Source organism: Nocardioides bruguierae (assembly GCF_023656415.1).
In the GTDB taxonomy this organism is placed as follows: domain Bacteria; phylum Actinomycetota; class Actinomycetes; order Propionibacteriales; family Nocardioidaceae; genus Nocardioides; species Nocardioides bruguierae.
Window position 1 is genome coordinate 55,839 of record NZ_JAMOIL010000010.1, and the last position, 55,008, is coordinate 110,846.

Sequence of the window (55,008 nt, forward strand, 5' to 3'; positions counted from 1 at the left end):
GCTCGCCGGCGTGCACGTGCAGGTCGACGCCGAACAGCGCCTGGTGGCCGTCGGGGTAGGCGAACGCGAGACCGGCGACGTCGAGGACGGGCGTGCTCACCGGGCGGCCACCTCGCGGGCGGCGCGGCCCGGGTGCGGCTGCGTGCTGGTCCCGGGCTGGGGCGCGCCGTGGTGGGCGTGCCCGTGCGAGCCGTGCGCGCGGGCCGGAGCCGCCAGCGCGGCCTCGGGGATGGTGCCGTCGTAGCCGCGCGACAGCATGGCCAGGTGCACCCGCTCGCCGCGCTCGTAGGTGCGGATGAAGAGCGCGCCGAGGGTGCGCGCCAGCACCGGCCACTGCCGCGGGTCCCTGGCACGGAACCCACGGGACTCCCGGGCCACCCGCATCCGCCCCAGCTCGGAGGTGACCACGTCGAGGTAGCGGACCATGAAGGACATGATCTGGATCAGCTGGGCGGGCACGCGCAGGCGCTGGAGCCCGATCAGCAGGGCGGTCGTCTCGGTGGTGGCGGCCAGGGTGAGGCTGGCGAGCACGCCGATGGTGCCCTTCGCCAGCAGCCCGAACGCGGCGACCAGCCCCGAGGCCGACACCGAGAGGCCGAGCACCTCGACCCGCTCGCCCTGGGCGATGAACGGCAGCAGCACCGCGAACACGACGAACGGGACCTCGGCGACCATCCGCGGCAGCAGGTAGCGCAGCGGCACGCCGGAGACCGCGATGACCCCCAGCAGGAGCGCCAGCCAGCCGGCGAAGGCCGCGTACCAGTGGTTCGGGGTGGCCACGACGGCCAGCACGAAGACCACGAGCCCGACCACCTTGAGGTGGGCGGGCGCGCGGTGCAGCGGGCTGTGGCCGTGCCAGTGCAGGGTGTGCCCGTGGTCGGCGCCCATCAGGCTGCGGTCTCCCCCGTCGAGGCCTCGTCCGCGGAGTCCTTCTCCGGACGCCGGCGACGGACCGCCCAGGTGAGGCCACCGGCCAGCACGAGCACGATCAGGACGCCCGCCACGCCGGCGATGCCGCCGGAGAGCCGACCGTCCGAGACGCCCGCGGTGCCGTAGTCGGCGAAGGGGCTGTCGGAGAGCTCGTGGTCGGTCTCGGTGGTGTGGAAGCCGAGGGTCTGGGAGACCTGCTCGAGACCGTCCGGCGAGGAGGCCGCGTAGTAGCTGACGACGCCGGCGAGCAGGAGGCTGACGAGCAGCGTCCCGGCCAGCACCCAGCGGGTCGCGACGCGCGGGCGGCCCTCGGCCTGGTCGGTGCGGTCCTCGGTGGCGGTGCTCATGCGGACGTCTCCTGGCTGCTGGTGGCGGGCGCGGTGTCGTGGATGACCAGGCGTCGCTGCTCGAGCAGCGGACGGGCGCCGTGGACGAGGTCGGGCCGCACGCTGACGATGCTGGCCACGGCCAGGTAGGTGATGACGGCCTCGCCGATGCCGATCAGCACGTGCACGCCGACCATGGCCGTGGCCAGCGCGGCCAGGTCGATGTCGGCGTTGCCGCCGATCGCGTAGAGCACCACGAAGACCAGGGACGCCACCGGCACCGAGACGAGCGCGCCGAGGGCCGCCGCGAGCGGGACGAACGAGGCGCGCTTGGGCAGCACCGCCCGCATCCCGAGGAAGACCAGGTAGCCCACCAGCACCGTGGACAGCCCCATCAGCACGATGTTGGTGCCGAGGGCCGTGATGCCACCGTCGGCGAAGAGCAGGGCCTGGACGATGAAGACGACGCTGGTGGAGAGCACCGCCGTCCACGGCCCCACCAGGACGGCGGCGAGCGCACCGCCCATGAGGTGCCCGCTCGTGCCTGCTCCCACCGGGAAGTTGAGCATCTGGACCGCGAAGATGAAGGCCGCGATGAGGCCGGCCATGGGGGCGGTGCGGTCGTCGAGCTCCTTGCGCGCCTTGACGAGGGCCACACCGACGGCGGCGGTGGCCACCACTCCGGTGGCGACCGACGTGGGGGCGTCGAGGAAGCCGTTGGGCACGTGCACGGGGCGTCTCCTGCTGGCGGATCGGGGGCGCCCGACGACGGGTGTCGTGCGGACTCGCTCACCGTACGCTCTTGCAAGCGGTTTGCAACAACGGACGTCTCGCACACTGGGAACCCCGTGTGCCGCGTCGGTGTTCCCCTCGCGGCAGACTGGCCCCGCCGCGTCCGCCCGGACCCGGCACCCGCACCGTCCCCCAGCCCGAGGAGAAACCCGTGAGCGAGCGCCTCGCCGTCGGCGACACCGCCCCTGACTTCACCCTGACCGACGACACCGGCGCCGAGGTCACCCTGTCGTCGTTCCGCGGCCGCAAGGTGATCGTGTACTTCTACCCGGCCGCGATGACCCCCGGCTGCACCAAGCAGGCCTGCGACTTCACGGAGTCCCTCGACTCCCTGCAGGCCCAGGGCTACGAGGTGCTCGGCCTCTCCCCCGACAAGCCGGAGAAATTGGCGAAGTTCCGGGAGAAGGAGTCCCTGGGCATCACGCTGCTCTCCGACCCCGACAAGGCCGTGATGGGCGCGTGGGGCGCGTTCGGCGAGAAGAAGCTGTACGGCAAGGTCGTCGAGGGCGTCATCCGCTCCACGGTCGTGCTCGACGAGGACGGCGTCGTCACGCTCGCGCAGTACAACGTGAAGGCCACCGGCCACGTCGCCAAGCTGCGCCGCGACCTCGGCCTCGCCTGAGCCCCGCTCCACCCCGACCACCCGCCGAGTCGGCAGCAAGTTACTGCCGACTCGGCCAGGGGTCTCCGGCGATGCGGGCGTGCAGGTGCTCGTCGTGGTGGACCCCGTCGGGGTAGCGGTAGCTCTGCCGCAGCGTGCCCTCGAGCGCGAAGCCGGCGCGACGGGCGACTCCGCACGAGCCGATGTTCTCGACCGCGTGGAACAGGTGCACACGGTGGCAGCCCAGCCGCTCGTGGGCGAAGGCCGAGACCGCGCGGACCGCGGCGGAGGCCACCCCGCGACCCCGGCCCCAGGGGGCGGTCCAGTAGCCGACCTCCACGTCGCCCTGCTCCAGGTCGAGGTGGTGCAGGGAGACCGCCCCGACGAGCAGGTCCTCGTGGTCGGCGACCGCCCACGAGGCGTGGGTGCCGTCCGACCAGTCGTTGCGCGAGCCGACCCAGGCCTCCAGCTCCTCGGGGTCGGTGGGCCCCGGGTTCCAGGTGCGGGTCACGGGGTCGGTGAACGCCTGGACGAGCATCGGGACGTCGGCCGGCAGGTACAGGCGCAGCACCAGCCCGTCGTCCGCGAGGTCGATCCGGTGCGGCCCGGCGGCCAGGACGGCGGCGGGCGCGACGTCGTCGGCAATGTCCTCGCTCACGGGGGCAGCGTAGGTGCCCCGCGACGGCCCTGCCGACCAGGGTTCCTAGACTGACCCCCGGCCTCCGGGCCGACGAGCCGAAGTGGTGGAACAGGCAGACACGCAGCACTTAGGATGCTGTGCCCCAGGGCGTGCGGGTTCAAGTCCCGCCTTCGGCACTCCCCCCGCGGCGCGCGGTCTGCTCAGCGCAGCCGCGCCGCCGCCACCGGGCCCAGCTCCCGCAGCGCGCGGCCGCGGTGGGAGATGGCGTCCTTCTCCTGCTTGGTGAGCTCTGCGGTGGTGCGGCCGGGGAGGTCGTCGGCGACGAAGAGGACGTCGTAGCCGAAGCCACCCTCCCCGCGGACCTCGCGGACGACGTGGCCGTCCATCCGGCCCTGCACGACGGTCTCCCCCGCCGGGCCGTCCCCGTCCACGAGCGCCACGGAGCAGCGGAAGTGGGCACCGCGCCGCTCGTCCGGGACGTCGTGCAGCTGCGCCAGGAGCAGCGTGTTGTTCCGCTCGTCGCTCTTGGGCGGCCCGGACCAGCGCGCCGAGAGCACGCCCGGCATGCCGTTGAGGGCGTCCACGCAGAGCCCGGAGTCGTCGGCCAGGGTCGGCAGCCCGGTGGCGGCGAACCCGGCCCGAGCCTTGATCAGGGCGTTGCCGTCGAAGTCGGGTGCGTCCTCGACCGGCTCGTCGTAGGCGGGGACGTCGTCCAGGCCCACGACCTCGATGCCGGGCAGGTGCTCGGCGAGGATGCGCTGCATCTCCGCCACCTTCTTGGCGTTGCGCGAGGCCAGGTGGACGCGGACGCTCCCCGCTGCCGTCATCGCGCGAGAGCCTCGTTCTGCAGCGCCGTCAGGTCCGCGCAGCCGCCCGCGGCGAGGTCGAGGAGCGCGTTGAGCTCCTCGCGGTCGAAGGCCGCGCCCTCGGCGGTGCCCTGCACCTCCACGAACGACCCGGCGCCGGTCATCACGACGTTCATGTCGGTCTCGGCGCGCACGTCCTCGACGTAGGGCAGGTCCAGCCGCGGGACGCCGTCGATGATGCCCACGGAGACCGCGGCCACCGAGCCGGTCAGCGGCTCGCCGGTGAGGGCACCGGTGGAGCGCAGGTGGGAGACGGCGTCGGCCAGCGCCACGTAGGCGCCGGTGATGGCCGCGGTGCGGGTGCCCCCGTCGGCCTGGAGGACGTCGCAGTCGAGCTGGATCGTGTTCTCGCCCAGGGCCTCGTAGTCCACGACGGCGCGCAGCGAGCGCCCGATGAGCCGCGAGATCTCGTGGGTGCGCCCGCCGATGCGGCCCTTGACCGACTCGCGGTCGGAGCGCGTGTTGGTGGACGCCGGGAGCATCGCGTACTCGGCCGTGACCCAGCCCAGGCCGGAGCCCTTGCGCCACCGCGGCACGCCCTCGGACGCGGAGGCGGCGCACAGCACCTTGGTCCTGCCGAACTCCACCAGCACCGAGCCCGCCGCGTGGTCGAGCCAGTTGCGGGTGATCGTGATGGGTCGCAGCTCGTCGTCGCGCCGGCCGTCCTCGCGTGCAGTCATGACCGCGACGCTATCCCCCGACGCGTGAGCGGGTCACTTCGGCTCGGAGGTCAGCACCCGCCGGAAGCCGATGACGAAGGGCAGCACGACCCACAGCAGGATCGAGGTGACCACGGCCAGCGGCTTCTTCTCCAGGAACATCACCGTGGGGTCGTTCTCCGCCGCCAGGTAGGGCGCCATCGAGTAGTTCATGTCGATGTAGGGGATGACGTCCGGCGCCCAGCTGAGCAGCGCCAGCAGGATCGAGTAGACGACCAGCGGCAGCAGCAGCGCCACCACGTAGAAGAAGGCGATGCCGCCCGGCGAGGACAGCGTCACGGTCGCCAGGCCGAAGGCCATGAGGAAGTAGCAGAGCAGCTGGACGATGATCCAGGTCAGCGTCGCCGCCGGCAGGTTCCACTCCGGCGAGGTGCCGTCGATCCCGGCGTTGACCACGTTGGCGATCGCCGCGAGCCCGACGGAGACGACGATGACGCCGACCGCGAAGAGCACCACGGCCACGAGCTTGGCGAGGAGCACCCGGAGCCGGTGCGGCTCCAGGGTGAAGGTGACGAGGCTGGTGCGCTGGCCCCACTCGCTGGTGACGGCGATGATCGGGAAGACCGGCAGCAGCAGCGTCAGCGGGGTGATCATCACCTGCACCCAGCCGTTGAAGCCGATGCCGAGGTCGTTGAGCTGCACGACCAGCTCGGTGATGCCGATGGCCGCGACCAGCAGCAGGCCCGTGATCAGCATCAGCCAGAACCCGGCGCGGGTGTCGGTCATCTTGCGCCACTCGACCCCGACGAGGCGGGTGAACGGGACGCGGGCGGTGGCGCTGACGTCGATGGCCAGCGGGGCTGCGGGGGCGGCGTGGCTCATGCGGAGGCTCCCTGGTCGGCGGGCTGGCTCGCGGGGGCGCCGGGCGCCTCGCGCTGGGTGTCGGAGGTGAGCTCGAGGAAGAGGTCCTCGAGGTTGACGGACGTGGCGCGCAGGTCGGTGAGCACCACGCCGGCCTCCAGGGCGGCGCGGCCGATCACGGCAGGCTCGGCCGCGACCTGCAGCCCGGCACCGGCGGGGTCGACCTGGACGCCCTGGGCACGCAGGGCCGCCGCGAGCCGGTCGTTGTCCTCGCTCATGGTCTGGCTGCCGCCCTGGCTGCCGGCGGTGAGCGTCTCGCGCGTGCCGCGGGCGACGATCCGGCCCTGGCCGATGACCACCATCTCGTCGGCGATGATCTCGACCTCGTGCAGCAGGTGGCTGGAGAGCAGCACGGTGCCGCCGCGGTCGGCGAAGCCCTTCAGCAGCCCCCGCATCCAGCGGATGCCCGCGGGGTCGAGGCCGTTGGCGGGCTCGTCGAGGATGAGCACCTGCGGGTCGCCCAGCAGCGCGTGCGCGATGCCGAGCCGCTGCCGCATGCCGAGGGAGTAGTTGCGGATCTTGCGCTTGGCCTCGGTGTCCGTGAGCGAGACCAGCGCCAGCATCTCGTCCACCCGGGACGACGGCAGCCCCATGACCTTGGCGCCGAGGCTCAGCACCTCGCGGCCGGACCGGCCGGCGTGCTGCGCGGAGGCGTCGAGCAGGACGCCCACGTGCCGCCCGGGGTTGGGGATGTCGGCGTAGGCGTGGCCACCGATGAGGGTGCGACCGGAGGTGGGCTGGGTCAGCCCGACCATCATCCGCATGGTGGTCGTCTTGCCGGCGCCGTTGGGGCCGAGGAAGCCGGTGACCCGGCCGGGCTCAGCCGTGAACGACACGTCGTCCACGGCGGTGTACGCCCCGTAGGTCTTCGTCAGGGCCTCGACGGTGATCATGGCCTTTACCCTGCCATGCGGGCCCAGACATCCGCCTCGGGGATCACCCTGGTCCGCGGCCGTGTCGCGCAGGAGTGGTGCCAGCACCCCCGACGCCAGGGACCAGGGCCCCGGCACCAGGGCCGCGCGCCACCAGCCGCGGGTCAGAGCTCGACGAGCATCCCCGGCTCGGCGAGCGAGATCCGCCCACCGCCGAACGTGCTGCGTGCCTCGTCCACCTGCGGGGCCTTCTCGTACCACGGCGGGATGTGGGTGAGCACCAGGTGCTGCACCCCCGCCTCGGTGGCCAGGGTGCCGCACTCGGCGGCGGTCAGGTGCAGGTTCGGCGGGTTGACGTCGCCCTCGCGGAACGACGCCTCGGCCAGCAGCACGTCCGCGTCACGCGCGAGCTCGGTCAACTGCGGGCAGGGCCCGGTGTCGCCGGTGTAGGCCAGCACCGCCCCGTCCACCTCGATGCGCATGCCGTAGGCCAGCACGGGGTGGTCGACGGCGCGGGTGTGCACCGTGAACGGGCCGACCCGGACGCCCTCGGCGGGTGCGTCGGCCCAGTCGAGGAAGTCGAACTCCTCGCTCATGCCCGGCTCCTCGGGCAGGTCGTAGGCCCGCGCCATGCGGCCGGCGGTGTCCTCGGGGCCCCAGACGGGGATCATCGGCTGCTGCCCGGTGGGGTGGTACTTGCGCATCACGTAGTAGCCGCACAGGTCGAGGCAGTGGTCGGCGTGCAGGTGGCTGATGAGCACCGCGTCGACGCCGAGCGGGTCGCTCCAGCGCTGGAGGTTGCTCAGCGCGCCGCTGCCGAGGTCGACGACGACGCGCCAGGTGCGCTCACCGGTGCCGTCGTCGAAGGGCGCCTCGAGCACGTAGGACGAGGCGGGCGACTCCGGCCCCGGGTAGGAGCCCGAGCAGCCGAGGACGCGGAGCGTGGGCCGGGCGCTCATGCCGACACCTCGCCGCAGGGACGGGCACCGCGCTCGACGCGGTGGCCGCGGGGGGCACCGTTGCCCGCCGGGGTCGTCACAGGACACACAGGAGAGAGGTTAAGCGCAGGTGACGACGGTGTGCACGACCGGGCTCCACCACCCGGTCGCGGGCTGCGTCCCGGCACGCTCACCGCGGGGCCGCGCGTGGCACGGATCTCACCACCGGTACGCACCGTGCACACCTGCTAGCCGGCCACCCGGGAGATCTCTCCCGCGACGGGCCACGGGTTGAAGGTGCAGCCGCCGAGGTCCTTGGACTGCTGCATCATCACCGGCGCCGGCTGACCCGACCCCGGGCAGGTGCTGTGGCCCTGGCCGAGCCAGTGCCCGGTCTCGTGGTTGACGACCATGTGCCGGTAGTCGCGCAGCGAGCCGTCCGCCTCGTTCCAGGCCGGGGACGCGTGCCGCCACCGGGTCTGGTTGATCACCACGTAGCGGCCGACGCGGCACGACCACTGCGTGGAGCACTCGCTCGAGAAGTCGGTGAGGGTGGAGGCCTCGGCGAGCACCAGGGTGAAGTCGCCGCCCGAGCGCACGCGGGTGAAGCGGACGCCGGCCGAGCGCCAGCCACGGGCGTCGTCGTAGGTCTGCTGGGCCAGGCGCTTGAAGCGGCGCACGCTCGCCGAGACGTCCCCGCGGGTCTCCACGTGGTAGGTCACCGACCGCGAGACCCCGACCCGGTGCCGCACGCGCGGGGTCCGCTCGCTGCGCTTGGTGGCCGGCACGAGGCCGCGCCCGGTGGCGCGGGCGACCACGAACAGCGTCGCGCCCACGTCCGCGGGCTGGAGGCGGTAGCGGCGCCCGGAGCCGACCTCCACCCCGCCGGCGCGGTACCAGGTGATCCGCACCCGGGCGGGGCGGTGCTCCCAGCGTCCCTGCCCGGCCCGCAGCACGCGGCCGTAGCGGGTGGTGCCGGCGACGCGGGGCGCGCGGGTGGCACGGTTCTCGGCGCGCCGCACGCGCGTGGTCCGACGGGACGTGGCGGTGCCGCTCGCCCCGTCCGTGGCCGTGGCCGTCACGACCACGGAGAGGCGGTTGCCCAGGTCCTCGAGCGAGGGCCGGTACCGCTTGCCGGTGGCCCCCGGGATCTCCTCGCCGGCCCGCAGCCACTGGTAGGCGACGCTCACCTCGGACGGGGAGCGCCCCCAGCCGCCGCGGCTCGCGACCAGCGGCTCGCGGAACCGCGGCTCCCCACTGACCGTGGGCCGCTCGGTCGCGGTGAGCACGTCACCCTCGGCCGCCGAGGCCGGGGGCGCGAGCAGCAGACCGCCCACCAGGAGCAGGCAGGCGAGGACCGGGACCCGCAGCGGGCCCCACGACGGGTCGCGCAGGGGGCTCAGGCCCAGAGCTGACCCTCGAGACGGTCCTCCGCCTCGTCGATCGTGCCCTCGTAGGCTCCCGTGGACAGGTACTTCCAGCCGGCGTCGCACACGACGAAGGCTATGTCAGCCTTCTCCCCCGCCTTGACAGCCTTGGCGGCCTGTCCCATGGCGGCGTGCAGGATCGCGCCGGTGGAGATGCCCGCGAAGATGCCCTCGTTGTCGATCAGCTCGCGCACCCGGCGGACCGCGTCTCGCGGGCCCACGGAGAAGCGGGAGTCGATCATCTCGGGGTCGTAGAGCTCGGGGACGAAGCCCTCGTCCATGTTGCGCAGGCCGTAGACGAGCTCGCCGTAGCGGGGCTCGGCCGCGACGACCTTGACCTCGGGCTTGGCGCGACGGAAGAACCGGCTGATGCCCATGAGCGTGCCGGTGGTGCCCAGGCCGCCCACGAAGTGGGTGATGGAGGGCAGGTCGGCGAGCAGCTCGGGGCCGGTGCTCTCCTCGTGGGCGAGCGCGTTGGCCGGGTTGCCGTACTGGTAGAGCATCACCCAGTCGGGGTGCTCCTCGGCGACCCGCTTGGCCACGCGCACGGCCTCGTTGGAGCCGCCGGCCGCGGGCGAGGAGATGATCTCGGCGCCCCACATGCGCAGCAGGAGGCGACGCTCCTCGGAGGTGTTCTCCGGCATCACGCAGACCATCCGGTAGCCCTTGAGCTTGGCGGCCATGGCCAGGGAGATGCCGGTGTTGCCCGAGGTGGGCTCGAGGATCGTGCAGCCGGGGCGCAGCAGCCCGTCCTTCTCGGCCTCCTCGATCATCCGCAGCGCCGGCCGGTCCTTGATGGAGCCGGTCGGGTTCTGGTCCTCGAGCTTGGCCCAGAGACGGACGTCCGGGCTCGGCGACAGGCGCGGCAGACCCACGAGCGGGGTGTTGCCGACGGACGCGAGCAGGTTGTCGTACCGCATGGGTGTCTCTTCAGGTGCCTTCGTGGGTGGGGGGTGCGCGTCAGCGCAGGAACGCGGCGGGGTCGAAGTCGTCGAGGTCGATGACCCGGACCCGCGGCAGCGGGGAGAGGAACGCCTTCACGTCGTCCTCGAGGTCGTGGACCTGGAGGCCGAGGGCCGTGAGCTGGCTGGAGGTGAACTCCCGCAGCGCGACCAGGCCCATCTTGGCGCCGGTGCCGAGGAGCCCCTCCATCTGGGGGGCGAAGTCGCCGTCGTGGCTGACGAGCAGCACGTCGGTGACGGGGCCCTCGTCGTCGCCGTCGAAGGCGCGCGCCGTGAGCTCCTCCAGCGTCCGCTGGATACCGATGTCCACGACCTTCTGGTCGGGACGCCCGGACAGCGGCACCGGCCGGTAGCCGATCGCCAGCAGCGCCTGGATGAACGGCGTGGGGAGGTGACCGCCCGAGGCGTTGAGGAAGAACAGCCCGACGACGGGCTGGTTCCACAGCTTCTCGGCGTAGTTGATCACCCGCTCCCAACGGGGCCGCTCCTCCGGCGTGGGACGGCGCCCGAGCAGGGAGTTGCCCAGGGTCGCGTCGATGTTCTCGCCGTCGACCAGGACGACGGTGCGTCGCTCGTACTGGGGGATCTCCACGATGGGCGCCGTCCTCGCTGTCGTTCCGCTGCTGGGGTGCTGCTGTGCTGACCCTAGGGCGACCCTAGGGCAGTGTCAGGCGTCAGCAGCCACCCGCGACGGCGGGCAGCACGACGACGGCGTCGCCGTCGGAGAGCGGGGCCTCGAGGGAGCCGAGGAAGCGGACGTCCTCGTCGTTGACGTAGACGTTGACGAAGCGGCGCAGGACGATCTCGCCGCCCTTCTCCTCGACGAGACGGTCCTTGATGCCGGTGTACTTGGCCTCGAGGTCGTCGATGAGCGCGCTCAGGCTGGCGCCCTCACCGGTGACGGCCTTCTCGCCGCCGGTGTAGGTGCGCAGGATGGTCGGGATGCGGACCTCGATGGCCACGGGGTGCTCCTTGCTCGGGACTGCAGTGTCGGTGGTGCGGCCCGCACCGGGTGGTGCGGACGGGGTTCTGGTCGGCGCTCGCGGGGCGAGGCCGGTGCCGGTCCGGTCCAGGGGGCCGGGCCGACGGCGGCCGGCTCAGGCCGGCGGGAGGGCGGCGACGACGGTGACCTCTTCCTCGGTCACCTCGCCGTCGACGATCCGGTAGGAACGAAAGTCCACGGGGCCCTCGTTATTCCCGTGCTCCCTCGTGGAGACCAGGACGTAGTGGGCGCCGGGCTCGTTCGCCAGCCCGATGTCGGTGCGGCTGGGGTAGGCCTCGGTGGCGGTGTGCGAGTGGTAGATCACCACCGGCTCCTCGTCGTTGGCCCACATCTGCTTGTAGAGGTCGAGCAGCTCGGTGGAGTCGAACTCGTAGAACGTGGGGCTGCCGGCAGCGTTGACCATCTCGACGTGGCGCTCCGGGCGGTCGGACCCCTCGGGCCCGGCGACGATGCCGCAGCACTCGTCGGGGTGGTCCCGCTTGGCGTGGGCGACGATCGCGTCGTACGTGGCCTGGTCGATGGTCAGCACGCCTGCCAGCGTAGGGGCGAAGAGGGCGCCACCCCGCATCCGACCGGGTGCCGGACGCCCCACCCGTCACGGCGTCCGGGTGTGCCTGTCGTGCTCAGCGCACGAAGCGCGTGACGCTCTCGCCCGCCACGACGTCCGCGATCCGGCGGTGCATCTCCCCGGCCATGTCGGGGAGACCGTCCAGCGGCCACCAGCGGACCTCGGTGTTCTCGTCGTCGCCGACCGCGGCCTCGCCGCCGACCCAGGTGCAGGCGAAGGTCAGGTCGAGGTAGATGCCGAGGTCCCCGTTGCCGTGGCGCACCTCGTCGCTGACCGAGACCGAGGCGAGCCGGTCGACGGTGACCTCGACGGAGGCCTCCTCCAGCGCTTCCCGGCGCGCGGCGACGGCGGGCTCCTCCCCCGGGTCGACGATGCCGGTGATCGGCGCCCAGCGGCCGTTGTCGGCACGCAGCGTGAGCAGCACCTGCTCGTCGTGGACCACCACGGCGGTGACGGCGGGCAGCCACAGCCGGTGGGTGCCCACCATGGCGCGGAGCTCGGCGACGAACGGCGGGATGGGCATGGGGCTCCTCGCGGGGATGGGTGGTCCGGCAGGACGGCCGGGGTCAGTGCGTCAGCGCGTGGACCAGGGTCTCCTGGAGCCCACCGACCCAGTCGTAGACGTCGTGGGCACGAGCCCGCGGGTCGTCGTCCGGGAGCGAGGCCCAGTACTCCTCGTCGTCGTCCTCGACCCCGAGGCGGACGGCCAGGGCCAGGCGCAGGTCGGTGAAGGAGCGCAGCCACAGCTGCGCGTCGGGCTCGGCCAGCTCGACGTCGATCACGAGCGCGTCGTCCTCCTCGAGCTCGTCGGGCAGGCCGCCCTCCTCGAGGCCGTCGATGATCGCGGACGCCGCACGGGCCTTGCCGTCGCGCAGGGTGTTCTCGGTGAACCGGCGGAAGTCGGAGGCCGCTTCCTCGTCGTCGGTGTAGGCCGTCGGGAACAGCCGCGCCAGCACCGGGTCCTCCGGCGCCGAGGTGGGGCCGCCGAAGTCGAGGAGCGCCTCGAGCGGGTCGCGGTCGTCGGGCACGGCCGCCTCGTGGTGCAGCAGCTCGACGAGCTGGGAGGCCAGCGAGCGCAGCAGGTCGGCCTCGAAGCCGGTGAAGGTGGCGACCAGGTGCTTGCTGCGCCGGTCGCGGTGGAACGCGCCCACGTCAGTCGTCCTTCTGCATCGTGGCCCACAGTCCGTACTCGTGCATCGCCTGCACGTCGCGCTCCATCTCCTCGCGGCTGCCGGCGGAGACCACCGAGCGCCCGTCCTCGTGCACCTCCATCATCAGCTTCTCCGCCTTCTTCTTGGAGTAGCCGAAGTAGTGCTGGAACACGTAGGTCACGTACGACATGAGGTTGACGGGGTCGTTCCAGACGATCGTCACCCACGGCTTGGCCGGGGTGACGACCGGCTCCCCCTCGGTGGAGGAGGCAGCGGTCGGGTCGACCTCGACGGGGCTCGCAGCGGGCACCCGTCCATGCTGTCACAGCGGCCCCCGCCGCCCGGGTGGGCACCCCGGGCGTGGGCGAGGTCTCCTCCTCGACACCCGTCGGGGGTGGGACGACGGCGGCGCCGGTGGTGCCTAGAGTCGGGATCGTGACCCGCTCGACCGCGCTGCTGACCGACCAGTACGAGCTCTCGATGGTGCAGGCGGCCCTCGCCGCGGGCACCGCGTCGCGCCGCTGCGTCTTCGAGCTGTTCGGCCGCCGACTGCCCGAGGGGCGCCGCTACGGCGTCGTGGCCGGGACCGGCCGCGTGCTGGACGCGCTGGAGGACTTCACCTTCGACCCTGCGACGCTCGCGTTCCTCGAGCCCCTGCTGGACGGGCCCACGCTGGAGCACCTGGCCGGCTGGCGGTTCTCCGGCGACGTGCACGGCTACGCGGAGGGCGAGGTCTACACCGCCGGCTCCCCGCTGATGGTCGTGGAGGGCACCTTCGCCGACGCGGTCGTGCTCGAGACGCTGCTGCTCTCGATCTACAACCACGACTCGGCCATCGCCGCGGCCGCCTCCCGGATGACGATGGCCGCGGGCGGTCGCCCGTGCATCGAGATGGGCGCGCGGCGCACGCACGAGGAGGCGGCGGTGGCCGCCGCCCGCGCCGCCTACGTGGCCGGGTTCGCCTCCACGTCCGTGCTCGCCGCGGGCCTGCGCCACGGCGTGCCCACCGCCGGCACCTCCGCCCACGCCTTCACGCTGCTGCACGACACCGAGGAGGACGCCTTCCGCGCGCAGGTGGCCTCGCAGGGCGCGGGGACGACCCTGCTGGTCGACACCTACGACGTGGCCGAGGCCGTGCGCACGGCCGTCGCGGTCGCCGGCCCGGACCTCGGCGCGGTGCGCCTGGACTCCGGCGACCTGGGCGCCACCGCCGCCGCCGTGCGCGCCGAGCTGGACGCGCTGGGCGCCACCGGCACCCGGATCACCGTCACCTCCGACCTCGACGAGTTCGCCATCGCCGCCCTCGCGGCCGCCCCCGTGGACGGGTACGGCGTCGGCACCCAGCTCGTCACGGGCTCGGGCCACCCGACGTGCGCGCTGGTCTACAAGCTCGTGGCCCGCGAGGACGCCGACGGCGTGCTCCAGCCCGTGGCCAAGCGCTCGACCGGCAAGACGATGGTGGGCGGGCGCAAGTGGGCGCGGCGTCGCTACGACGCCGACGGCACGGCCGTGGCCGAGGTCGTGGGCACCGGGGACGCCCCGCCGCTCGGCGAGCACGAGCGTGACCTGCTGGTGCCCCTGGTGCTGGGCGGCGAGGTCGTCGGCCGGGAGCCTCTGGACGCGGCCCGCGAGCGGCACGCCCGCTCACGCGCCGAGCTCCCGATCGACGCGCAGAAGCTCTCGCGCGGGGAGCCCGTACTGGTCACCGAACGCGTGTGACCGGACCCTCAACGTGACCCCCCACCGGGACGGCTAGCCTGCTGGGCATGACCTCCGCGCTGATCGTCGTCGACGTCCAGAACGACTTCTGCGAGGGCGGCTCGCTCGCGGTCGAGGGCGGCTCGGCGGTCGCGGCGGCGATCGAGGGAACTCTGGCCGAGTGGCGGGCCGGCGTGCCCGGCGCCCCGTCCTGGGGCCACGTCGTGGCCACCAAGGACCACCACGTCGACCCGGGCGACCACTGGTCGGCGCACCCCGACTTCGAGCACAGCTGGCCGGTGCACTGCGAGGTCGGCACGCAGGGCGAGGAGTTCCACTCCGCGCTGCGCCCCGAGACCTTCGAGCAGGTGTTCCTCAAGGGCCGGCACGAGGCCGCCTACTCCGGCTTCGAGGGCGCCGCCGAGTCCGGCGACGACCTCGCCTCCTGGCTGCGGCGTCGCGGCGTCACCGACGTCGACATCTGCGGCCTGGCCACCGACCACTGCGTGCGGGCGACCGCGCTCGACGCCGTCGCCGCCGGCTTCCGCACGCGGGTGCTCACCGGGCTGTGCGCCGGCGTCGCCCCCGAGACGACCACGCGCGCCCTCACCGAGATGGAGGCCGCCGGGGTGACGGTTGCCTGAGGCCACCCGGCCCGGCGTGCTGCACCTGGGGCCGGGCCTCGACGCCGACCTCGCGGCGGCCCTGGAGCGGGGTGCGCGCGAGCCGGGGGTGCGGGCCGTCGTCCTGCACCTGGACGCGACCTCGCAGCTGCCGACCGACGTCGACGGGCGGGCGCTCCTCGCCCGCTGCGTGCGCGCGGTGCTCGCCGGTGACGTGCCCGTGGTGGCCCACCTGGCCGAGCGGGTCGGGACGGCGGCGTGCGCGCTGGCCCTGGTCAGCGACGCGGTCGTGGCCGACCGCTCCACCTCGCTGCAGCTGGGCGGCCCCGCCCGGGGCGGCATCAGCCTCACCCTGCCCGCGGCCGTCGGCCGGCTGCGCGCACGCCGGCTGCTGCTGCTCGGCGAGCCGGTCACCGCCGTCTCGGCGGCGGACTGGGGCGTGGTCACGCACCTCGTCCCGTCGGGCTCCACGGCCACCGCACGGGTCGGCACCGTGCTGGACTCGCTGCTCGCCCACGACCCGCTCACGCTCACCGGCAGCCGCCGGGCGCTGGACGCCCCGCTGGTCGCCGACCTCGAGGACGCCCTGGCCCGCGAGGACCGCACCGCGGCTCTGCTCGCCCGCCACTCCCCCTCCGCCTGACCGCTCCGGGCCCCGCCGGGGTACGACCCACCACATTCGTGGTCCGACCCCCGTTGGAACCACGCATGTGGTGGGTCGTACCCCCCAACAACCGTTTGACAGTATCGACGGTCGAGGTGTCCACTACCCTCCAAGACTTCTTGGAGGGTTCATGACGGACGAGGACGGGGACGAGACCTCGAGCCTGCGGGCCGTCGCCCACCCGCTGCGGCTGCGGATGCTGTCGCTGCTGACGGGGACGGCGATGAGCGCCGCGGAGGTGGCCCGTGAGCTCGAGGTCACGCACGCGAACGCCAGCTACCACCTGCGCACGCTGGCCGAGGCCGGCTACGTGGTGGTCGACGGCGAGGAGAAGATCCGCGGCGGCGTGGCGAAGCGCTACCGCTACGTGGACGAGCGGGAGCACCACGAGAGCCCCAGCACCGAGGACGAGATCGCCTACCTGCACGCCTCGACCCGCGAGCTGGAGCGGCGGTACCACCGGCGTCGGGACTGGATCTGGAGCAGCGACCTCGAGGGCTGGGTCGAGCCGGAGGTCTTCGACGAGGCCATGCGGCTGCTGCGCCAGGCCTCGGCACTGCTGCACGGCGCCACCCGGCCGCCCCGCACCCCGGGCACCGTGCCCGTCAGCGCCACCTCCATCGCCTTCCGTCTCGAGGAGACCCCGTAAGCCCCCGTCCGTCCCCGCGCTGGGGCACCTCGCTGGCACCGCTCGGCGAGCGCAACTTCCGCTACTACTACGCCTCGCGCGTGGTGAACCTGATCGGCAACACGATGGCCTCCGTGGCCCTCGCGTTCGCCGTGCTCGAGGTGACCGACGACGACCCCTCGGCCGTCGGTTACGTGCTGGCCGCCCACACCGTGCCGCTGGTGCTCCTGCTGCTGTGGGGAGGCGTGATCGCCGACCGGTTCGGCCGCGTCACCGTGCTCCAGTTCTCCAACATCGCCTCGGCGATCACGCAGGGCCTCATCGCGACGCTGGTGATCACCGGCACCGCGCACCTGTGGTCGCTGGTGGCGCTCAGCCTGGTGCACGGCATCGTCTCGGGCATCGGGTTCCCGGCGATGGCCTCGATCATGCCCACCGTCGTCCCCCGCGAGCAGCTGCAGCAGGCCAACGCCCTGGTCTCCCTGGCCCGCTCGGGCGTCACGATCATCGGCCCCACGATCGCGGCGCTCCTCGTCGTCGGCGTGGGCTCCGGCTGGGCGCTCGCCGTCGACGCCGCCGCCTGGCTGGCCAGCGGCCTGCTGCTGGGGTTGATCCGGCTGCCGGCGACGCCGCCCCGCGAGGCCGGCGCGTCGGCCTTCGCCGAGCTGCGCGAGGGCTGGACCTACGTCCGCTCCACCACCTGGCTGTGGGTCGTGGTGGTCGGGTTCGGGTTCCTCAACGCCATCCACGCCGGCGCCTGGTTCACGCTCGGGCCGGCCCGGGCCAAGGAGACGATCGGCGAGGAGGGGTGGGGCCTGGCGCTCTCGGCCGAGGCTGTCGGCCTGCTGGTGATGACGCTGGTGCTGCTGCGGGTCCGGCTGGAGCGCCCGCTGCTGGTCGGGATGCTCGGCATCGCGACGCTCGGGCTGCCGATCGCCATCCTCGGGGTGGAGCCGCACCTGGGCTGGCTGATGGTCGCCACCTTCGTGGCGGGGGCAGGCACCGAGCTGTTCGGCATGGGCTGGAACCTCGCCATGCAGGAGCACGTGCCCGACGAGATGCTCAGCCGCGCCTACTCCTACGACGCGCTCGGCTCGTTCGTGGCCATGCCGATCGGGCAGGTCGTGTTCGGTCCGCTCGCTGTCGCGTTCGGCTTCTCCGGCGTCCTGGTGACCGCCGGCATCGCCTACGCCGCGATCTGCGGCCTCGTCCTGTGCTCGGCGTCGGTGCGCAACCTGCGCCGGGCCCCGACGACCCCGGCGACCACCGCCGCCTGAGCCCGCACCCGGCGGGGGGGGGGGGGGGGGGGGGGGGGGGGGGGGGGGGCCGCCGCCCCCCCCCCCCCCCCCCCCCCCCCACGACGCTCACTCGACGGTGATGGGCTCCCCGTCCGTGACGAGGCGCCAGTCGACGGAGGCGAACGCGGCCGGGTCGATGGTGCCGTTCGCGGAGACCCAGTCGATGAGCAGCTGGCGGATCTCCACCTGGCGGTTGTAGACGACCTCGGCGGTCGAGACGTGGGGGAACCCGCCGCCACCGGACTGGCGGTAGTTGTTCACCGCCAGCGCGAACTCGGCCGCCTCGTCGACCGGCGAGCCCGCGTAGGCGAGGTTCGTGATCCGCGACCCCACCGGCTGCGCCAGGTCGATGTCGTAGGTCAGCTCGGAGCCGGGCAGGCCCGCGACCGCGTCGTAGTTGTAGTCCGGCGTCCCGTTGGGCGCGGTGGCGGTGACGGCGTTGGTGACGTCGTCCATCGGCAGGGGACCCGTGGTCGTGACCTCCTGGAAGTACCGCGCCGAGTACTCCAGGTAGTCCTTGACCTGGGCGCCGGTCACCTTCACCGCCAGCAGCGTGTTGTCGTAGATGTAGAGCCCGGCCACGTCGCGCACGGTCACGTCGCCGGCCGGGAAGGACGCCGACCGGCTGAACGGCGCGGCGATGGAGAGCACCGGCAGGTCCACGCCGTCCTCGGCGAGCGCCGCCGCGACCGTGTCGGCCTGGACGTAGTTCACGAAGTCGATGATCGGGACGTCCTCGACCACGGCCCGCGCCGCGAGCAGCTCCTCGCTGGAGGTGCCGACCACCGAGTTCACGTAGTCGACCACGGTGTCGTGGTTGGCCTGGACCGCGGCGAGGACCTCCTCGTCCGCCACGGCGTCGGCGGAGTCCAGCAGGCGCGAGGAGACGTCGACGACCTCCCACCCGGTGGTGCGGCCGCGCCGGTTCTTGGTCTTGCGCAGCTCCAGGTCGATGACGGAGAGCCGCATGCCCCAGTACAGGGGCTCGGTCAGCAGCACCTTCTTGCCGGTGTGCTTGTTGGTGACGAAGCGCTCGGCGATCTCCTGGTGCGCGTGGCCCACCAGGATCGCGTCGATCCCGCCGACCCGGCGGGCGACCAGCGTCGCGGCGTTCTCCACCGCGGGCAGGGTGTCACCGTAGGAGGAGGACGTGTCGGCGCCGGAGTGCGCGGAGACGATGACGACGTCACACTTCTTCTCCTTGCGCAGCTCGCGCACCCACTTCCGGGCGGTCGGCACCAGCCCGGGGAACTCCATCCGGCCCTCGACGTTGGCCTTGTCCCACAGCGCGATGCCGGGGTTGGTCAGGCCGAGGATGCCGACCTTGACCTTACGCCCGCGACCCACGTCGACGCGGCGGATCACGTACGGCTTGAACGCGGGCAGGCCCGTGTCGGCGTCCACCGCGTTGGCGCCCAGCAGCGGGAAGTCCAGCTGCGACTCAAAGGTGCGCAGGGTGTCGATCCCGTAGTTGAACTCGTGGTTGCCCAGCGCGGCGGCGTCGTAGCCGACGAGGTTCATCGCCGTCGCCATCGGGTGCACCACGTCGCCGCCGATCGGCTCGACCCGGGCGTAGTAGTAGGCCAGCGGGGTGCCCTGGATGGTGTCGCCGGCGTCGATCGTCAGGGAGCCCTCCCCCGCGCCGTCGCGCAGGTGGCGCACCTGCTCCACGAGCGTGCGCACCTTCGCCAGGCCGATGTCGCGGTGCGAGGAGTCGTCGTACTCCGCGTCCTTGAAGTAGTTCCAGTTGAAGACGTTGCCGTGCAGATCGGTGGTGCCGAGCACGGTGAGGCGGGCCCGATTCGGGCCGCGTCGGGAGGTGCCCGGCAGGGCCGAGGCCGGGGTGGTCTGCCCGGTGACCAGCGCGCCGGCGGCGGTCACGGCGGCGGCGCCGCCGAGGAGTCCGCGGCGCGAGGCGCCACGGGGAGCGGCAGCCGAGGTGGGCGCAGAGGTGGACGCAGAGGTGGGGTTGGTGGCGGGCGTGGTGGTTTCACGCTGGGTCATGGGGTTCCTCCCGAGAACGGACGAGACAGCGTCGTCCTTCCTACCCCAGCCCGGCGACAGCGGCGGCGAACGGAGGGCAACGATTCCGTCAAGATTGTTGCCGCAGACACCTTTCGCCGGACGACGGCAGCCCGCTCAGCCCCAGCGCGAGCAGATCTCCGCGATCACCGTCGGGTTGCGCGTGGTGGCCACCGTGCCGAGCAGCCGCTCGATCAGGTTGTTGGTGATCTTCGTGCCGTGCACGCCGTCGGCACCCACGAGCCAGTGCAGGGCCCGGCCCCCGACCTCCATCCGCTCCCCCGGGGCGCAGCGCGCCCGCAGGGCCGCCAGCCCCGCCTCGTCCGGGAGGTCGCGCAGGAGCGCCACGTAGTGCTTGCCGTCGTGCTCGACGGCCCGGGCGGCGGCGTCGACCTCCGCCAGCTCGCCGGGGGTGAACACGATCGTGGGCACCTCGAAGCCGCGGTCGGCGGCGTAGGCCTTCTCCAGCGCGGCCTCGATCCGCGGGCGCGAGCGCATCGCCGTCATCAGCCGGACGTTGCCGGTGTTGATGTAGGTCTCGACGCCCTCGAAGCCGGCCTCGCTCGTGGTGCGCACGATGTCGGCCTTGGGGAACTTGCGGGTCGAGCCGAGGTTGATCGCGCGCAGGAACGCCACGTAGGTAGCCACGCTCACATCCCAGCGGACTGGACGACCCATAGGCAACCTCTGTAAAACGGTTGATGTGGTCAACGATATTCAGGAGCGCGAGGACGTCGCCGGGCTGACCCCGCTCGCCGGCGACCTGGCCGTGCACGCCGCACGCCTCGTCCGCCGCATCCGCGCCGCCCAGGACCTGCCGCCCGGCTTCCGGGTGCTCTCGATCCTGGACCAGCAGGAGGCGACCGGCAGCCCGGGGCTCGGCGTCTCCCGGCTGGCCGCGCTCGACCACTGCGCCCAGCCCACGATGTCCGGCACGGTCACCGGACTCGTCGAGCGCGGCTGGGCCACGAAGACCCCGGACCCGCACGACGCCCGCGTCAGCCTCGTCCGGCTCACGGACGGCGGACGCGCAGCCCTGGCCGAGGGACGGCAGCGCAACGCCGCCCACCTGGCCCGGGCCCTGAGCCGCGCGGGCCACGACGCCCGAGACGTCGCCACCACCGTCGCGGTGCTCCGCGACCTCACCGAGGAAGGACAGCTGTGACCTCCCAGCACACACCAGCCCAGCACACGCCCCCTGAGAGCGCCTCGGCCGAGAACGCTTCGCCCCCGCAGCACACCGGCCTGCGCGCCTACCTGGACCAGCCGCGCGCCGTGTGGGCGGTCGCGTTCGCCTGCGTCATCGCGTTCATGGGCATCGGGCTCGTCGACCCGATCCTCAAGGACATCGCCGCCCAGCTGGACGCCTCTGCCAGCCAGGTCTCGCTGATGTTCACCAGCTACATGGCCATCATGGGCATCGCGATGCTGGTGACCGGCGCGGTCTCCAGCCGGATCGGCCCGAAGCGCACCCTCATGGCCGGCCTGGCGCTGATCATCGTGTTCTCCGCGCTGGCCGGCTCCTCCGACACCGTCGGCCAGATCGTCGGCTTCCGCGCCGGCTGGGGCCTGGGCAACGCGCTCTTCGTGGCCACCGCGCTCTCCACGATCGTGATGGCGGCGCGGGGCTCGACCGGGCAGGCGATCATCCTGTTCGAGGCCGCGCTCGGCATCGGCATCGCCTCGGGCCCGCTCATCGGTGGCCTGCTCGGCCAGGTCAGCTGGCGCGGGCCGTTCTACGGCGTCGCGGTCCTCATGGTGGTCGGGCTGCTGGCCACGTCCTTCCTGCTGCCGAAGACCCCGCCGACGGGGCGCCGCACGACCCCGCTCGACCCGCTGCGCGCCCTGCGCCACCGCAGCCTGCTGCTGATCGGCATCACGGCGATCTTCTACAACATCGGCTTCTTCACGATCCTGGCCGCCGGCCCGTTCGCGCTGCCGACCGCCAGCATCCTCGAGACCGGCTGGATCTTCTTCGGCTGGGGCCTCCTGCTCGCCTTCACCTCGGTCGCGGTCGCGCCGCTGGTGCAGCGCGCGCTGGGCACGATCCCGGCGATCATCACGATGCTGTTCCTGTTCGCCCTCGACCTGCTCATGCTGGCCGTCTTCACCTCGCACACCGTGGTGGTGATCGTGGGCATCGTGCTCTCGGGCGCCTTCATCGGCATCAACAACACCCTCGTCACGGAGGCCGTCATGGGCGCGGCGCCGGTCGAGCGGCCGATCGCCTCGTCCGCCTACTCGTTCCTGCGCTTCTGCGGCGGCGCGGTCGGCCCCTACGTCGCGCTGAAGCTCTCCGAGGACGTCAACAGCCACGCCCCGTTCGTGTTCGGCGCGGTCGCGGTGCTCATCGGCACGCTCGTGCTGCTCGCCGGCCGCCGCACCGTCGAGGGCCGCACCCCGCACAGCGAGGTCGGCTCCTCCACGGAGGCCGAGGCCGTGCTCGTCGGCGACCTGGACTGACGCCGACCTCCCCGGTCCGGGCTCGGGCTCAGACCGGGGAGCCGGCGAGCTGGCGGGAGACCTCGGCGGCCGCGGCCACGACCTGCTCGGCCACGCGGAACTCGTCGAGGTCACCGAGGGTGACGATGCCGACGGAGGCCTCCATGCCCTCGACGTCGCGCAGCGGGGCGGCCAGGCCCCGGGCACCGGTGCGCAGCTCGCCCTTGGTGAGCACGTAGGTCATCTCGTCGCGCTGGGTGCGACCGAGCAGCACCGCCTTGCCGGCGGCCCCGCTGGAGAGCGGGTGCCGGGTGCCGACGCGGTAGGAGACGTGGAAGTCGGTCCAGGACGGCTCGACGACCGCGAGGGCCAGCGCCTCCTCGTTCTCGACGACCGTGAGGTGAGCGGTGCACCCGGTGTCCTCCGCGAGCTGGCGCAGGACGGGCATCGCGAGGTCGCGCAGCACCGGCTGCACGGCGCCCGCCAGGTGCAGGACGCCGAGGCCGACGTGCAGCCGGCCCTTCACGTCGCGGCGCACCAGCGCGTGCTGCTCCAGCGTGCTGACGAGCCGGTACACGACGGTGCGGTTGACCCCGAGCTGGCCGGCCAGCTCGGTCACGGTGAGGCCGCCCGCGGAGGAGGCCAGCACGGAGAGGACCCGCAGGCCGCGGTCGAGGGTCTGCGAGGTCTCGGCGGACATGAGAGCCATTCTAGGGACTGATCGGGTCCCGACCCCACGCATCGACCGCGGACACGCTGAGAGAGCGGTCACGATGAGCGACCGGTAACCCCGAGACCACCCTCGGATACCGGACGGTAGCAACAGGTGTCAGGCCGTCCGGGGCGGGCCGGGCCGCCTCAGCCGGTCTGCCTCAGCCGGTCTGACCCGAGGCCCAGGCCCGCACGCGGTCGATCCGCTTGCGCAGCTGGTCGGCGTTGGCCACCGCCGCTGCGGGGCCGCCGCACTCGCGCCGCAGCGCGGCGTGGGTGACGCCGTGCGGCTGCCCGGTGCGGTGGTACCAGGCGCCCACGAGCCCGTTGAGTTCGCGGCGCAGCACCGCCAGCTGCTCGTGGGTGGCCACGTCCGCGAGGTCGTCGGCGGCCGCCGCCGTCCGGGCCTGCGCCTCCGCGGCCGCGGCCCGGGTCGCCTCGCGGCTCGAGCGGGTCTGGCGCATCCGGTCGTTCTGCCGCTTGTGCAGCAGCTCGCGCATCTGGTCGGGCTCGAGCAGGCCGGGGATGCCGAGGAAGTCCATCTCCTCCTCGGAGCCGACCTTGACCTCGCCCTCGTGGCCGAACTGCGCGCCGTCGAAGAGGGCGTGGTCGAAGCTCGCCTCCGAGCCAATCGCCTCGAAGCTGCCCTCGAGGTCGTCGGAGGCCGACTCGCTCGCGTTCGCCTGGGCCATCAGCTGGTCCTCGGCGGCGAAGATGTCGTCCTCGTCGCGGATCTTCTTCCCCAGCACGTGGTCGCGCTGGAGCTCCAGCTCGGAGGCGAAGCCGAGCAGGTTCGGCACCGACGGCAGGAAGACGCTGGCGACTTCGCCCCGGGTCCGGGCGCGGACGAAGCGGCCGACCGCCTGGGCGAAGAACAGCGGCGTGGAGGTCGTCGTGGCCCACACGCCCACCGCGAGGCGGGGCACGTCGACGCCCTCGGAGACCATGCGGACCGCGACCATCCAGCGCGAGTCGTCCGCGCTGAACTGGCTGATCTTCTTCGACGAGGTGGGGTCGTCCGAGAGCACGACCGTGGCGGCCTCGCCGGTGATCGCGCGCAGTGTCTTGGCGTAGGCGCGCGCCGACTCCTGGTCGGTGGCGATCACCAGTCCACCGGCGTCCGGCACGTGCCGGCGGACCTCGGAGAGGCGCTTGTCCGCGGCGGCCAGCACCGACGGGATCCACGAGCCCTTCGGGTCCAGCGCGGTGCGCAGCGCCTGGTTGACCAGGTCCTTGGTCAGCGGCTCGCCCAGCCGCGCCTCGATCTCGTCGCCGGCGCGGGTGCGCCACGACATGGCGCCCGAGTAGGCCAGGAACAGCACCGGGCGGACGACGTGGTCGGCCAGGGCGTCCGCGTAGCCGTAGGCGTAGTCGGCGGCCGAGCGCGGGATGCCGTCCTCGCCCTCGACGTAGGAGACGAACGGGATGGGGTTCACGTCCGAGCGGAACGGGGTGCCGGTGAGGCAGAGCCGGCGGGCGGCGGGCTCGAAGGCCTCGCGCACGCCCTCGCCCCAGCTCAGGGCGTCACCGGCGTGGTGCACCTCGTCGAGGATGACCAGCGTCTTGAACCGCTCGGTGCGGATGCGCATGGCCAGCGGGTTCACCGCGACGCCCGCGTAGGTGACGGCCACGCCGACGAAGTCGCCGGAGGTGCGGCCCTTGCCGGCGGAGAAGCTCGGGTCCAGCGGGATGCCGGCACGGTCGGCGGCCTCGGCCCACTGGGTCTTGAGGTGGTCGGTCGGCGCCACGACGATGACGCGGTCGATCTGCCGGCGGCCCAGCAGCTCGGAGGCCACCGACAGGGCGAACGTCGTCTTGCCGGCGCCCGGCGTCGCGACGGCCAGGAAGTCCTTGGGCAGCTCGTCGAAGTACTTCGACATCGCGGCCTGCTGCCAGGCACGCAGCGAGGGCGCGGTGCCCCACGCCGCACGGTGCGGGAACGCGGGGGTGAGGGCAGGGGTCAGCGACGGGCCCGACTCCGGGTCGGGAGTCTGCGGAGTCACTCGGAGGAGCCCCCACCGTCGCCGTCGGAGCCCCCGTCACCCTGGAGCTCCTCCCAGACCTCCTTGCACTCGGGGCAGACCGGGTACTGCTCCGGGGAGCGGCTGGGCACCCACACCTTGCCGCACAGCGCGACGACGGGAGTGCCGTTGACCATGGCCTCGGTGAGCTTGTCCTTGTCCACGTAGTGGCTGAACCGCTCGTGGTCGCCCGCGTCGGTGGGCAGGGTCGAGCGGTCCTGCTCGACCCGCTCGTCGACCGACGTCCCGGGCCCGAATCCGAAGGTGCTCACGGGCGTCACTGTACGTCAGGACGGGCCGCTCCCCCGCCCCGCGGCGGGGGTGAGGCGGGCCTCGTCGGCTGCCGTGCAGGTCAGCCCGGGCGGGCGGTCGGACGGCTCGGCGGGGTGCCGGGTGGGGCGCAGGAGGGGCTCAGTTGAGCTCGGGGTCGGCAGGGCGGGTGGAGTGCCAGGCGAGGTCCCCGGGCTGGCGCCTGAGCACCTCGCGCCACAGCCCGTCGGTGCTGGCGCGGCACACGTCCTCGTCCTCGGCAGGGACGAGGAACCAGCTGCCCTCCTCGAGCTCCGCCTCCAGCTGGCCGGGGCCCCAGCCCGCGTAGCCGGCGAAGATCCGCAGGCCGTCCAGGCCGCCGGTGACCAGCTCCAGCGGGGTGTCGAGGTCGAGCAGGCCGACCCGGCCGACGACCGAGCGGAAGCCGACCGGCCCGTGGTCGGGCCCCGACGGCACGACCCCGAGCGCCAGGGCCCCGTCGCGGCCGACGGGTCCGCCGGCGAACAGCACCTCGGGGGCGGCGACCACGTCGCCCCAGCCGCCGAGGACCTCGTCCACGGGCACCGACGTGGGGCGGTTCAGCACCACGCCGAGAGCGCCCTCGTCGTCGGCGTCGAGCAGCAGCACGACGGTCTCGGCGAAGTTCGGGTCGAGCAGGTCGGGCGCGGCGAGCAGCAGCATCCCCGCACCCGGCACGCCCGTGGATTCCATGGGTTCAGTGTGCACCCCGGCCGGGGTCGCGACCAGCGGCGAGCCTCACGCCGCGAGGACCGCCCGGAGCCGGTCGACGAGGGTGCGGCGCTGCCCCACGGGACGGCGGGGCGCCGGCGTCCAGCCGAGACGGGCCGCCTCCTCCAGGCGCTCCCCCGCGGCGAGGGCGCGGGGGTCCTCGGCGTCGGAGGTGCCGGCCAGGCCGGCGGCGACGGCGAGGGTGGCGTGCTCCTTGGCCCGGGCGCGGGCGAAGGCCGCGGCGGTGCGCTCGTCGGCCGGCGCGGTGGCCGCGCGGTCGAGGACGAGGCGGACGCCGGGCATCTCGTCGGCGGTGGCGCGCCAGGCGGCGACGACGGCGTCGGCCAGCGTGCGGTGGCCCGCGCTGCGGCCGGCGGACTGCTCACGCTCGATCCGGCCGGCGAGCCGGGCGTGCCAGCGCAGCTGGAGGGCGCCGAGCAGGTCGAGGTCGTCGGCGAAGGCCGGGTGGGTGGCGGTGCGGACGCCGGGCACGTCGGTGGGCAGCAGGCCGTCGCAGCGGTGGTCGGCGGCGGCGATGACGGCGCGGAGGATCTCTCCGCGGCGGTGGCTGGTGGCGGTCATCGGTGCTCCTCAGGGGGATGGAGAGGTACTCACATACTCTGAGTACGTACCCAAAGTACGGAGACGTACTCCCGGTATGCAACGGAGAGGCGCCGTGAGCCCGGACACGTCGTCACCGCCTCCGGGGCCGCGTCCGGGGCGTCCCTAGGATGGGTCGGTGCCCCGCAGCAGAACCGAGGAGGAGCCCCGCTCCCGCCGCTCGCGCCGCCAGCAGTACTCGGCAGCCACCCGGCAGGCGCTCGTGGACGAGGCGACCCGGCTCTTCACCGAGCAGGGGTACGGCGCCACGTCCCTCGACGCGGTCGTCGCGGCGGCCGAGGTGACCAAGGGCGCGCTCTACCACCACTTCGCCGGCAAGGCCGCGGTCTTCGCCGAGGCCTTCGACGCGGTCGAGACGCGGGCCGCCGAGAGGATCACGGCCGCGCTGGACGCCGAGGACGACCCGTGGGACAAGGCGCGTGCCGGCCTGGCCGCGTTCCTCACCGTCGTCCAGGAGCCCGAGTACCGGCGCATCGTCGTGCAGGACGGCCCGGCCGTGCTCGGCTACGAGCGGTTCCGGGAGTCCGAGGAGCGCTCCACCTTCGCCTGCGTGACCGACATCGTGCGGGCGGTGCTGAGCAGCGAGCGCGGCCTCCAGGCCTCCTGGGCCGAGGACGAGGAGATGCTGGCCACCTTCGCGCGGATCTTCTTCGGCGCGCTCTCCTCGGCGGGCGAGGCCGTGACGACCTCTGCGGACCCCGAGGCTGCGGCCGGCCGGGTGGAGGCCGCGATCGGGCTGATCATCGCCGGCCTCCAGGCGCTCGTCGACGACGAGGACACCCGGGGCTGAGCCCCGGGCGCCCCCGACGTGCGCGGACCCTGTCAGGTCAGCGCTTGGCGCTGATGCTCACGCTGCCGGTGTCGGCGGGCACGAGCTCGATCCAGGTGTGGCCGGCGGGCACCACCAGGTCCCGCTTCTTCTTGCCCTGGCCCGTGCTGAGCGTCAGGTTCGACTCCAGGCTCTTCTTGTTCCACGTGCCGCGCACGACGCGACCACCGTGGAAGAGCATCGCCTGACCGGTGCCGGTGAACTTCGTCTCGGGGACGTAGTTGCCGGCCGGGTCCCGGTAGCCGGCGTCACCGACCTGGACCCGGAGCACCAGCACCGAGTCGGCGTCGAACTCGTCACCGTCGGCGGCGTAGCCGTTGACGTTGCTGTACGTGCGCGACTGCGAGGAGTAGGACCACTGGGTCACGTGGGTCCCGAACCCGGCGGCGAGCCCGACGGCCTTGGCGCCCTTCGGGTTCTCCTTCATCTCGCCGAACGGCAGGTAGTCGTCCGGGCGGGCGGCCTTGTCGGTGCGCGCGAGGGTGACGGTCTCGTCGAGGCGGTCCATGAGGTTGTAGGGCGAGTACCGCGCGGAGTCGCGGAAGAAGCCCTTGTCGCCCTCGGTGAACCAGGTGATGCCGGCCTTGTCGATCCGGTTGATCGTCACGTTCGCGGCGCCCGAGGTGACCACGTTCGCGTCGGCCGGGCCGACGATGCCGATGTCGCTGGCGCGCATGGACCGCACGGGGCCCACCAGGTCGGGCATGGTGGAGTAGAAGAAGACGGCGAGGCGGGTGTAGCCGCCCTCGACCAGCTCCTCCACGACCATGTCGGCCGAGCCCAGGCCTCGCTGCGGGGCCGAGGACGAGGTGTTGTCGATCTTCGTGACCATCACCGGGTACTTCTTGTCCGCGGTGCCATTCTTCACGGTGAGGCCGGTCAGGGGCCAGGTGGCGTCGAGCGTGGTGCCCTCGGCCACGTCCTGCTCGGCGGGGGCCGAGGACGACGAGGTCGGGTCGGCCGCCGGGGTGTCCTCGTCGCCCGAGCAGGCGGCCAGGAACAGGCAGGACGTGGTGGCCAGGGCCGCCAGGGCGGCGGTGCCGCGGCGGGTCAGGGCACGGGTGGGTCGCACGGTGTCGGGGCTCCTTGCGGCGAGGTGACGGGGAAGGACGGGCGGGCACGGGGCCGGGTCACCCACCCAGGAGGGTGTGTGGACCGTCGTCAGTGTGCAACTCCCGGGGGCGTCGGGAGGTCACGCCCGCCCCCGCGAGTCGCCCGCGGCCAGGGCAACAGCCCAGGAGTCGGTTCAGGGTCAGCCCAGCGTCATGCCGCCGTCGACGTAGAGGGTCTGCCCGGTGACGAAGGAGGCGTCCTCGGAGGCCAGGTAGGTGATGGCCTGGGCGATGTCGGAGGGCTGGCCGATCCGCTTCACGGCGGTCAGCTCGGCGGAGCGGCGACGGAACTCGCCGACGTCCATCTTGAGCCGGGCGGCGGTGGCGTCGGTCATCTCGGTGACCACGAAGCCGGGCGCGACCGCGTTGCAGGTGATGCCGTAGGGGCCGAGCTCGAGGGCGAGGGTCCGGGTGAAGCCCTGGAGGCCCATCTTGGCGGCGCTGTAGTTGGCCTGGCCGCGGTTGCCGAGGGCCGAGGTCGAGGAGAGGTTCACGATCCGCCCGTAGGCCTGGGGCACGAACACCTTCTGGGCGGCCTGGCTCATGGCGAAGGCGCCGCGCAGGTGGACGCCGATGACGGTGTCCCAGTCCGCCTCGCTCATCTTGAACAGCAGGTTGTCGCGGGTGACACCGGCGTTGTTGACCAGCACGTGCAGCCCTCCGAGGGCGTCCACGGCCCCCTGCACGGCCGCCGCCGCCGCGGCGGTGTCGGCCACGTCGCAGGCCAGGCCGACGGCGGAGGCACCCTCGACCAGGGGCAGGGACGCGGCAGCCCGCTCGGCCTCGCCCGCGTCGAGGTCGACGATCGCGACCGAGGCCCCCTCGCGGGCGAACCGGGTGGCCGTGGCGAGACCGATGCCGCGGGCGGCGCCCGTGACGAGCACCGACCGTCCGGCGTAGCGCCCCTCGTAGGTGGCCTCGGTGGGGGTGGACTGGTCGGTCATGGGTCGCTCCTGCTGCGTCGTTGCTGCCGGTGGGCGGCCACCCTCGGGTGGCCTCGACGCGGACCCTAGGGCACCGGCGGCTCGGCGGTGCGTGACCGACCCCACGCCGACGGGCCGGGACCGGCGCGGACGCCTCAGAGGAAGAGCGCGAACCCGACGACCATCGGGATCAGCCCGAGCAGGTTCCACCAGGTCAGCACCGGCCGCTTGTGGATGGCGAGGCCACCCATCACCGCCAGGACGCCGAAGGCGCCGGCGATGACCGAGAGACCGACGCGGGCGACCACCTGGGAGTCGTCCATGAACCACGCGGCGACGAGGACGCCGGCCGCCATGTGCAGGATGCTGGAGACGACGAGGGTCGACATGACCCAGGTCTGGACCCTGCTGGTGCCGGGGCTGTTGATGGTGTCGCGCTGCGGCGCGTTCGGGTCCATCAGGTGCTTGCGACGGGGCCGCTGCGTGGCCGGGGCGGTGCTCACGGGTGCTCCAGTGGGTCGGAGGCGGGGTCGGCTGACCACACCAGGATCAACCCCCGGAGGGGTTCGCACCAGGGCCGGACGTCCCTGCACGAGACCGGCTCACGCCGCGCTCAGAGCAGCAGGAACCACACCAGGCCGACGGGGATCGGCAGCAGCCCGAGCAGCAGCACGGGGCTCACGACCGGCACCCGGTGGATCAGCCGACCGACCGCGAACGCGATGACGCCGAAGGCCCCGGAGATGACGGTCAGCCCGATCTGCGAGACGAGGTGGTCGGGGCCGGCCAGCCAGGCGGCCAGCAGCACCGCGATCGCCAGGTGCAGGATCGTGGAGACCGCCAGGATGGAGAGCACCCACGTCTGCACCCGGGTGATGCCCGCGGAGTTGATGGTGTCGCGCTGCGGGGCGGCCGGGTCCATGAGGTGCCGGCGGCGCTGCGGTGCGACGGGCAGTCTGTCGTCCACGACCCCAGCCTAGGTGGCTCAGGTCTCCAGCGCGGCGCGCAGCCGCGCCGCGGTCCCGGCCCGGGCGGCGTCGTCCGCGTACCCGCGGCGGGGCCAGAAGAAGCCCTTGAGGCCGTCGCCCTTGGTGCGCGGGACGACGTGCAGGTGCAGGTGCGGCACGGACTGGCTCACGGTGTTGTTGATCGACACCCACGAGCCCTGCGCGCCGAGCCCGTCGACGACGGCCGTGGCGATCCGTTGCGCGGCGGCCAGGAACGGGTCGCGCAGGTCCGCCGGCAGGTCCGGCAGGGTGCCGACGTGCCGTCGGGGCACCAGAAGCACGTGGCCCGGGAAGACGGGGCGGCGATCCAGGAACGCCACCAGGTCGTCGGTGGCCAGCACCACGTCGGCGTCCGCCTCCCCCGCCGCGATGGCGCAGAAGACGCAGTCGCGCGCCCTGCCGGGCGCCGGCTCAGTCACAGACCTCGACGCTGCAGACCCGCGGCAGGCTCGGCCAGGCCGCGTCGGAGCGTCGTCCGCCCGAGGGGTAGGCGTCGAAGTGCTGGGTGTCCGAGAGCCCGTAGGTCCAGGCCAGGCCGTGGCGCGCCATGATCTCCACGACCTCGTGGGAGGACGAGCGCCAGGCCACGCGCGGGTGGCTGTGGTACTGCCACCAGGAGTTGGGCACGAGGCCGTTGCTGGAGCGGAACGGGTTCTCCCACGTGTTCACGTCGAGCGCGCGGCCGTAGGCGTGCGGCGAGGTGACGCCGGGTCGACCGACCACGTGCCGGCAGTTGAAGGCCGAGGTGTTGCCGGCGGCCATGGAGGCGTAGTCGTCCGCGCCCTGCACCCGGCTGCTCCAGCCGAACCGGTCGACCCGGTACATGGAGCGGATCGGCAGCTCGTTGCGGTACATCTGTGCCAGGGCGGCCGCCATCTGGCCGATGACGTCGGCGTTGGCCACGAGCGTGCCGCGGTAGCGGTAGCCGTCGTAGCCCCAGTAGTTGATCCGCAGCAGGCGCAGCTGTGGGCGGCCGACCGGGCAGCCGTAGTGCCAGCTGTTGCCCACCATGCTCGCCCAGATCTTCTCCGGGATGCGGGTCACCTTGGGGTTCGCGCCCTTGCCCACGGCCCGCCGCTGGCGCGGCAGGTCGCGTCGCGGCTCGGGCGCGGCGGCGGGCAGCCGCACGCGGGTGCCCGGGGGCAGGTTGTCGATGGTGTGCACGGGGCTGGTGTTCCGCGCGATCCAGGGACGGCGGAGCACGACCGCCCGCCAGCGCGAGTCGCTGCGCGGGGAGACCTTCACCGAGGCGATCCCGTCGGCGTCCGTGCGCAGCGCCGCGCGATTGCGCCAGCGTCCGTCGACGCGCCGCTGGAGGCGGACCCACGACACGAGCGGCGCGCCCTGGCGGGTCACGAGGCGGACCCGGACGATCACGCGGCGTCCGTCCACCACCGTGCCGGGGCCGGAGACCCGCACCCGGGACTCCTGGCGCACGAGCACGATCCTCCCGGCCGCGCTCGAGGCCTCGTGGGTCTCGTCGCCGGCGAAGGTCGCCCGCACGCGGTTGCGCGCCGGGTCCTTGGCGACGGCGACCGGGGCCGAGGCATGCCCCTGGGCCCCGGTGGTCACCTCGGCGACCCGGGACCAGCCGTCGGCGGTGCGGCGCTCGACCAGCACGCTCGCCCCGGCCACCGGCCCGTCGGCGTCGGTGAGCGTGAGGCGCACGGCCTTGCGGATGCCGGCACGCGCCGAGCCGGGCGCGAGCGCCAGCGTGGTGGCGACGACCGCCGGCGGGTCGCTGGGGCTCGTGGAGTCCGAGGGGTCGGCCGGCGTGGTGCCCGCGGCCTGAGCGGTGCCCGCCAGGCCGACGGTGCCGACGGTGCCGACGGCGCCCGCGAGGGCACCGACGACGAGGGTGACCCCGAGGACGGAGGCCACGGCCGGCGTCAGGACGCGGCGGGCCAGGGGCCGCACGCGCGAGCGGGAGGGACGGGAGGGAGTCGGGCCCGGTCGCCCGAGACTGCGGACCGGCATGCGCGGAGTGTGCCGCACACCAGGGGTGCATGCCTCACCCGGAGTAAGGGGCCGGCTCGGCTGTGAAGAAACCATGAAGGTCCGCCAAAGGCCCCCGGGGGTATTCGGTGGACCGGACCATCTCCTACGACAGGAGCACGGGGCCGTCCCGCGCACCACGACCCCGCTGGAGCTCCCCGCCGTGGACCAGTACTCGGACCAGACGCAGGACCGCACGCAGCCGAACGCACCCGACGCCGGCCTCGCCACGATCTCCGGCCGCACCACCGACGAGACGCTCGCCCCCTACGCCGCGAAGGAGTCGAGCACCGCGGTGACCGCGAGCACCAGCGCGCGACCGGTCGCCCTGCCCTCGGCGGCGGGCCGCCACGTCCTCAACCGCTTCAGCTGGGGCATCACCCCCGGGCTGGCCCGCGCCGTGGCCGGCGGCAAGCACCTGGCCTGGTTCGACGCCCAGCTCGCGCCGGCGCGGATCAAGGACGGCCCGGGCTCGCGCGCCGACCGCTGGTGGCCCGACCTGCGCCGCACGCCGCTGGACCAGTGGATGCGCTACCGCGACGGCACCAAGTCGAACTGGGACATGTACTACGAGCACGGCCAGTGGGTGATGGCCAAGCGGCTGCTCTCCAACCGCCAGCTGCTCGAGGTGATGACCGCCTTCTGGGAGAACCACCTGCACGTGCCGCTGACCACGGACGGGCACTTCGTGTGGCGGCCCAGCTACGCACGCCTCATCCGCAAGCACGCCCTCGGACGCTTCGACCAGATGCTCGCCGAGGCCACCCTGCACCCCGCGATGCTCTGCTACCTGGACGCGGCGATCTCCACCAAGATCGCGCCCAACGAGAACCTCGGCCGCGAGCTGCTCGAGCTGCACACGGTCGGCGTCGACCACTACAGCGAGCGCGACGTGAAGAGCTCCGCCGCGATCCTCACCGGCTGGCGGGTCGACATCAACGACACCTGGCAGCGCCTCTACGTGCCGGAGTACCACGCCACCGGCGCGGTGCGGGTCGGCTCGTTCCGCAGCGCCAACCGCAGCAGCGACGGCCGCGCCGTGACCCGCCAGTACCTGCACTACCTGGCCCACCACCCGGACACCGCGCGCCACCTGGCCACCAAGCTGGCCACGGCGTTCGTCTCCGACGACCCGCCGCGCACCCTCGTGACGCAGCTGGCCAAGGTCTACCTCGACGCCGACACCCGGATCGCCCCGGTGCTGCGCACCCTGGTGCGCAGCAAGCAGTTCCGTGGCTCCGTGGACGAGAAGCTCCGCACGGTGGACGAGGACCTGCTGGCGACCTTCCGCGCGCTGCGGATGAAGGTGACCGGTCACGTGGACGGCAACTCCGGCACCGGCGTCCTGCGCTCCTGGACGGGCAGCCTCGGCCTGTCCACCGGCTCCTGGCCGGCCCCCAACGGCGCCCCGCTCACGGCCGACTACTACGCCACTCCCCTGCGGGCGCTGGCCTCGGTCTCGGCGCACTGGAGCGTCGCCAACCGCTGGTACCCGACCCAGGACACCGTCTACCGCACGCCCGACTCCTGGCTGCCGGCACTGCCCGCCACGTTCCGCCAGATCTGCGAGCGCATGTGCCGCGAGCTGCTCTACCGCCCGCTCAACGCCCGGCTCCTGACCGCCATGGCCACCGCCGCCCAGGTCAGCGACGTGGACGAGTCGCTGAGCGCCGACTCGATCGTCGTCCGCTACCGCCTCAACGCCATGCTCGCCGCCCTCCTCGACTCCCCGGAGCACTACGCGCGATGACCACGGACACCCAGCACCTCGGCTCCCCCGACCTCCCCGGCTCCCCCGGGCCCGACTCCCGCCCCTGCGGCTACCCCGAGGGCGTCGCGCTGCCCGGCCTGGCCACCTCGCGCCGCGGGCTGCTGCGCGGGGCCGCGCTCGGCGGGCTCTCGCTCAGCGTCGGCGGTGCCGTCGTCAGCCAGGCCCCGATCGCGGCCGCGGCCGAGACCAGCGCGATCGTCGTCGTCTCCCTGCGCGGCGGCTCGGACGGGCTGTCGATGGTCGTCCCGCACGGCGACCAGGCCTACTACGACGCCAGGCCGAACACCGGCGTCGCGGCCGACCGGCTGCTGATGAAGGACGCCATGTTCGGGTTCCACCCGTCCATGAGCGCGCTCCAGGGCCTCTGGGACGCCGGGTCACTGGCCGCCGTCCACGCCGCCGGCCTGCCCGTGGCCAACCGCTCGCACTTCTCCGCCATGGAGGAGATCGAGGACGCCGACCCCGGCTCCGCCGCCCGGGTCGGCTGGCTCAACCGTCTCCTGGGCACCGACGCCCTCACCTCTCCGCTCCAGGGGCTCTCGGTCGGCGGCCGCCCGCTCGCCATGGTCGGGCCCGAGCCCACGATGACCGTGGGCGACGTCAACGGCGTGAAGGTCAGCGGCGCCTCCAGCCTGAGCAACAGCGACCCGCGGTTCGGCTCCCTGCGCCAGGCCTGGAAGGGCAGCGTGCCCGGCCGGGCCGCCATGCGCGACGGCATGAGCGCCGCGCTCACCGCGGCCTCGGACTTCCAGGCGGTCAAGGACGTCTCCACCACCGCCACGTTCCCCAACAGCTCGCTGGGTCGGGCGCTGGCGATCGTCTCCCGCACGGTGCGCGCCGACGTCGGCTCCTCGGTGTTCACCGTCGACTCCGGCAACTGGGACATGCACACCGACATCGGCTCCTCCAGCAGCGGCTGGATGGTCAACAACGCCCGCGACCTCGCCGCGAGCATCGCCGCGTTCTTCACCGACCTCGGGGACGCGGCCTCCCGGGTCACGCTCGTGACCATCTCCGAGTTCGGCCGGCGGGTCGCCGAGAACGCCAACCGGGGCTTCGACCACGGCTGGGGCAACGTGATGCTGGTGGCCGGCGCCGGGGTGCGCGGCGGGCAGTACCACGGCTCCTGGCCGGGCCTGGCGACCGGCGTGAACGCCGACCTGAGCGTCACCACCGACTACCGCTCGGTGCTCGCCGAGGTGGTCGCGGCACGCACCGCGGCCTCGACGGCCACGGTGTTCCCGGGGTTCCGGCGCGAGAGCGTGGGGGTCATGACCGGCCAGTGAGCCCGGCCGGACCCCCGCCCCCTCACGTCATCTCGGAGAAGCGCTCCACCTTCTCGCGCTGCCCGGAGACGATGATGACGTCCCCGCTCTGCACGACCGTCTCGGCGGTCGCGTAGGTGAAGGCCTCGCCGGGTCGCTTCACGCCCACGACGGTCACGCCGTAGGACTTGCGGATGTCCGAGTCCGCCAGCGCGCGCCCCGTCATCCGCTTCGGCGGCTGCGTCTTGGCGAAGGCGTAGCCGTCGTCGATCTCGATGTAGTCCATCATCCGCCCGCGCACGAGGTGGGCCACGCGCTTGCCCATGTCGTGCTCGGGGCGGACGACGTGGTGCACGCCGACCTGGGACAGGATGCGCGCGTGCGCCTGGCTGATCGCCTTGGCCCACACGTGCTCCACGCCCAGGTTCAGCACCACCGAGGACGAGAGGATGCTCGCCTCCAGGTCGGTGCCCACGCCGATGACGGCGCGGTCGAAGTCCTGCACGCCCAGCTGCCGCATGGCCTCCTCGTTGGTGGAGTCGGCCTCCACGACGTGGGTGAGCCGCCCCGCGAGCGACTGCACGGTGCGCGGGTCGGAGTCGATGCCGAGCACCTCGGTGCCCTCCGCGACGAGCTCCAGCGCCAGCGACTTGCCGAAGCGTCCGAGCCCGATGACGACGACACCGCCGGTGTCGACGTCCTTGCGGTTCCAGAACTTGCTCGAGCTAGCCAATGATCGGCCTTCCTTCCGGGTTCTGGTACAGCCGCTGCCGCTCGCGCAGAGCGAGCGCGGAGACCAGCGTGATGGGCCCTAGTCTGCCCACGAACATGAGGATCACCAGCACCATCTCGCCCGCTGTGCCCAGCTGGCCCGTGATGCCGGTCGACAGCCCCACCGTGGCGAACGCCGAGGTGGTCTCGAAGAGCACCTGGTGGAGGCCGAAGGGCGTCATCTCGACGAGCGTCATGGTGCCCACGGCGACGAGCGCGACCGAGAGCAGCGCCACCGTGACGGCCTGGCGCATGGCGCGGTCGCCGATCCGCCGTCCGAACGCCTGGACGTCGGCCTCGCCCCGCACCTCCGCCCAGATGACGAAGAAGAGCAGCACGAAGGTGGTCACCTTGATGCCGCCCGCGGTGCCGGCCGAGCCGCCACCGATGAACATGAGGAAGACGGTGCCGACCAGCGTGCCCTCGCTGAGCTGGCCGATGTCGACGCTGTTGAAGCCCGCCGTCCGCGCCATCACCGAGGCGGTGAGCGAGGGCAGCACGCGGTCGTGCGCGGCCAGCGCCCCCAGCGTCTCGGGGTTGCGCCACTCGTTGGCCAGCACCAGCACGAACCCCGCCACCAGCAGCACCGGCGTCGCGGAGAGGACGATGCGGGTGTGCAGCGACCACTCGCGCGCGTGGCGGCGTCGCTTGAGCACCTCGAGGATCACCGGGAACCCCAGGCCACCGAGCACCACCGCGACGCACAGCGGCAGGCACACCCACCAGTCGGTGGCGAAGCCGACGAGGCTGTCGGACCACAGGGCGAAGCCGGCGTTGTTGAACGCCGAGACGGCGTGGAAGACCCCGAACCAGACGGCCCGGCCGAAGCCGTAGTCGTAGCCCAGCCAGAGCCGGGTGGTGAGGACGACGGCGGTGACCGCCTCGACCGCCAGGCTGGTCGCGGCGACGCCACGGAGCACGCTGCGCACGTCGCCCAGGCCGAGCGCCTTGGTCTCGGCCGCGGCGTTGAGCCGCGTGCGCAGACCCATCCGGCGCGAGACCAGCAGCGCGAGCAGCGAGGCCATCGTCATGATGCCGAAGCCGCCGACCTGGATCAGCAGCAGGATCACCGCATGGCCGAAGGGCGTCCAGTAGGCAGGCACGTCGACCGTCGAGAGACCGGTCACGCACACCGCCGAGGTGGAGGTGAACAGGGCCGTGACGAAGCCGGCGCCTCCCTCGCCGCTGCGCGAGACGGGCAGCATCAGGAGTGCGGTGCCGACCGCGATGGTCGCCGCGAACCCGGTCACCACGAGCTGTGCCGGGTGTCGGAACGCGCGCTGCGGGATCCGGGCCACGGGACGACGGTAGGGGATGCGGCTCACCCGATCAGCGGGCGGCCCTCCGGGTGCTGGTAGAGCCGCTGCCGCTCCCGCAGCGCCAGCGCCGAGACGAGGGTGACCGGGCCGAGCCGGCCGATGAACATGAGCAGCACGAGCACGACCTCGCCGGCGTCGCCCACCAGGGGCGTGATGCCGGTGGACAGGCCCACCGTGGCGAAGGCCGAGACCGCCTCGAACATCACCTGGTAGATGGGCAGGTCGGTGATCTCGACGAGCACGAACGTGCCGGTCACCGCCCCGGCCACCGACAGCAGCGCCACGGTCAGCGCCTGGCGGGTGGCGCGGTCGCCGATCCGGCGTCCGAACACGTGCACGTCCTTCTCGCCGCGCACCTCGGCGAGGATCACGAAGAACAGCAGCAGGAACGTGGTGACCTTGATGCCGCCGGCGGTCGAGGCCGACCCGCCACCGATGAACATCAGCACCGCGGAGACGAGCAGGCTGCCGTGGTGCATCTCCCCGGTCTCCACGGCGTTGAACCCGCCGCTGCGGGGCATGACGGCGTGGAAGAACCCCGGCAGGAACCGGTCGTGGACCGGCAGGGCGCCCAGCGTCGCGTCGTTGCGCCACTCGTTGGCCACCATGAAGATCGTGCCGAGGACGAGGAGCAGCACCGTGCCGGTGAGCGTGATCCGCGTGTGCAGCGACCACTGCCGCGGCCGCAGGAAGTGCCGCCGCAGCTCCAGCATCACCGGGAAGCCGATGCCGCCGAGGATGACGCCGCCGGCGATCGGCAGCAGCACCAGCGGGTCGGTGGCGAAGCCGACCACGGAGTTGTCGAAGAGCACGAAGCCCGCGTTGTTGAAGGCCGAGACCGCGTGGAAGACGCCCAGCCACACGGCCTGGCCGAAGGACTCGTCGTAGCCCAGCCAGAACCGCAGGGTCAGCATCACCGCGATGACCGCCTCGATCAGCAGCGAGATGCGGAGGACGCCCTTGACCACCGAGCGGACGTCGCCGAGGTCGACCGCCTTGTACTCGGCGGCGGCGCTGAGCCGCGTGCGCAGGCCCATCTTGCGGCTCACCAGCAGGCCGAGCAGCGACGCCGTGGTCATGATGCCGAAGCCGCCGACCTGGAAGAGCATCATGATCACCACGTGCCCGAACGCGGACCAGTAGCCGCCGGTGTCGACCACGACGAGGCCGGTCACGCACAGCGCGGAGGTCGCGGTGAACAGCGCCGTCGACCAGTCCGCGGAGGTGTCGGAGGCCGTTGCGACCGGCAGGCTCAGGAGCAGCGTCCCGATCCCCACGGCGACGGCGAAGGCCACCACCACGAGCTGCGCGGGGTGGCGGACGAGCTTGAAGGTCGCGCTGGGCACGCCCCGACGGTAGGCGACAACGCCCGATGTCGGAGCCTTCCCCTAGGTTCGTTCACGACACGAGCACACCCCGCCCACCACCTCGGGAGGCCCTCATGGCCGAGATCCTGCTGCTGCACCACGTCTGCGGACTCACGGAGGGGATGGAGGTGCTCGCCGGCCGCATGCGCGCGGCCGGCCACACCGTCCACGCCCCGGACCTGTTCGGCGGAGCCACGTTCCGCACCGTCGACGAGGGCGTGGCCTTCGTGAACACCCTCGGCGACGACGTCCTCACCTCACGGGTGGACGAGGCGGCGTCGGCGCTGCCCGCCGACATCGTCTACGCGGGCGTCTCGCTCGGCGTGATGAGCGCGCAGCGGCTGCTGGGCGCACGGCCGGGTGCTCGCGGTGCGCTCCTGTACGAGGCGTTCATCTCGCCGGAGTGGGCCGGGCCCTGGCCGGACGGGCTCCCCGCCCAGGTCCACGGCATGGAGCAGGACCCGTTCTTCGGGCTGGAGGGGGACCTGGCCGCGGCGCGGGAGGTGTCGGCCCAGCACCCCGAGGTGGAGGTCTTCACCTACCCCGGCTCGGTGCACCTGTTCAGCGACGCCTCGTTGGACAGCTACGCACCTGACGCCACTGAGCTGTTGCTCGAGCGCAGTCTCGCCTTCCTCGAGCGGGTGTGAGCCGGAAGCGGCCGGCCTCCCGACCGGAGTGACGGTGGCGGCGGCCGGGCTGTCCGGAGGGACGGGGCTGGTGCACTGGCACACCCCCAGGCTGCCACCCGAACCTGAGATTCGGCCAACGGGGGGCCGAACGACCCGCCTCGCGCCGGTCGGGACACCCCCTCAGCCGAGCAGGGTGGCCAGGTCGCGCTCGAGGTAGCGGCGGTGGGCCACGTGCTCTCGCAGGACGACGGCGACGCACTGGCGCGCCGTCCGCGTCTCCGGGCCCCAGTCCGGCGCCGGGAGGCCGGTGCGGTCGGTGCCAAGGTCGGCGTCGGTGAGGTCGCCCAGGGCCGCGTCGACGCGCCGCCCCGCGTCCTCGAAGGCCGTGCGCACCGCCGGCCAGGGCGCGCTGCCGAGCGGGTCGAGCCCGAGCGCGCGTGAGCCCTCGAGCGGGTAGTCCTCGGGCAGCAGGCCCAGCGGGTGGAACGGCGCCTCGGTCTCGGCCAGCATTCGTCCGATCCAGATGTCCACGGCCGCGACCAGGTGCCGCAGGGTCTGGGCGGCGGACCACTCGCCGCGCACCCGCTGCTCGCGCACCTCCGGCGAGGCCTGCTCGAGCCGCTCCAGGGTGCCCGCCCAGCCGATCCGCACGGCCGTCCAGGCGGCGGTGAGCTGCGCGACGGTGCCGTCGTCCTGGGCCTGGCGCACCGCGGCCCGCTCGGGGTACCGCCGGTCCAGCTCGGCCTCCACGAACGCGGTGACGTCCACCCCGTCGACCAGCACCGGCCCGTCGAAGCGTCCGGCGAAGGGCCAGACCTCCAGGCCGCCCACGAACGCCCCCACGACCCGCAGGCCCCGCAGGTCGGGCTCGACGAGCGTCGCGTCCGAGAGGTCGGGCTGGTGCAGCACCTGGCCGGAGAGGTCGAGTCCGTTCTCGCTCATGCGCCCAGCATCACCCGCGCCGGCGGCCGCCGGAAGGCCCGGACGCCCGGCGAGCGACCGGGCCGCCCGCTCAGCGCGGCACGAGCGGCTGGTCGGAGTCCACGATCACGCGGCCGAGCGGCAGAAGGGAGATCGGCACCATCTTGAACGAGCCGATGCCGAGCGGGATGCCGATGATCGTGACGCACAGGGCGATGCCGGTGGTGATGTGCCCGATGGCCAGCCAGAGGCCCGCGACCAGGAACCAGATGACGTTGCCGACCATCGTGAGGGTGTCCCCGAGCGGCCCGGAGTCGCGACGCACGGCCCGGCGGCCGAAGGGCCACAGGGCGTACACGGCGATCCGGAAGGAGGCGATGCCGAACGGGATGGTGACGATCAGCAGGCAGCACACGATGCCGGCGGCGATGTAGCCCAGCGCCATCCAGAACCCGGAGAGCACCAGCCACAGCAGATTGAGGATCAGCTTCACGCGGTGAAGCCTGGCAGACGGGCGGCGCCCTCACGACCCACCCGTGGGGGTCAGATCCCCTCCAGGGCCTCCGGGGACTCCGGCAGCACCTGGCCACCGTCCACCACGATCGTCTGACCGGTGATGAACCCCGCCTCGTCGGTGGCCAGGAACAGGGCGGCGTGCCCGATGTCGGCCACCGAGCCGAGCCGGCGCTGCGGGATGGAGGCGATCATGCCCGCCACGTAGTCCTCCCCCATGTCGGCCAGCCCCTCGGTGGCGATGTTGCCGGGCATCACCGCGTTGATGGTGATGCCCTGCGGCGCCAGCTCGATGGCCGCCGTCCGGATGAAGCCGAGCTGGGCGGCCTTGGAGGCGCCGTAGTGGCTCCAGCCCGGGTAGCCGGTGATCGGCCCGGTGATCGAGGAGGTGACCACGACCCGTCCGTGCCCGGAGGCCGCGAGTGCGGGGAGGCAGGCCTGCACGGCGAAGACGGTGCCGTGGAGGTTGGTGCCCATCACCTGGGCCAGGTCGGCCGGCGTCATCTCGGCGAGCGTGGCCGAGGGGAAGATGCCGGCGTTGGCGCACAGGACGTCGATGCCCCCGTGGCGAGCGACGACCATCTCGGCCAGGTCCTGGCACGAGCCCCGGTCGGCGACGTCGGCGGCGAACCACTCACAACTCAGGTCCTCGGCGGCCGCGGCCAGCGCCGCCTCGTCCCTGCCGGTGATGGTGACCTTCGCGCCCGCGGCGGCGAAGACGCCCGCGATGCCCTTGCCGATGCCCTTGCTGCCGCCCGTGACCACCACGGACCGACCCTCGACGGGGGTGAACATGCCTGCCTCCTGCGCTCGTGCCTACTCGCACCGGCATCTCACCAGCGCGCGGAGCCGCCTGGTGTCGCCGAAACCGAAAGGTCACCCTCAGTGGGCAGAGTTCACCGGGCGTTGACAGAGGCCGGCGGCCGCGCACAGTGGACCAGTCCGGTCCGCAGGTCCGTGGGTTTGTCGCACGCAACCGTGTGCGCTGTCGATGGGGCGGTGGACGAAGGAGATCACCGACATGGTCCTGCCCCACCGCGCCCCGGCACTCGTGCTGGCGCTCAGCCTGTCCTGCGGCCTGGCCGCCACCCTGGCAGCGGCACCCGCCGGTGCGGGCACCCCGAGCGTGCCCGGCACGGACGGCCCCGGAGCCGGTGGGACCGGGGAGGTCGGCCCCTCGGTCGTCGGCACCACGCTCTCCCGCCGCCAGGCCGAGCACCTGCTGCGCACCGACGACACGGTGCACCTGGACCGGCGCGGTCGCCTGTACGTGGTCGACCCCGTGCCGCCCGCCCCGCCCGCGGACGCCGTCGGCACGGGTGGGCCCTCCCCCGCCGCCCGGGCGAGCGTGGCGGCGCTGCTCGCCCCGGCCGGGGACACCTTCGCCCTGCACAGCCGCCCCGGCGCGGAGCGGACGATCTTCCTGGACGGGGACGGCACCACCCTCGGTGAGACCGCGTGGGGCCTGGCCCGCACGGGCGCGAACCACCCCGCGTGGGACCCGGCGGGCGACGGTGCCGGGTTCAGCGCCACCGACTTCGACGCGGTGCAGAAGGTGTGGGCCTCGGTGGCCGCCGACTTCGAGGCCTTCGACGTGGACGTGACCACGCAGGACCCGGGCAGCGACGCCCTCGTCCGTTCCTCGGCGAGCGACACCACCTACGGCATCCACGTCGTCATCGGCCCCTCCCCCGCCTGGGGCCCGCTGTGCAGCAGCGCCTGCGGCGGCGTGGCCTACGTCGGCACCTTCCCCGAGGTCGGCGGCAGCCACCAGCCCGCCTGGGTCTTCACCCAGGGCACCGGCAACAGCCCGAAGTCGGTGGCGGAGGCCGCCTCCCACGAGGTGGGCCACACGCTCGGCCTCGGGCACGACGGCACCCGCACCAGCGGCTACTACACCGGGCTGGGGCTGTGGGCACCGATCATGGGCGTGGGCTACTACCGACCCGTCACCCAGTGGAGCCGCGGCTCCTACTACGGCGCGACCAACCGTCAGGACGACGTCACCATCCTGCGCGCCGTGCTCGGCTCCCCGGTGGACGAGGCGGGCCCGACGTGGGCCCTGTCCGGCACGTTCCCCGAGAACGGCACCGCGCGGATCACCTCGATGCAGGACAAGGACGCGTTCGCGCTGGGCGCGTGCACGGTCGGCAGCAGCATCTCGGTCTCCCCCACCGCCTACGCCTCGAACCTCGACCTGGGCATCACGCTGCGCACCACGCGCGGGCTGCGGCTCACCGGCGCGTACCAGGTCACGACCGCCGGCGACGGCGTGACGGCCGCCGGCACCGGCGCCTCCGTGGTCGTGCCCGCCCCGGCGGCGACGAAGCCGCCGTGGGGCGACCTCGTCCTGGAGGTGACCGGCGCCGCCGAGAGCACGTGGTCACGAGGCGGCTACGACGCCTACGGGTCGATCGGGCAGTACGAGATCGACGCCCCCGGCTGCAACCTCGAGCCCCTGCGGCCCGCGCCGCCGGTCTCCGTGGCCGCTGCCGCCCGCTACGCCGACACCGCGGTGCTGACCTGGGAGCCCGGCACCGGCGGCGACCTGCTCACCACCGGCTACCGGGTCTCGGTCAACGGCGGCTCCTGGCGCTCGGTCTCCGCGCGGGCCGTCACGTTCACCGCCACCGGCCTGCGGCCGGGCGCGGAGAACACCGTCGCCATCCGCAGCGTCAACGGCGTCGTGCCGAGCGAGACCGTCGAGGTCACCGTGACCACGCCGCCGCTGGTGCCGCCGGGCGTGCCGGGCTCGGTCACGGTCGTGCCGGGCACGGGCCAGCTGGCCCTCTCCTGGGCCCGTCCGGCCGAGGACGGCGGCGCCCCGCTGCTCGGCTACGAGCTGCGCGTGGGCGGGCTGACCTACCGGCTCTCCTCCGGCGCGACCCGGATGACGGTCTACCGGCTCCTGCCCGGCACGCCCTACGCGATCACGCTGCGGGCCCGGAACAAGGCGGGCTACGGCGACGCGATCACCGGCACGGTGAGCACGCTGCCCTGAACCGTGCGGGCCTGAACGGGGGTGGGTGCGATCACTGGCAGCAGGTGCCAGCGATCGCACCCACGGCCCCTCGCACGGCACGACGGCCGCCCCGGAACCGGGGCGGCCGGCGGGGGCGGGGGCTGTCGGGGGGGAGCTGGCGGGAATCGAACCCGCGTCCTGTGGCGCTGGACCAGGTCTTCTCCGGGTGCAGTTCGTGCTGTCGATTTTCTCAGCCCCGGTGCTCGCACGAACACGTCACCGACAGGCTCAGTCAGGTTTGAGTCCCGGTCAGCCGCCCTGACAGCAACTGAACAGCAAGTCTCCTAGTCGACGCCAGGGTCCGGGACGGAGACGGATGCCCGGTCTGACGCTTCGATCACCGCTCAGGCGGCGAGAGCGAAGGAACTGCGCTTAGCGTTGGCAGTTATAGGTTTCCAGCGACTTTTACGAGATGGCGCTGGCTTCTCGACCCGCTTCCCCTGGAGACAACGTCCCCAGTCGAAACCGATCAGCCCCTCTTGAGTTGTACGCACCCAGTGTAACGGCCGTCGTCCACCCGTTTGTTCCCGGGCGTTGGCGCGCTCGGGTGCGGGTACCCGCAGGTCAGGACGTCAGCGGGCGATCCAGGCCCGCAGCGGCTCCACGCCCGGGCCGGTGAGCCCGTCGAGGCCCCGCGAGCGCCCGGTCAGCGCCAGCGCGACCCGGTGGGCCGGGCCCTCGACGCGGGGGCCGGTGCCGTGGGTCCAGTCGACGTCGGTGGTCGTGAGGGTGACCGCCGGGCGACGTCCGCGGGTGAACGCCCCGAGACGGGCCGGCGTGCCCACCAGGAACCCGAGCACGTGCGGCCACACGGCGGGGTCGTGGGCCACGTCCAGCCCGAGCGGCACCGCCATGTCGAGCGTGTGCACCCGCAGATCGGTCAGCGGCGCGAGCGGGCCGAGGCCGGGCGGGGCGAAGCGGTTGCCGCACCCGGTGCGCAGCCGGTCGGCCACGATCTCTGCGCCCTCGTCGTCCGGCAGCGCGGCCGCACGCTCCTTGACCAGCGCGTTCATCGCCTTGTCGTAGGAGAACCAGTGCGTGGCCACGGCCAGCGCCAGGTCGGGCACCGAGATGGTCATGGGGGCGGTCAGGTGCACCGCCACCTGGCCCACGGTCCACGCCCGGCACAGGGACGGGGTGCTCCACTGCGCAGGCGTCAGCGACTGCACCAGGTCCGCCACGTACCGCCGCTCGCGCGCGACGGCGCTCCAGGTCTGCTCGGTCGTCAGCGGCAGGGGTGCAGAGACCGGCTCGGGGGTGCGCTCGGGGTCCACGGGCACCGATGATCCCAGGAACCGCTCGTCGGTGCGGCCCTGTCCACCGGTTTCCCCCAGGAGGGGCCGGCTCTCGTCAGTCCGCGTGGCCCTTGAGCCGGCGGCCGACGGCGATCTCGGTCTCGCGCTTGGCGGTGCGCTCGGCGATGGCCTGGCGCTTGTCCCAGCTCTTCTTGCCTCGGGCGGTGGCGATCTCGATCTTGGCGCGGCCGTTGACGAAGTACAGGGCCAGCGGCACGACCGTGAGCCCCTTCTCGGCCACGCGGCGCTCGATCTTGTCGATCTCCGCCTTGTGCAGCAGCAGCTTGCGCTTGCGGCGGGCGGAGTGGTTCGTCCAGGTGCCCTGGAGGTACTCGGGGATGTGCACGCCGTGCAGCCAGGCCTCCCCGCGATCGATGTCGATGAACCCGTCGACCAGCGAGGCGCGCCCCTCGCGCAGCGACTTCACCTCGGTGCCCATGAGCACCAGACCGGCCTCGTAGGTGTCCTCGATGGCGTAGTCGTGTCGCGCCTTCTTGTTCTGCGCGATCATCTTGGTGCCCTGCTCCTTCGCCATGCCCCCAGTCTCCCTGATCAGGTCAACCGCATTCACATCCGGCAGGCGGGCCGGTGCAGGACGAGGCTCAGGAGAGCCAGTTCATCGGGTCCACGGCGGTGCCGTCGACCAGCACCGTGAAGTGCAGGTGGCAGCCGGTGGACCAGCCAGTGGTGCCGGCGCGGCCCACGACGTTGCCGCGCTGGACGTAGTCGCCCACGTCGTAGCGGTAGCCCTGGGCGTGGTTGTAGACGACGGTCAGCGACCGGCCGTTGACCTTGCCCAGCGAGAGGTAGAGGCGGTTGCCGTAGACCGAGGAGTAGTACTTGGCGATCACGGTGCCCGAGCCCGCGGCCCGCATGGGCTCGCCGCAGTAGACGCCGAAGTCGGTGCCGTCGTGCAGGCCCCAGTACCCGTAGATCGGGTGGATGCGGTAGCCGAACGGGGAGGTGACGGCGCCGGGCACCGGACGGGTCAGGTAGCCGGACGCCCTGGCCCGCACGTTCGTGCCGGAGCGCTGCGCGGCCCGCTCGATGCGGCCCTGGAGCCGACGCTCGCGGGCCTTGAGCCGGCGCAGGGTCCGCAGGTCACGCTGCTTGACCGTGGCGGCCCGCTGCTTCGCGCTGATCCGCGCGGAGACGGTGGAGGCCACCCGGTCCCGGGCGGCCTCGGCCTGGGCCTCGAGGGAGGTGACGGTGGAGAGGTGGTCGGCGGCGGCCTCGCGCTGGGCGGCGACCTCCTCGCGGGCGGCGGAGACCTGCTCCTCGCGGACGCCGAGCAGCACCGCGGCGGCGTCGAGCTCGTCGTACATCCGGGTCTGGTGGCCGACCATCGCCTCGGCGGCGGCCTGCTGGCGCGCCACGTCCTCGGCGCTGCCGTCGGTGAGCAGACCCATGATCGCGTCGAGCTCGGCCGGGCCGTCGAGGTAGGAGTCGATCATCGAGTCCTTGACCTGGTCCTGCTGGCGGGCGAGGTCGCGGACGCCGGAGGCCAGGTCGGTGCGGGCCCGGTTGAGCCGGGCCTCGGCGGCGTCGAGCCGGTCCTGCATGAGGGCGTCGCGCGAGCGCGCGTCACGCAGCTTGTCGCGGACGACGGTGAGCTCGGCGCGCGCCTCGTTGAGCGCGGCCCGGGCCCGGTCGAGCTGGTTGACCGCCCGGCGCAGGCCGCTGGAGGCCTCCTCCAGGTCGTCCTCGGCCCCGTCGATCTTCTTGCCGACGTCCTTCTTCTTCTTCTTGAGCTCGTCGGAGTCGGCCGCGGAGACGAGGCCCGCGGGGGCGGCGCTGGCCGCCTGTCCGGTCACGACGGCCGCGGTGCCACTGACGGCACCGGAGCCCACGACTCCGAGCGCCAGGGCCCCGGCCGTGAGGGCCGCGGCGAGGCGCTGTCGGCTGGCGCTGGGGAAGAAGCGCACCGGGTGTCCTGCCTGTTCGAGGGTGGTACGTGCTGCGATGCGTCGCATGGTGCTCATGTGACGCATCGGCAGCGACGGTACGCGCCCGGAGTCAGACCTTGAGGTATTTCGACGTGAGCAGGAGTGTCGGGACGAGGCTGAGCACGGGGCCGAGGATCGCGACGACGATCGAGGCGAAGGCCCAGTCCTCCCAGCCGATCCACGGGATGAAGCCCAGGTACTGGCTGAAGACCCGCTGCACGCCGAAGAACATGAAGCCGGCCAGGGTGCCGACGGCGAGGCCGACCGCGACCAGCGTCGTGACCAGCACCTCCAGCAGGAACGGCAGCGCGATGTAGGCGCCGGAGGCACCCACCAGGCGCATGATGCCGATCTCCTTGCGGCGGGCGAACGCGGTCAGTCGGATGGTGTTCGCGACCAGCAGCAGCGCCGCGATGATGAGCGCGACGGCGATGGCCAGCGAGCCCACCTGCATGCCGCTCATGATCTTCAGCAGCGGGTTGATGGTCTGGCGCTGGTCGCGCACCGACGACACCCCGTCCAGACCGGCGACGGCGCTGGTGACCGCCTCGAACTGGTCCGGCGACTTCAGCGTGACCCAGATCGACTCCGGCATGTCGTCCTCGGTGAGGACCGCGTTCTCGCCCTCGAAGCGGTCGGCGTCGTCGGAGTAGAGCTCCTTGACCTTCTCGAACGCCTCGGCCTTGGACTCCAGCTCCCACGAGTCGACCTGCGCACTGTCGTCGAGCACCTGCCCGATCGCGCGCTTCTCCTCGTTGCTGACCTCGCCGAGGCAGCGGGCGTTGGAGTCGTCCGCGCGGCACAGGTAGACGGTGATCTGGAGCTCGCTGCCCCACTGGTCGACGGTCTTCTCCGCCTGGCTGCGGACCATCAGCGCGGTGCCGACCATCGTGAGCGAGACGAAGAGCGTGAGGATCACGGCCAGGTGCATCGACGTGTTGCGTCGCAGGCCCTGGCCGAGGTTCGAGAGGACGTAGCGCATGGCGGGAGGAGTGCCCTTTCAGTGCTGCGCGGGCGGGGAGACGTGCGGGAGGGGAGGCGGGGACGTCAGTGCTGGAAGCCGTAGACGCCGCGGTCCTGGTCGCGGACGACCTGGCCGTGCTCGAGCTCGACGACGCGCTTGCGCATCTGGTCGACGATCCCGTGGTCGTGGGTGGCCATCAGCACGGTGGTGCCGGTCCGGTTGATCCGGTCCAGCAGCTTCATGATGCCGACGGTGGTGCCGGGGTCGAGGTTGCCGGTGGGCTCGTCGGCCACCAGGATCATCGGCCGCGTCACGAAGGCGCGTGCGACGGCGACGCGCTGCTGCTCGCCGCCGGAGAGCTCGTCGGGCATCCGGTCGGCCTTGCCGTCCAGGCCGACCATCTCCAGCGTCTCGGGGACGCGGGAGCGGATCTCCTTGGGCGAGTAGCCGGTGACCTGGAGGGCGAACGCGACGTTCTCGGCGACGGTCTTGTTCGGCAGCAGCCGGAAGTCCTGGAACACGGTGCCGATCTGGCGGCGCAGCCGCGGGACCTTCCAGCCGGCGAGCCGGTTGATCTCCTTGCCGGCCACGTAGACACGACCGGACGTGGGCCGCGCCTCGCGCAGCACGAGCCGGAGCGCCGTGGACTTGCCGGAGCCGGAGGCGCCGACGAGGAACACGAACTCGCCCTTCTCGACGTCGATCGAGACCTGGTCGAGCGCGGGGGCGCCCCCGCCCGGGTAGGACTTGGAGACCTTCTCGAAGCGGATCACCCGAAGGAGGTTACGCGGACCACCTGAGCGTCCCCGGCATCCGCACGCGTGGCGCGCATCCGTACCCTCCCTCACATGCGTGCCCGGCTCCCCCGCCCCGTCAGCCTCGTCCTGGCGGCCTGCGTGCTTCTGGGGGGAACGCTCACCGCGTGCACCTCCGGCGGCACCACGGACGACGGCGGGGCAGCCGTGCCCGGCGAGACGGTCTCCGCCTCCGACCTCGTCCCCTCCCCCTCGTCCGTGGCGGGGCTCTCGGCGCAGCAGCCCGACCTGGTGCTCGAGCGGGCGTCGTTCTGCGACCAGGTGCCGGACGCCGCCGTGCTCGCGGCCCTGGGCCGCCGCGAGGGCGGGCGGGTGCCCAGCCTGGCGCAGTGGGACGACGGCGACACCACCGTGCTCACCCAGGGGCTGGCCGAGGGCACCAGCGACGTCGCGCACGAGTACGGCTGCCGCTGGACCACCGGCCGCGGCGCCGCGGTGGTGCCCGGCGTCCAGGCGTGGGTCTACGCGCCGGCGGTCGGCACCGGGCGGGCCCGGAGCCTGGCGCGGGGGCTGGCCGACTCCGTCTCCGGCGACGGGGTGACCTGCCAGGAGCGCGCCGACGCCGACGTGCTGGGCACGGTCGGCGCCACCGCCGTGTGCTCCTCGGACGCCGGCCGGGCCGTCGTCCGGGCCGGCCTGCTCGGCGAGGCGTGGCTGACCTGCACCGTGACCGCGCGCAGCGACGTGGCCACGGGAGCCCTCCTGCGCCGCTCGGACGCCTGGTGCGCCGCGGTGGCGCTCGCCGGCGCCGCGGACTGATCCTGACCTGCACGGACAACGTCGGCGACGGGTATCGACAAGAGTCGGTGAAGACCGTCTCCACCGGCCACGCGCGGCCCTAGCCTGCCGAGGTGGACTCCCCCCGCTCGCTCCGCCGTCCTCGTCGGGCCCGCCTGCTCGCGCTCGCCGCCGCGACGGTGGCCGCCTCAGCCCTCGCCGCACCCGTGGCCGGGCCCCTGGCGCCGGCGCGGGCCGCGGACGAGCCCGCCTCCGACCTCACCGTGGTCGACGCCGACCTGCTCCCCGCACCGGCTCGCGGCGCGCGGGCGGTGCGGCTGCTGGGCGAGGACCTGGGCACCGCGGCAGCGCTCAACGACCTGACCGGCCGGGCGCTGGCCGAGGTGCTGCGCGAGGACCCCACGGCCTGGCTGGACCCCACGGGCCGGCTGTTCTACCGCGACGAGCTGGCCGCGGACCGCGACCAGGCCTCCCCGCAGGCCACGGCGGCCGACCTGATCGTCCCGGCCGAGGACACCTTCACGCTGCACTCGCTGCCGGGCGCGCAGCGCACGATCTTCATCGACTTCGACGGCGGCACCGTCTCGGGCACGGCCTGGAACGCGTGGAAGCTGACCACCACCAGCGTCCTCGGGTTCTCCTACGACGCCGACTACTCGACCTTCAGCACCGCCGAGCGGGCGCTGATCCAGCAGGTGTGGCAGCAGGTCGCCGAGGACTTCGCGCCGTTCGCCGTGGACGTGACGACGCAGGACCCGGGGGCGGCGGCGCTGACCCGCTCCGGCTCCGGCGACCAGGTCTACGGCGCGCACGCCATGGTCACCGACGACCTGGTCGCGCACGCCGCGCTGTGCGTGAGCAGCGGCTGCACCGGCATCGCCTACGTCGACGTCTTCGACGACACCAGCAGCGCCTACTACTCCCCTGCCTGGGCGTTCACCGGCTACTACGACGACGTGGAGACCATCACCGGCACCGTCAGCCACGAGGTCGGCCACAACCTGGGGCTCTCCCACGACGGGGTCTCCGGCGGCACGGCCTACTACGGCGGCCAGGGCATCTGGGGGCCGATCATGGGCTCGACGTGGCGCCCGCTGGTGCAGTGGAGCAAGGGCGAGTACCCGAGCCCCAGCAACACCGAGGACGACCTGTCACTGATCGCCGCCAACGGCGCCCCGCGGCGCACCGACGACGTGGGCGACACGGTGGCCGCCGCGTCCGCGGCCGCGCTGCCGGCGTCCGGGGTGATCGGCACGCCCACCGACGTCGACGTCTTCTCCCTCGGCACCTGCACCGGCGAGGTCACCGTGAGCGCCGCGACCGCCGAGACCAGCCCGAACCTCGACCTCGAGCTGCAGGTGCTGGACGCCGGCGGCGCCACCCTGGCCACGGCCGACCCGGCCTCCGCGGCCGGCGACGGCGTCACCGCCTCGGGCACCGGCGCCGCGGCCACGGTGAGCGTCGTCGACGAGCCCCTGTTCGCGCGCCTCGACGGCGTCGGCAACGGCAGCTGGGCCGCCGGCGGCTACGGCGACTACGGCTCGCTCGGCGGCTACACGCTCGCGGTCTCCGGCTGCGAGACCTCCTCCCCCACGGCCCCCGGCACGCCCACCGACGTGAGCGCCACGGCCACCGGCACGACAACGGCGACCATCTCCTGGGCGGCACCGGCCTCCGACGGCGGCAGCGCACTGACCGGCTACGTGGTCAGCCTCGACGGCGCCGACGTCGCGACGGTGTCCGCCGGCACGACCAGCCGGGCGCTGACCGGCCTGTCCGCGGGCACCACGTACACGGTGGGCGTGCGCGCCACCAACGCGGTCGGGGCCTCCCCCGTCGCCACCACCGGTCTCACCACGGACGCCGGCACGGCCACCGTGCCGGACGCCCCGAGCGACCTGGTGCTGACCTGGGACGCGGACGCGGGCCTGCTGCTGCTCGCCTTCGCCGAGCCCGCCTCCGACGGGGGCGCCCCCGTCGAGGCCTACCGGGTCTACGAGTCCGGTGGGCTCATCGGCACCGTCTCGAGCGGAGCCGGTGGCGCCATCTCCGGGTTCGCCCCCGGCGACGTGGCCGTGATCGCGGTGACGGCGCTCAACAACGTCGGTGAGTCCGCTGCCGCGTCCGCGACTCTGGTGATCCCCCGCGCCGCCACTACACCGGGGCGTCCGCGCATCGGCGCCGCCTCGTCCGGGCGTCGGGGCGGGGCGATCACGGCCGTGGCGCGGTGGAGCGCCCCGTCCTCCGACGGCGGCGCGGCGCTGACCGGCTACCGCGTGGTGGCGCGGAAGTGGGACGCGGCCGGCCGGGTGGTGCAGGTGCGACGCGTGGACGTGGCGGCGTCGGCGACCCGCCAGGCCCTGCGGCTCACGCGGGGCCGGTGGTCCTTCCGCGTGCAGGCGCGCAACACCGAGGGCCTCTCACGACCCTCGGCCGCCTCGAGCGTGGTGCGGGCGCGCTGAGCCCCCGCCGCGCGAGGCTCAGGCCTCGACCTTCTCCGCGCCGCGGCGCCAGCGGATGCCCGCCTCGAGGAACCCGTCGATCTCGCCGTCGAAGACGGGCTGCGGGTTGCCGGTCTCGAAGCCGGTGCGCAGGTCCTTGACGATCTGGTACGGGTTGAGCACGTAGTTGCGCATCTGGTCGCCCCACGAGGCGGCGACGTCGCCCTTGAGGTCCTTCTTCAGCGCGGCCTCCTCGGCCTTCTTGCGGGCGAGGAGCTTGGCCTTGAGGACGATCATCGCGGCGGCCTTGTTCTGCAGCTGCGACTTCTCGTTCTGGCAGGACACGACGATGCCGGTCGGGATGTGCGTCAGGCGCACCGCCGAGTCGGTGGTGTTGACCGACTGGCCGCCGGGGCCGCCGGAGCGGAAGACGTCGGTGCGGACCTCGTTCTCGTCGATCTCGATCTCGTCGGTCTGCTCCAGCTGGGGCACGACCTCGACGGCGGCGAAGGACGTCTGGCGGCGGCCCTGGTTGTCGAAGGGGCTGATCCGCACCAGGCGGTGGGTGCCGACCTCGACCGAGAGGGTGCCGTAGGCGTAGGGCGCGTGGATCGCGAACTCGGCGGACTTGATGCCCGCCTCCTCGGCGTAGGAGACGTCGAAGACCTCGACGGAGTACTTGTTGCGCTCGGCCCAGCGCGTGTACATGCGCATCAGCATCTCCGCGAAGTCCGCGGCGTCGACGCCACCGGCGCCGGAGCGGATCGTCACGATCGCCTCGCGGGCGTCGTACTCGCCCGAGAGGAGGGTGCGGACCTCGAGGCTCTCGACCGCGGTCTTGACCTTGGGCAGCTCGCGCTGAGCCTCCTCCATGGAGTCGGCGTCGTCCGCCTCGACCGCGAGCTCGACGAGGACGCCGAGGTCCTCGATCCGGTTGCTCAGCCGCTCGAAGCGCTCGAGCTGGCCCTGGAGGTCGGAGAGCTTGCCGGTGACGCGCGTGGCGTTCGCCTGGTCGTCCCAGAGGTCGGGCGCGGCGACCTGCTCCTGGAGGGAGGCGATCTCCGCCTTCATCGTCTCCAGGTCCAGCACCTGCTCGATGGTGTGCATCGTCGCCTGGAGCTGCTTGATCTCGCTGTCGAAGTCGGGGCCTGCCACATGCGCAGACTACGGCCCTCGTCCAGCCGGGGCCTACTCGTGGGTCGCCCGCGGCCCCGGCAGCGCGTCGTCCCCGCGCCGGAGCCCGGTCGTGGCCTGGTCATGGCCGGGTCACCGCCGGCGGCGTCCGAAGACCTGCGCGGCCCACCAGCGGCCGTCGTCGTCCTTGACCGCGGCCATGCCCAGGAGGCGGAACCGCTTGTTCAGGATGTTGGCGCGGTGGCCCTCCGAGCGCATCCAGGCCCGCACGACCTGGCGGCCGGTCGAGTAGCCCATGGCGATGTTCTCGCCGGCGGTGGAGAGCTTGCAGTCCTCCATCACCGGCGTGAGGTCCTGGTGCTCCAGGCTGTTGTTCCTCGCCATCCACCGCACGTGCCGCTCGGCCTTGCGCTGCACGCAGCGCTGCCGGCGCAGCTTCACCAGGTCGTGGTTCGCGCGGGCCTTGTTGGTGACCTGGCGCGCCACCTTCTCGTAGCGGTCGCCCACGGCGGCGCCCGCGGGCGAGGCGGGGCCGAGGAGCCCGGCCGTCAGCACGAGCGCGAGCAGGGCGAGGACGGCGGCGCGCAGCCGCGTCGGGGCGCTCATCGCAGGTCCACCAGACCGGGCACGTGCAGCCGGTCCGAGGAGTAGGCGGGGGCGTCGCTGCGCCACAGGGTCGTGAACGAGGCCAGCCGCACGCGGCCGGGCCGGTCGGGGACGCAGCGCTCCGGCACGTTCACCGTGAGGCGGCCGGCGCTGCGGTCGACACCGAGGCGGGGCGTGCAGCTGCGCGAGGTGGTGCCCTCGTCGAAGAAGGCGAAGACCTCGCGGTCCTGCACCCCGAGGTCGAAGCCGGCGGACCAGGCGCTGCCCTGGCGCGGGGTGACGCGTAGCTGGAGCACCTGGTCGAAGGCGTCGCTGCGGGTGACCCGGCGCAGGGTCATGACGAACCGCACCCGGGAGCGCTGCGGCAGCGCCACGACGCGCATCTTGCGCAGGTCGATGCTGGCCTTCTGCCGGCGCGTCAGCGTGCTGGAGGCGCCCTCCTGCCAGTCACCGCGGGCGTCGGTGACGGTCAGCGGCAGCCCCAGGACGCCGGTGTCGGCCGCCTGCGCGGGGGCACCCAGGCCGGGCAGCAGGAGCCCTGCCAGGACCAGCGGCAGGGTCAGCAGCGCACGCGGGCCGGGGACGCGGCGGCGTGCCGGGCTGTGTGCCGGTGCGGGTGGCTGGGCACCGGCGGTGGGCACGGCGGGGGCGGTGGGGGTGGCGGTCATGGTGGGCCTCCGAGCGAGCCGACGGGATGACGTGACGGGCACCATAGCCCGATCGCGAAGCCCTGCCGAGTGGTTCTCCCCGGCGTCCCCGCCTCGCCGAGGAGCGGGGTTCGGGCGGCGCCTCCGGACGCGCCACGACCCCGCGCCGGACACAGGCGGGGCGGGGTCGTGGGGCTCTGCCCCGGTACGGGGCGGCCGGCGAGGCCGGGTGCGCGTGGGGGGGTCAGCGGCGCCGGAGCGTCCCGCCGTACCACTTGTGCGTCCACACCTTCTCGACGCGGACGCGGCCGTTGCTGTAGGGAGCGTGCAGCACCATGCGGTGGCCGTTGCGCCAGCCGGCGAAGATGCCGACGTGGTAGACGCCGCTGGAGCCGTAGAAGAACATCATGTCGCCGCGGCGCATGTTCGACTTCTTGATGCGGCCGGTGAACTTGGCCTGGGCGCTGGACGTGCGCGGCATGCGCTTGAAGCCGGCCTTGCGGAACGAGAACATCGTCAGGCCGGAGCAGTCGAACCGGTTCGGGCCGTCGGCGCCGTACTGGTAGGGGTCGCCCTTCTGGTTCGAGGCGACCCG

General features: G+C 73.1%; 61 protein-coding genes, 1 tRNA gene and 1 other RNA gene (2 of these 63 running past the window's edge). 16 read left to right on the plus strand and 47 right to left on the minus strand.

What is annotated here, in order from left to right; all coding sequences use genetic code 11:
* The 4 genes in view from M8330_RS09080 to M8330_RS09095 are tightly spaced (each overlapping or abutting the next) and all read right to left on the minus strand, a layout consistent with a single transcriptional unit that may run on beyond the window.
* Nucleotides 1-100 carry the 5' portion of an energy-coupling factor ABC transporter ATP-binding protein gene (locus M8330_RS09080; RefSeq protein ID WP_250053987.1) on the minus strand. 671 nt of this gene lie to the left of the window's left edge, so 100 of the gene's 771 nt are visible here — the first part of the coding sequence; it begins with the start codon at nt 98-100; its stop codon lies off the left edge, out of view.
* Complete coding sequence (cbiQ, locus tag M8330_RS09085) at nt 97-888, minus strand: cobalt ECF transporter T component CbiQ (protein ID WP_250827069.1); 792 nt, start codon at nt 886-888, stop codon at nt 97-99. The genes M8330_RS09080 and cbiQ overlap by 4 nt, the downstream gene beginning before the upstream one ends.
* Nucleotides 888-1,277: a PDGLE domain-containing protein gene (locus tag M8330_RS09090; protein ID WP_250827070.1), complete on the minus strand. Its 390-nt coding sequence runs from the start codon at nt 1,275-1,277 to the stop codon at nt 888-890. Before M8330_RS09090 ends, cbiQ begins: the two co-directional genes overlap by 1 nt.
* Nucleotides 1,274-1,987 carry an energy-coupling factor ABC transporter permease gene (locus tag M8330_RS09095; protein WP_250827071.1) on the minus strand — a complete coding sequence of 238 codons (714 nt, stop codon included), beginning with the start codon at nt 1,985-1,987 and terminating at the stop codon, nt 1,274-1,276. The genes M8330_RS09090 and M8330_RS09095 overlap by 4 nt, the downstream gene beginning before the upstream one ends.
* 212 nt (nt 1,988-2,199) lie before the next feature.
* On the opposite strand from M8330_RS09095, the gene bcp reads away from it, so the two are divergent.
* On the plus strand, nt 2,200-2,670 hold the full coding sequence (gene bcp, locus M8330_RS09100; protein ID WP_250827072.1) for a thioredoxin-dependent thiol peroxidase: 471 nt from the start codon (nt 2,200-2,202) through the stop codon (nt 2,668-2,670).
* Nucleotides 2,671-2,710: 40 nt separating this feature from the next.
* On the opposite strand, the gene M8330_RS09105 is transcribed toward bcp, so the two are convergent.
* A complete protein-coding gene (locus tag M8330_RS09105; RefSeq protein WP_250827073.1) occupies nt 2,711-3,307 on the minus strand; it encodes a GNAT family N-acetyltransferase in 597 nt (198 codons plus the stop codon).
* A gap of 76 nt (nt 3,308-3,383) precedes the next feature.
* On the opposite strand from M8330_RS09105, the gene M8330_RS09110 reads away from it, so the two are divergent.
* Nucleotides 3,384-3,465 (plus strand) — tRNA-Leu (locus M8330_RS09110).
* 24 nt (nt 3,466-3,489) lie between these two features.
* On the opposite strand, the gene rdgB is transcribed toward M8330_RS09110, so the two are convergent.
* From rdgB to clpS, 13 genes are all read right to left on the minus strand, one after another.
* Nucleotides 3,490-4,116, minus strand: coding sequence for an RdgB/HAM1 family non-canonical purine NTP pyrophosphatase (gene rdgB / locus M8330_RS09115; RefSeq protein ID WP_250827074.1), 627 nt, complete (start codon nt 4,114-4,116; stop codon nt 3,490-3,492).
* Nucleotides 4,113-4,835 (minus strand): ribonuclease PH, encoded by a 723-nt coding sequence (gene rph, locus M8330_RS09120; RefSeq protein ID WP_250827075.1) that lies wholly within the window; start codon nt 4,833-4,835, stop codon nt 4,113-4,115. Before rph ends, rdgB begins: the two co-directional genes overlap by 4 nt.
* A 33-nt stretch (nt 4,836-4,868) precedes the next feature.
* Nucleotides 4,869-5,696 (minus strand): hypothetical protein, encoded by an 828-nt coding sequence (locus M8330_RS09125; RefSeq protein WP_250827076.1) that lies wholly within the window; start codon nt 5,694-5,696, stop codon nt 4,869-4,871.
* Entirely contained in the window at nt 5,693-6,628 is a 936-nt protein-coding gene (locus tag M8330_RS09130) for an ATP-binding cassette domain-containing protein (RefSeq protein ID WP_250827077.1), read from the minus strand. Before M8330_RS09130 ends, M8330_RS09125 begins: the two co-directional genes overlap by 4 nt.
* Nucleotides 6,629-6,771: 143 nt before the next feature.
* The gene (locus M8330_RS09135) at nt 6,772-7,566 is read right to left on the minus strand and encodes an MBL fold metallo-hydrolase (protein WP_250827078.1); all 795 of its coding nucleotides are present in this window, start codon (nt 7,564-7,566) and stop codon (nt 6,772-6,774) included.
* Nucleotides 7,567-7,793: 227 nt separating this feature from the next.
* Nucleotides 7,794-8,882, minus strand: coding sequence for a DUF3152 domain-containing protein (locus M8330_RS09140; RefSeq protein WP_250827079.1), 1,089 nt, complete (start codon nt 8,880-8,882; stop codon nt 7,794-7,796).
* Between the two features lie 62 nt (nt 8,883-8,944).
* Complete coding sequence (locus M8330_RS09145) at nt 8,945-9,892, minus strand: PLP-dependent cysteine synthase family protein (protein ID WP_250054012.1); 948 nt, start codon at nt 9,890-9,892, stop codon at nt 8,945-8,947.
* A gap of 40 nt (nt 9,893-9,932) precedes the next feature.
* The gene (locus tag M8330_RS09150) at nt 9,933-10,526 is read right to left on the minus strand and encodes an NYN domain-containing protein (protein ID WP_250054014.1); all 594 of its coding nucleotides are present in this window, start codon (nt 10,524-10,526) and stop codon (nt 9,933-9,935) included.
* Between the two features lie 82 nt (nt 10,527-10,608).
* Nucleotides 10,609-10,896, minus strand: coding sequence for a MoaD/ThiS family protein (locus tag M8330_RS09155; RefSeq protein ID WP_250054016.1), 288 nt, complete (start codon nt 10,894-10,896; stop codon nt 10,609-10,611).
* Nucleotides 10,897-11,031: 135 nt separating this feature from the next.
* Complete coding sequence (locus M8330_RS09160; RefSeq protein WP_250054018.1) at nt 11,032-11,466, minus strand: M67 family metallopeptidase; 435 nt, start codon at nt 11,464-11,466, stop codon at nt 11,032-11,034.
* 94 nt (nt 11,467-11,560) lie between these two features.
* Entirely contained in the window at nt 11,561-12,028 is a 468-nt protein-coding gene (locus M8330_RS09165; RefSeq protein WP_250827080.1) for an NUDIX hydrolase, read from the minus strand.
* 43 nt (nt 12,029-12,071) lie between these two features.
* Nucleotides 12,072-12,656, minus strand: coding sequence for a DUF2017 domain-containing protein (locus tag M8330_RS09170; RefSeq protein ID WP_250054022.1), 585 nt, complete (start codon nt 12,654-12,656; stop codon nt 12,072-12,074).
* Nucleotide 12,657: 1 nt separating this feature from the next.
* The gene (clpS, locus tag M8330_RS09175) at nt 12,658-12,966 is read right to left on the minus strand and encodes an ATP-dependent Clp protease adapter ClpS (protein WP_372490194.1); all 309 of its coding nucleotides are present in this window, start codon (nt 12,964-12,966) and stop codon (nt 12,658-12,660) included.
* 125 nt (nt 12,967-13,091) lie between these two features.
* Between clpS and M8330_RS09180 the strand changes: the two genes are divergently transcribed.
* From M8330_RS09180 to M8330_RS09200, 5 genes are all read left to right on the plus strand, one after another.
* Entirely contained in the window at nt 13,092-14,375 is a 1,284-nt protein-coding gene (locus tag M8330_RS09180) for a nicotinate phosphoribosyltransferase (protein ID WP_308196260.1), read from the plus strand.
* 47 nt (nt 14,376-14,422) lie between these two features.
* Nucleotides 14,423-14,998, plus strand: a complete 576-nt coding sequence (locus M8330_RS09185) for an isochorismatase family protein (RefSeq protein WP_250054024.1) — start codon at nt 14,423-14,425, stop codon at nt 14,996-14,998.
* Nucleotides 14,991-15,620: an enoyl-CoA hydratase/isomerase family protein gene (locus tag M8330_RS09190; protein WP_250827081.1), complete on the plus strand. Its 630-nt coding sequence runs from the start codon at nt 14,991-14,993 to the stop codon at nt 15,618-15,620. Before M8330_RS09185 ends, M8330_RS09190 begins: the two co-directional genes overlap by 8 nt.
* Nucleotides 15,621-15,771: 151 nt before the next feature.
* Entirely contained in the window at nt 15,772-16,290 is a 519-nt protein-coding gene (locus tag M8330_RS09195; RefSeq protein WP_250827082.1) for a winged helix-turn-helix domain-containing protein, read from the plus strand.
* Between the two features lie 32 nt (nt 16,291-16,322).
* Entirely contained in the window at nt 16,323-17,546 is a 1,224-nt protein-coding gene (locus M8330_RS09200; protein WP_284704493.1) for an MFS transporter, read from the plus strand.
* Nucleotides 17,547-17,633: 87 nt separating this feature from the next.
* Here M8330_RS09200 and M8330_RS09205 read toward each other — a convergent pair whose 3' ends face one another.
* Nucleotides 17,634-19,571, minus strand: coding sequence for a bifunctional metallophosphatase/5'-nucleotidase (locus tag M8330_RS09205; protein ID WP_250827084.1), 1,938 nt, complete (start codon nt 19,569-19,571; stop codon nt 17,634-17,636).
* A gap of 135 nt (nt 19,572-19,706) precedes the next feature.
* On the minus strand, nt 19,707-20,237 hold the full coding sequence (locus tag M8330_RS09210; protein WP_250827085.1) for a DUF1697 domain-containing protein: 531 nt from the start codon (nt 20,235-20,237) through the stop codon (nt 19,707-19,709).
* A 55-nt stretch (nt 20,238-20,292) separates the two neighbouring features.
* Here M8330_RS09210 and M8330_RS09215 point away from each other — a divergent pair, with 55 nt between their 5' ends.
* Together M8330_RS09215 and M8330_RS09220 are read left to right on the plus strand one after the other, a co-directional pair.
* Nucleotides 20,293-20,754, plus strand: a complete 462-nt coding sequence (locus tag M8330_RS09215; RefSeq protein ID WP_250054033.1) for a MarR family winged helix-turn-helix transcriptional regulator — start codon at nt 20,293-20,295, stop codon at nt 20,752-20,754.
* A complete protein-coding gene (locus M8330_RS09220; RefSeq protein WP_250827086.1) occupies nt 20,751-22,052 on the plus strand; it encodes an MFS transporter in 1,302 nt (433 codons plus the stop codon). The genes M8330_RS09215 and M8330_RS09220 overlap by 4 nt, the downstream gene beginning before the upstream one ends.
* A 28-nt stretch (nt 22,053-22,080) precedes the next feature.
* Here the strand turns inward: M8330_RS09220 and M8330_RS09225 are convergent, their stop codons facing one another.
* From M8330_RS09225 to M8330_RS09245, 5 genes are all read right to left on the minus strand, one after another.
* Nucleotides 22,081-22,731, minus strand: coding sequence for an IclR family transcriptional regulator (locus M8330_RS09225; protein ID WP_250054035.1), 651 nt, complete (start codon nt 22,729-22,731; stop codon nt 22,081-22,083).
* Between the two features lie 172 nt (nt 22,732-22,903).
* Nucleotides 22,904-24,622, minus strand: a complete 1,719-nt coding sequence (locus M8330_RS09230; protein ID WP_250827175.1) for a DEAD/DEAH box helicase — start codon at nt 24,620-24,622, stop codon at nt 22,904-22,906.
* Nucleotides 24,623-24,741: 119 nt separating this feature from the next.
* On the minus strand, nt 24,742-25,035 hold the full coding sequence (locus tag M8330_RS09235; RefSeq protein ID WP_250054036.1) for a DUF3039 domain-containing protein: 294 nt from the start codon (nt 25,033-25,035) through the stop codon (nt 24,742-24,744).
* Between the two features lie 139 nt (nt 25,036-25,174).
* Nucleotides 25,175-25,744 (minus strand): YqgE/AlgH family protein, encoded by a 570-nt coding sequence (locus M8330_RS09240; RefSeq protein ID WP_250827087.1) that lies wholly within the window; start codon nt 25,742-25,744, stop codon nt 25,175-25,177.
* A gap of 45 nt (nt 25,745-25,789) precedes the next feature.
* Nucleotides 25,790-26,344 carry a hypothetical protein gene (locus M8330_RS09245; RefSeq protein ID WP_250827179.1) on the minus strand — a complete coding sequence of 185 codons (555 nt, stop codon included), beginning with the start codon at nt 26,342-26,344 and terminating at the stop codon, nt 25,790-25,792.
* 157 nt (nt 26,345-26,501) lie between these two features.
* On the opposite strand from M8330_RS09245, the gene M8330_RS09250 reads away from it, so the two are divergent.
* Nucleotides 26,502-27,173, plus strand: a complete 672-nt coding sequence (locus M8330_RS09250) for a TetR/AcrR family transcriptional regulator (RefSeq protein ID WP_250054041.1) — start codon at nt 26,502-26,504, stop codon at nt 27,171-27,173.
* A gap of 37 nt (nt 27,174-27,210) precedes the next feature.
* Here the strand turns inward: M8330_RS09250 and M8330_RS09255 are convergent, their stop codons facing one another.
* From M8330_RS09255 to M8330_RS09280, 6 genes are all read right to left on the minus strand, one after another.
* Complete coding sequence (locus M8330_RS09255; RefSeq protein WP_250827088.1) at nt 27,211-28,284, minus strand: DUF3048 domain-containing protein; 1,074 nt, start codon at nt 28,282-28,284, stop codon at nt 27,211-27,213.
* Between the two features lie 180 nt (nt 28,285-28,464).
* Nucleotides 28,465-29,268 (minus strand): SDR family NAD(P)-dependent oxidoreductase, encoded by an 804-nt coding sequence (locus M8330_RS09260; RefSeq protein ID WP_250054045.1) that lies wholly within the window; start codon nt 29,266-29,268, stop codon nt 28,465-28,467.
* Nucleotides 29,269-29,402: 134 nt separating this feature from the next.
* A complete protein-coding gene (locus tag M8330_RS09265) occupies nt 29,403-29,750 on the minus strand; it encodes a hypothetical protein (RefSeq protein ID WP_250827089.1) in 348 nt (115 codons plus the stop codon).
* Between the two features lie 110 nt (nt 29,751-29,860).
* Entirely contained in the window at nt 29,861-30,214 is a 354-nt protein-coding gene (locus M8330_RS09270) for a hypothetical protein (RefSeq protein ID WP_250827090.1), read from the minus strand.
* 18 nt (nt 30,215-30,232) lie between these two features.
* On the minus strand, nt 30,233-30,673 hold the full coding sequence (locus M8330_RS09275; RefSeq protein WP_250827091.1) for an HIT family protein: 441 nt from the start codon (nt 30,671-30,673) through the stop codon (nt 30,233-30,235).
* Nucleotides 30,666-32,231 carry a M15 family metallopeptidase gene (locus tag M8330_RS09280; protein WP_250827092.1) on the minus strand — a complete coding sequence of 522 codons (1,566 nt, stop codon included), beginning with the start codon at nt 32,229-32,231 and terminating at the stop codon, nt 30,666-30,668. Before M8330_RS09280 ends, M8330_RS09275 begins: the two co-directional genes overlap by 8 nt.
* Nucleotides 32,232-32,412: 181 nt before the next feature.
* Here M8330_RS09280 and M8330_RS09285 point away from each other — a divergent pair, with 181 nt between their 5' ends.
* Both M8330_RS09285 and M8330_RS09290 read left to right on the plus strand, forming a co-directional pair.
* Nucleotides 32,413-33,999, plus strand: a complete 1,587-nt coding sequence (locus tag M8330_RS09285; protein WP_250827093.1) for a DUF1800 domain-containing protein — start codon at nt 32,413-32,415, stop codon at nt 33,997-33,999.
* On the plus strand, nt 33,996-35,306 hold the full coding sequence (locus tag M8330_RS09290; protein WP_250827094.1) for a DUF1501 domain-containing protein: 1,311 nt from the start codon (nt 33,996-33,998) through the stop codon (nt 35,304-35,306). The genes M8330_RS09285 and M8330_RS09290 overlap by 4 nt, the downstream gene beginning before the upstream one ends.
* Before the next feature lie 22 nt (nt 35,307-35,328).
* Here M8330_RS09290 and M8330_RS09295 read toward each other — a convergent pair whose 3' ends face one another.
* From M8330_RS09295 to M8330_RS09305, 3 genes are read right to left on the minus strand one after another with little or no spacing between them, the layout of a single operon-like run.
* Nucleotides 35,329-36,018 carry a potassium channel family protein gene (locus M8330_RS09295; protein WP_250827095.1) on the minus strand — a complete coding sequence of 230 codons (690 nt, stop codon included), beginning with the start codon at nt 36,016-36,018 and terminating at the stop codon, nt 35,329-35,331.
* Nucleotides 36,011-37,354 (minus strand): TrkH family potassium uptake protein, encoded by a 1,344-nt coding sequence (locus M8330_RS09300; RefSeq protein ID WP_250827096.1) that lies wholly within the window; start codon nt 37,352-37,354, stop codon nt 36,011-36,013. Before M8330_RS09300 ends, M8330_RS09295 begins: the two co-directional genes overlap by 8 nt.
* Nucleotides 37,355-37,377: 23 nt before the next feature.
* Nucleotides 37,378-38,721 carry a TrkH family potassium uptake protein gene (locus tag M8330_RS09305; protein ID WP_250054062.1) on the minus strand — a complete coding sequence of 448 codons (1,344 nt, stop codon included), beginning with the start codon at nt 38,719-38,721 and terminating at the stop codon, nt 37,378-37,380.
* 95 nt (nt 38,722-38,816) lie between these two features.
* Here M8330_RS09305 and M8330_RS09310 point away from each other — a divergent pair, with 95 nt between their 5' ends.
* Nucleotides 38,817-39,389, plus strand: a complete 573-nt coding sequence (locus tag M8330_RS09310; protein ID WP_250827097.1) for a dienelactone hydrolase family protein — start codon at nt 38,817-38,819, stop codon at nt 39,387-39,389.
* A gap of 162 nt (nt 39,390-39,551) precedes the next feature.
* Here the strand turns inward: M8330_RS09310 and M8330_RS09315 are convergent, their stop codons facing one another.
* The 3 genes from M8330_RS09315 to fabG all read right to left on the minus strand — a co-directional run bounded on the left by M8330_RS09315 (nt 39,552) and on the right by fabG (nt 41,600).
* Nucleotides 39,552-40,313, minus strand: coding sequence for a DinB family protein (locus tag M8330_RS09315; RefSeq protein WP_250827098.1), 762 nt, complete (start codon nt 40,311-40,313; stop codon nt 39,552-39,554).
* Nucleotides 40,314-40,383: 70 nt separating this feature from the next.
* Entirely contained in the window at nt 40,384-40,785 is a 402-nt protein-coding gene (locus tag M8330_RS09320) for a YccF domain-containing protein (RefSeq protein WP_250054068.1), read from the minus strand.
* Between the two features lie 50 nt (nt 40,786-40,835).
* Nucleotides 40,836-41,600 carry a 3-oxoacyl-ACP reductase FabG gene (gene fabG, locus M8330_RS09325; protein ID WP_250827099.1) on the minus strand — a complete coding sequence of 255 codons (765 nt, stop codon included), beginning with the start codon at nt 41,598-41,600 and terminating at the stop codon, nt 40,836-40,838.
* A gap of 226 nt (nt 41,601-41,826) precedes the next feature.
* Between fabG and M8330_RS09330 the strand changes: the two genes are divergently transcribed.
* A complete protein-coding gene (locus M8330_RS09330; protein WP_250827100.1) occupies nt 41,827-43,806 on the plus strand; it encodes a fibronectin type III domain-containing protein in 1,980 nt (659 codons plus the stop codon).
* 128 nt (nt 43,807-43,934) lie between these two features.
* Here the strand turns inward: M8330_RS09330 and ssrA are convergent.
* From ssrA to ftsE, 6 genes are all read right to left on the minus strand, one after another.
* Nucleotides 43,935-44,304: a transfer-messenger RNA gene (gene ssrA, locus M8330_RS09335) on the minus strand.
* A 95-nt stretch (nt 44,305-44,399) separates the two neighbouring features.
* Nucleotides 44,400-45,107 carry a maleylpyruvate isomerase family mycothiol-dependent enzyme gene (locus M8330_RS09340; protein ID WP_250054075.1) on the minus strand — a complete coding sequence of 236 codons (708 nt, stop codon included), beginning with the start codon at nt 45,105-45,107 and terminating at the stop codon, nt 44,400-44,402.
* A 70-nt stretch (nt 45,108-45,177) separates the two neighbouring features.
* Nucleotides 45,178-45,657 (minus strand): SsrA-binding protein SmpB, encoded by a 480-nt coding sequence (gene smpB / locus M8330_RS09345; protein ID WP_250054077.1) that lies wholly within the window; start codon nt 45,655-45,657, stop codon nt 45,178-45,180.
* Nucleotides 45,658-45,724: 67 nt separating this feature from the next.
* Nucleotides 45,725-47,104 (minus strand): peptidoglycan DD-metalloendopeptidase family protein, encoded by a 1,380-nt coding sequence (locus M8330_RS09350; protein ID WP_250827101.1) that lies wholly within the window; start codon nt 47,102-47,104, stop codon nt 45,725-45,727.
* A 34-nt stretch (nt 47,105-47,138) separates the two neighbouring features.
* Entirely contained in the window at nt 47,139-48,050 is a 912-nt protein-coding gene (gene ftsX, locus M8330_RS09355) for a permease-like cell division protein FtsX (RefSeq protein WP_250054081.1), read from the minus strand.
* 65 nt (nt 48,051-48,115) lie between these two features.
* Nucleotides 48,116-48,805 (minus strand): cell division ATP-binding protein FtsE, encoded by a 690-nt coding sequence (gene ftsE, locus M8330_RS09360; RefSeq protein ID WP_250054083.1) that lies wholly within the window; start codon nt 48,803-48,805, stop codon nt 48,116-48,118.
* A 75-nt stretch (nt 48,806-48,880) separates the two neighbouring features.
* Between ftsE and M8330_RS09365 the strand changes: the two genes are divergently transcribed.
* Nucleotides 48,881-49,606, plus strand: a complete 726-nt coding sequence (locus M8330_RS09365; RefSeq protein WP_250827102.1) for a hypothetical protein — start codon at nt 48,881-48,883, stop codon at nt 49,604-49,606.
* 92 nt (nt 49,607-49,698) lie between these two features.
* Nucleotides 49,699-52,047, plus strand: coding sequence for a fibronectin type III domain-containing protein (locus M8330_RS09370; protein WP_250827103.1), 2,349 nt, complete (start codon nt 49,699-49,701; stop codon nt 52,045-52,047).
* Nucleotides 52,048-52,065: 18 nt separating this feature from the next.
* Here M8330_RS09370 and prfB read toward each other — a convergent pair whose 3' ends face one another.
* The 4 genes from prfB to M8330_RS09390 form a co-directional block, all read right to left on the minus strand.
* Nucleotides 52,066-53,181: a peptide chain release factor 2 gene (gene prfB, locus M8330_RS09375; RefSeq protein WP_250054087.1), complete on the minus strand. Its 1,116-nt coding sequence runs from the start codon at nt 53,179-53,181 to the stop codon at nt 52,066-52,068.
* A gap of 111 nt (nt 53,182-53,292) precedes the next feature.
* Nucleotides 53,293-53,766, minus strand: coding sequence for a CAP domain-containing protein (locus M8330_RS09380; RefSeq protein WP_250827104.1), 474 nt, complete (start codon nt 53,764-53,766; stop codon nt 53,293-53,295).
* Nucleotides 53,763-54,434 carry a hypothetical protein gene (locus M8330_RS09385; protein ID WP_250827105.1) on the minus strand — a complete coding sequence of 224 codons (672 nt, stop codon included), beginning with the start codon at nt 54,432-54,434 and terminating at the stop codon, nt 53,763-53,765. Before M8330_RS09385 ends, M8330_RS09380 begins: the two co-directional genes overlap by 4 nt.
* 223 nt (nt 54,435-54,657) lie before the next feature.
* Nucleotides 54,658-55,008 carry the 3' portion of a C40 family peptidase gene (locus tag M8330_RS09390; protein ID WP_250054093.1) on the minus strand. It continues 192 nt past the right edge of the window, so 351 of the gene's 543 nt are visible here — the last part of the coding sequence; the start codon falls outside the window, past its right edge; it ends in the stop codon at nt 54,658-54,660.

What these genes read in the sequence shown, in the direction of transcription:
- cbiQ (WP_250827069.1), bottom strand. Translation starts at nt 888, where the DNA reads ATGGGCGCCGACCACGGGCACACCCTGCACTGGCACGGCCACAGCCCG.
- M8330_RS09090 (WP_250827070.1), bottom strand. Translation starts at nt 1,277, where the DNA reads ATGAGCACCGCCACCGAGGACCGCACCGACCAGGCCGAGGGCCGCCCG.
- rdgB (WP_250827074.1), bottom strand. Translation starts at nt 4,116, where the DNA reads ATGACGGCAGCGGGGAGCGTCCGCGTCCACCTGGCCTCGCGCAACGCC.
- rph (WP_250827075.1), bottom strand. Translation starts at nt 4,835, where the DNA reads ATGACTGCACGCGAGGACGGCCGGCGCGACGACGAGCTGCGACCCATC.
- M8330_RS09125 (WP_250827076.1), bottom strand. Translation starts at nt 5,696, where the DNA reads ATGAGCCACGCCGCCCCCGCAGCCCCGCTGGCCATCGACGTCAGCGCC.
- M8330_RS09130 (WP_250827077.1), bottom strand. Translation starts at nt 6,628, where the DNA reads ATGATCACCGTCGAGGCCCTGACGAAGACCTACGGGGCGTACACCGCC.
- M8330_RS09135 (WP_250827078.1), bottom strand. Translation starts at nt 7,566, where the DNA reads ATGAGCGCCCGGCCCACGCTCCGCGTCCTCGGCTGCTCGGGCTCCTAC.
- M8330_RS09145 (WP_250054012.1), bottom strand. Translation starts at nt 9,892, where the DNA reads ATGCGGTACGACAACCTGCTCGCGTCCGTCGGCAACACCCCGCTCGTG.
- M8330_RS09165 (WP_250827080.1), bottom strand. Translation starts at nt 12,028, where the DNA reads ATGCCCATCCCGCCGTTCGTCGCCGAGCTCCGCGCCATGGTGGGCACC.
- M8330_RS09185 (WP_250054024.1), top strand. Translation starts at nt 14,423, where the DNA reads ATGACCTCCGCGCTGATCGTCGTCGACGTCCAGAACGACTTCTGCGAG.
- M8330_RS09195 (WP_250827082.1), top strand. Translation starts at nt 15,772, where the DNA reads ATGACGGACGAGGACGGGGACGAGACCTCGAGCCTGCGGGCCGTCGCC.
- M8330_RS09205 (WP_250827084.1), bottom strand. Translation starts at nt 19,571, where the DNA reads ATGACCCAGCGTGAAACCACCACGCCCGCCACCAACCCCACCTCTGCG.
- M8330_RS09225 (WP_250054035.1), bottom strand. Translation starts at nt 22,731, where the DNA reads ATGTCCGCCGAGACCTCGCAGACCCTCGACCGCGGCCTGCGGGTCCTC.
- M8330_RS09230 (WP_250827175.1), bottom strand. Translation starts at nt 24,622, where the DNA reads ATGTCGAAGTACTTCGACGAGCTGCCCAAGGACTTCCTGGCCGTCGCG.
- M8330_RS09240 (WP_250827087.1), bottom strand. Translation starts at nt 25,744, where the DNA reads ATGGAATCCACGGGCGTGCCGGGTGCGGGGATGCTGCTGCTCGCCGCG.
- M8330_RS09245 (WP_250827179.1), bottom strand. Translation starts at nt 26,344, where the DNA reads ATGACCGCCACCAGCCACCGCCGCGGAGAGATCCTCCGCGCCGTCATC.
- M8330_RS09260 (WP_250054045.1), bottom strand. Translation starts at nt 29,268, where the DNA reads ATGACCGACCAGTCCACCCCCACCGAGGCCACCTACGAGGGGCGCTAC.
- M8330_RS09280 (WP_250827092.1), bottom strand. Translation starts at nt 32,231, where the DNA reads ATGCCGGTCCGCAGTCTCGGGCGACCGGGCCCGACTCCCTCCCGTCCC.
- M8330_RS09290 (WP_250827094.1), top strand. Translation starts at nt 33,996, where the DNA reads ATGACCACGGACACCCAGCACCTCGGCTCCCCCGACCTCCCCGGCTCC.
- M8330_RS09310 (WP_250827097.1), top strand. Translation starts at nt 38,817, where the DNA reads ATGGCCGAGATCCTGCTGCTGCACCACGTCTGCGGACTCACGGAGGGG.
- M8330_RS09315 (WP_250827098.1), bottom strand. Translation starts at nt 40,313, where the DNA reads ATGAGCGAGAACGGACTCGACCTCTCCGGCCAGGTGCTGCACCAGCCC.
- fabG (WP_250827099.1), bottom strand. Translation starts at nt 41,600, where the DNA reads ATGTTCACCCCCGTCGAGGGTCGGTCCGTGGTGGTCACGGGCGGCAGC.
- M8330_RS09330 (WP_250827100.1), top strand. Translation starts at nt 41,827, where the DNA reads ATGGTCCTGCCCCACCGCGCCCCGGCACTCGTGCTGGCGCTCAGCCTG.
- smpB (WP_250054077.1), bottom strand. Translation starts at nt 45,657, where the DNA reads ATGGCGAAGGAGCAGGGCACCAAGATGATCGCGCAGAACAAGAAGGCG.
- M8330_RS09350 (WP_250827101.1), bottom strand. Translation starts at nt 47,104, where the DNA reads ATGAGCACCATGCGACGCATCGCAGCACGTACCACCCTCGAACAGGCA.
- ftsX (WP_250054081.1), bottom strand. Translation starts at nt 48,050, where the DNA reads ATGCGCTACGTCCTCTCGAACCTCGGCCAGGGCCTGCGACGCAACACG.
- M8330_RS09365 (WP_250827102.1), top strand. Translation starts at nt 48,881, where the DNA reads ATGCGTGCCCGGCTCCCCCGCCCCGTCAGCCTCGTCCTGGCGGCCTGC.
- M8330_RS09380 (WP_250827104.1), bottom strand. Translation starts at nt 53,766, where the DNA reads ATGAGCGCCCCGACGCGGCTGCGCGCCGCCGTCCTCGCCCTGCTCGCG.
- M8330_RS09385 (WP_250827105.1), bottom strand. Translation starts at nt 54,434, where the DNA reads ATGACCGCCACCCCCACCGCCCCCGCCGTGCCCACCGCCGGTGCCCAG.